The following is a 43926-nucleotide window of genomic DNA, read 5'->3' on the forward strand; positions in this document are numbered from 1 at the left end:
CGCCATCACCCGCGTGGTGCCGAAGGCCACGTGGGTGGCGCTGATGTTGCGCCCGGCGAACAACAGGTTGACCACGTTCGCCGAGTACAGGCTGCGGAACGGTACATGGTAATTCCCGTCCGCATGCATATGCTTCGAGCCGCTCTCTTCGGCGTACATGCCCTGCGGCGGATGCAGATCGATCGACCAGCCGCCGAAGGCGACCCGGTCCCCGAACGGCTCTTGGGCCATAATATCGTTTTGCGTGAGCACATAGTCGCCGACAAAACGGCGATATTCCCGCTTGCCCGGCTGGGCGCCGACCCACTCCAGCGTCATATTGGCGGCATCAAACTTACCGGAATTTTTGATATAGTCCCATATGCCGTATATGACTGACCACAGCTCATCGCGGATCCGCTCATTGTCATGCACGGTGTCGAGCTCGCCGCCCCATTCGATCCACCAGTAATGGCAGCCCGAGTCGCCGCTGCGGATGACCCGCTTGATCGGGATCGGCGTCTGCGTAATATCCTTGGCAAAGACGGGCGGCACGAATTTCACCGGGTGTCCGGCATCCTTCGTGTAGAACAGCAGCGTGCTGCCGAGTGTCACATCGTCCGCCGTCTCCGGCGCCCACTCTTCCCCGTATTCATCGCGCGCTTCCCGCCCGAGCCGGTATTTCGCTCCTGCCAGGAATCCGACCAGCCCGTCCCCCGTGCAATCCAGAAATACGGGACTCTCAAACCGGATGCGCCGCTCCGAGCCCATCATCCAACCGGTAACCGATCGGATCTGCCGCGCGTCAGAATCTCCGTCCGCCTCTACCTCATGCACGTCCGTATTCAAGAACAGGGTGATGTTCGGCTCGGCCCGCACGGTCTCCAGAATGATCAAATCCCATAGATACGGGTTGCCGTCCGGATTCCGGTACTGGTTCTCCACGAACATCTCGCCCATAATGCCGGTTTCCCGGGCATAGCGGTTGATCCCGTGAGCCGTCGCGCCGCATACCCATACGCGCACCTCGCTGCTGGAGTTGCCGCCCAGAACCGGGCGGTTCTGCACGAGCGCTACCTTTTGTCCGAGCCTGGCGGCCGCCACCGCCGCGCAGACCCCTGCCAAACCGCCGCCAATCACCGTTATGTCGCTTACTTCCGTTTCGCTTCTCATGCTCCTTCTCCTTTCATTTTCGTCCAGCCCATCTGTGGACCTGGATTATGGGCTATCCTTTAACAGCCGAGCTTGCCACGCCCTGAATGATATATTTCTGACCGATCAGGAATACGAGGATCATCGGAATGATCCCTGCGGTCGCCGCCGCCATCATGCCGTTATAATCCACCGTATTTTCGAGGATGAAATTTTGCAGCCCCAGCGGAACGGTATACAGATCCTGATCGATCAAGAACACCAAGGCGTTCTCGTAATCGTTCCAGTGCCAGGAGAAATCGATAATGGCCAGCGTGGCCAGCGAAGGCTTCGCCATCGGCAGAATGATCCGGGAAAAAATGCGGAAATGTCCTGCTCCGTCGATAAAGGCAGCTTCCGAAATTTCATATGGTACGGAGAGGAAGAACTGCCGCATCATGAACACCCCGAATATCGTGAATACGCCCGGCAATATAAGAGCCCAATGCGTGTTGTAAATGCCGACCCAGTCGAACATGATGAACTTTGGCACAAACAGCACTTGAGGAGGGACCATCATCATCGACAAATAGATCATGAACATCGCATTCCGTCCCTTGAACTCGATCCGGGCAAAACCGTAAGCGGCTAAAGCGGACAGCAATACCGCTCCGACGGTGCTGATCAAGGCGACTTTAAGCGAGTTGAGGTAGTAGTGGCCAAAGCTGTTCGCTCCGGTCCACACTTTCACATGATGATCCCACATGAATTGGTTGGGAATCCACTTAATCGGGTACTGGAATACTTCCGCCGGCATCTTGAACGAGGTGCTGATCATCCAGAGGAAAGGAACGATCATAACCACGCTGAAGAACAGCATAATGAGCGTGACGATTATTTTGGTGTATAAGGCTTTGGTCATTGTCCTTCCTCCTTAATAGTGAACCCAGCGCTTCTGACCGATCCATTGAATGACGGTGAAGATCATGATGATCAAGAACAGCGCCCAGGAGATCGCGGATGCATAACCCATTTCGTAGTAGCGGAAGGCATTCTGGTATATGAACAGAGATAGCACGGTGGTGCTGTTGCCCGGGCCCCCTTGCGTAATGGCTTGAATGATCCCGAACTGCTTGATGGTCATAATGAGTCCGGTAATAAGCAGCAGGAAGGTCGTGGGGCTGACGAGCGGCCACAGGATGCTGCGAACGGTTTGCCAGGCGCGGGCCCCGTCGATTTTGGCTGCCTCCAGCAGTTCGGTCGAGACCTCCTGCAGCGCGGCCAGGTAGATGATCATGTTATAACCGAGCATGAACCAGATCCAGATGATGTCGATGGCATACATGGAGGAATCCATGGTGGACAGCCATCCCGGGGGATTGGTTATGCCGAACGACTTGAGGATTCCGTTGATCGGGCCGTTATTCGGATGGAACAGCAGCATCCATACGAAAGCCACGGCGACGCCGCTGGTGATGTAAGGCATGAAATATAAGGCGCGGAGCAGCTTTTTTAAATACACCGAGCGGTTCAGAACCACGGCGACGATGAAAGCCAGTCCGATCGATATAGGAACGGATAACAGAAAGAACAGCGTATTTTTGATCGAAATGTAGAAGACCTCGTCGCCCAGCATTTTTTGAATGTTGGCCAGGCCCACGAACTTCGTGTCCGAGCTCATAAATTTGTAGTCCGTGAACATGAGATAGAACGAATACAAGGCTGGCACAATAAAAAACAGCATCACGCCGACCATGTTTGGCCCTATAAACAGATAGCCGAGATACTGCTGCCGTTTCATCCAGGATGTTTTCACATAGCCCCACTCCTCTTGGTCTTTTTCATCTCAAGCATAGCAGTCGGGACCAAGCGGGGATAAGGAACAAAACCTTCGAATTTATGCTACAGAAGTATGCAATTACAGTGCCGCGGCCTTCGGTCGCTCCATAGATTTGTTCTATGATTTAAGCAAAAAAGGGGACCGCCGCCCGAAGCGATAGTCCCCTTCTATTGGAGCCGACAGCCCCTTATTTGCCTTCTTTTAAAAACGTATTGTGCCGGTTCACCATGGCCTCCAGCGTTTGATCGAGCGATTGGGCGTTAAGGAAATACTTCTCATACTCCTGAGCCCGCATATCCATCACCTCTTGCGGCAAGCTCCTAACGTACGTAGGCGTTTTGTCTTCGAACATGACGTGCATCAAGGAATCCAGGTCATACGTGTCTTTCTTATCACCGAGCAGGTTGTTTAACGCCTCATCCTGATCGGCGTCCTTCGAAGCCGGCAATCTTCCGCCCGCAGCCATAGGAGCCATGCCTCCGTCCGCATACCACTTCAGGAATTCCCAAGCTTCCGCTTGTTTTTTGGATTTGGCATTAATGGAGATGTAATCACCGAGGCCGCCCCTTGTCACGTAGCTGTCCGCACTGTCCGTTAATCTCGGCACTTGGGCGAACGCGATGGTGAAGTCGCGCGGAAAATCCGTAAAGTTATTCGAGCTTCGCAGCAGCCAAGCCCCGATATTCAGCATAGGCACTTCCCCGCTCAGGAACACTTGCTCCACCGGCATTTTGGAAGTCAGCTGCTCTCCGAGCGGCGGCGTGGTCTTGTCCTCCTTCATCATGACGTTCAGGGTTTCCAGCCATTTTTTGACCAGCGGGTGGTCCAGATTCGAAGTTCCGTCCGCCTTGGTGTACCCCTCTTGCGATAACACCGAATCAATCGGATCGACGAACGGCTCCATATTTTGAATAAATCCGTAGTTATTGCCGACTTTGAGCTTCTTGGCATATTCGCGCAGTTCATCCCACGTCCAGTCCTTCGGAACGGGCAGGCCGGCCGCATCAAGGGCATCCTTGTTCAGCGCGACGAAGAAGGCGCTTTTCGTGGTCGGCATCCCGTAATACTTCCCGTTGATTTTCCAGCCTTCGGCGTCAGGCCCCATTTTCTCGTCGATATTGTAATCGTCGAACTGGCTCAGATCCAAGGCCAGGTTGGACTCCACCCGTTTGGACGTTTGAGAAAGCGTGTAATTCACGAACAGGTCGACATCCTGCCCCGTAATCATGGCTGTATCGAGCTTCAGGTTCCCGTCATCGTCATTAACGTAGCGGACATACTCGACTTGAATATCGGGATGCTCGGCATTCCACGCGTCGATGACCTCTTGCGGTCCCGCCTCCGGCGGTACGCCGCCCCACATGGTTAGTTTGACCGGATCGCCGGATGAAGGCGCTTTCGAATTGTCCGTTCCTTGTCCCTCATTCGCGGATGACGCTGTTTTGCCGCCGCAGCCTGCAAGAAGACCCATTAGCAATACACCGATGAGAAGCATCGCCCATCCTTTTTTATTTTTCACATTAGAGACCTCCCCGAGAATCATATTGGTGTGATGCCCTCTCATCGTAGCAGGGAACGGGAGCCGCTTTTAAGCTACATATCCATTCAGATAATGGAACAAAACGATGGAATTCCTGTTTCGGAGAATCCTATGCCCTGCATAGAATCGTTCTATTTAGCGTCTTTGTTGTGTTGTCTATATTTGCTCGGCGTGAAGCCGGTCAACCGCTTGAATATTTTTATAAAATAATTGTCGTTCACGAACCCCACCCGAAGGCCGATCTCGTGAACAGGGAGGTCGGTTTGAAGCAAATACGCGATGGCTTTATCCACCCGGACCTGGTGCAAATAATGAATCAAGGTGCGTCCGGTCTTTTTCTTGAAGAGCGCGCTGACGTAATTCTCACCCATCATCACGTAGCCCGACATCGATTTTACCGTAATGTCCTGCTCGTAGTGCTCATGGATGTACTGCAATATTTTCTGTACTTCCGGGTGTGATGTGATTTCCTCGGGGGAGGCATGATGCGCCGACTGTGACGGCATCGTCTCCGTGGACGCGACCGGAATCGAAACAGGTTGGCTTGGGTTCGGGTTACTCTTGGTCAGCTCGGCATTCATTTTGTGCAGCGTCTCCCGCAGCGTATTCACGCTCATCGACAGCTTCAGGATATAGTTGGATGCCCCGTATTCCATCGCTTGCCGGACATACTCGAATTCACTCATACAGGTCAGCATCACGAACCGAGAAGCGTATCCCTCTTCCCGGGTTCTGCGGAGGAGCTCCACACCATCCATTTCCGGCATCACGATATCGGTCAGCACGAGATCGGGCGGATTGCTCCGGATCATCTCCAGCGCCTCGGCGCCGTTGCCTGCCTCTCCCGCCACCTTGAATCCAAGCTCCTCCCACGCGATGATCTCGCGCACGGACTCTCGCACAAATACCTCGTCCTCCACCAGCAGCACCTTCCACATAGGTCTCTCCTCCTCGCAGCTTTCAATCCGGTTCCAAGCCTGCATAGGCCAGTGGCGAATCATCTGCCCGTTATGATGAAATCAAGTGATCGTTCTGATAAGGCGTTGAGATTAACAACGGGATAGAAAATCGAATCCGCGTTCCCCGCTCCGAAGAAATAATCTCCATGCTGCCCTCTTCTTTAAATAACAGCCGCAGCAGCTCTTGCACATTGTTAAGACCGATGCCCGGACGTTTACGCATTCCGCCCGCCTGCCGGGACTGCTCCATGCCGACGCCGTTGTCCTTGATCTCCACCGCCAATCGATTGGGTCCCTCCCGGGTAACCGTAATTTCAATGAGACCCTCCTGTTCCGGCAGCGGCCCGATTCCGTGCAGGATGGCATTCTCCACGAGCGGCTGCAGACAGAGCTTGGGCACAAGCGCATAGAGGATGTCCTCATCATACGCAAAGGTCACGTCAAAACGGTGATTATAACGCACCTGCTGAATATGGACATAGGCCTGCACCAGCTCGATTTCATCCTTCAGGTGCACCAGATCCTTCTCCGTATTCAGGCTCGCCTCCAGCAGCTTGCCCAGAGACAGGGTGATATTCGTGATATCCTCATTCCCATGGCGAATGGCACTCCACTTGACCGTATTTAGCGTGTTGAGCAGAAAATGCGGGTTCATCTGAGCCAGCAGCATATGAAAATGCACTGCTTCCTTCTGCCTTTCCTCGGCCTTCAATCGCTGAATCAGCACATCCATGTCGTTGAGCATGGAATTGAACGTCTGCGTCAGCTCCAGAATCTCGCCCCGGAACTTGTGCTCCGGCAGCCGGATTTTTAGATTGTTGCGGACAACCGCCTTCATCTTATTCTGCAAATGGGATAACGGCCGGGTAATCGTGGCGGCAATAATGAAGGTCATGATGAGAAAAGCGCCGGTCAGCAGGAAAAAGGTCATGAAATATTGGCGCTTCAGCTCCTCGATCTCGTTAAAGAGCACCGTTAGCGGAATCCGGTTCACGATATACCAATCCAGCGATTCCACGTAAATGTAATTCACCAGGGTGTTGGAGGTTTTATCGATAAAATACTTCTGCCTGGGCTCGGCCGCAATCCTGGCTTTCACCTCGCCGGTCAGACTGCTGTTCAAAATCGATTGGGACACGTTCTCGCCGGCGCTCGTAATCAAGAAATATTCCTGGCGCAGCGTCGACTGCTTCAAGACCGATTGAAACCAAAAGGAGTAATCGATGCTGATCCGGGCCATGCCGTACGGCTTGTTGCGGGGGGTTTCCATGTAAGCGTACAGCGACAGCAGGTAAGGACTCGTCGAGATATCCCGGAGCACGTAGTTCGCGTCGCTCGAAACCCAATGATACGACACGCCCTCCATCTGTTCCCTATCAAAGCCAGGGTTGTCCCGCAGCTTCCTGTAATCGAGCGCCTCCCTGGGAGAATAAGAAGTGTAAGCGTTGCCATGAAAGTCGAGAATCGTGAAGTAGACCGACGGATTATATAGGAAAAAGCTGTTGTTCAAATTTTTGAACTTCTCCTCCATCAGGTTTTTGTTCTCGAGTCCCTGCCGCTGCCCGGGATGGGTCAGCACGGAGGCCACCGTCGAATCCTGCTCCAGAAATATCAGCGTTTTGAAGGCTACGCTCAACTGATCCTCCAGCGTTCGATACATCTGCTCCAGCTGGCTGTGGCTCTGCTGGCTGATTTTCTCCTGGACCAAGGTCTCGATCCGCTGGTAGTTGTACAAATTCAAAATGCCGAAAGGCAGCAATATGACCAGGACGAACGCGGCAAACAGACGGTATTTCAGCTTGTGTGGAAACAGGGATCGTATTCGGTTCAGCACCCTCCCGCACTCTCCTTTTCGCTCGCTTGTTCTTCAATTATATCAGCACCGGTTCGCTTGAGAATGGCAATGCCTGAAATTGCATGGATATGTGCGGTCGATGCAGGGGCAGACGGTGTGGATGTGTAGATTTGTTCTATTTTATCAGACAAAAAAGACCAAACTCTCCGTAAGAGAGCTTGGCCTTCATCTACTGCATCAACACATTTCGTGCTTAAGCGCGTTAACGATCACGCCCGCTAACGTCGAGGTCAGCCACTCCCGATCATGCGTGCCACGTTTGATATCGGATTTAAAAAAGTTACTTTTCCATTAGCATTTCAAAGCAATTTAACAGCAGCACATAGGTCTGCTCGAAAGTGAGCTCGCCTTTCGGGTTGAACTGATTCTTGGCCATGCCGTTCATTAAAGAGAGGTTTATCGCTTGGTATACTTGTTCCTTCGCCCATGGCGAGATGCTGCTATCGTCCGCGAACCGAGAAGCCGAAACGGATCCGGTTGATACCGGTCTGCCTTTCAATTCATTCGTCTTGGCATACACCTGAAGGATCAGCGCGGCTGCCTGTTCTCTGGTGATGGTCGCTCGCGGCGAGAAGGATTGCGGCGATGTGCCGTTGATGATACCATTTTGGCTTGCCCACGTCACGGTCCAATCATCGACGTCCTTAAACGGGGTCTTAACGCCAGAGACATCCATATAAAGATCCTGTCCCAGCATGGTTTCGATCATATGTACCGCCATCTCCGTAAACTCCACTCTGGTGATCGGCTGCTGGTAGGATCGGTCAAACGGCCAGCCGATAATGCCATTGGCTTTTGCCTTCATGTAATCCGCTTGAGCCCAGTTGCTCACTTTGCCATCAGCCGGACCATCATTCACGTTAACGTAGACAAGGCTTCTCGCCCCCAGATAATCATTGGCTGAGATCCATGTCGATCCCTTGCCTACGGCTTTGACCTTGCCGTTTGCATCAATCTCAACGATCCGGTTATCTCCGCTTTTGAACGTATTGCCGCTGGTCTGCAGTCCGTCGGTAAGGCCCATTTGAAGGGTTTCCCCCTTTTGAAGCTGAATATCGTAGCGGGCCAATAAACCAGGCATCATTTTGAAAAACGTCGTGGTGAACTCAACCTGTGCCGCGCTTCCGGAAGCGCTATATAGACCCGTGATCTGAACGGTGAAGGCATCGTCCGGCGCAAAATCGCCTATGCCGTCAGGCCTGAAAATGACGGCAAACGGCACGCCGTAATAGCTGGTCTGCACATTGAAATATTTGCCCGATTTATCGTTGTCGCTTTTGTCAAAGCTCCACTCTTTCCCGTCCCTGACACGGGTCAATTTCACTTGAATCTGATCCGTTCTTGTCCGGTCATACTTTTGCGGGTTCAACGACACCGACCATGGATCGTTTGTCTTAAAAACCTCTTCCGGAAAATATCCTGCAGACGGCCAGGCGATGTAATCATACTGAACTTCGGAAGCCGGGCGGCCCTTGTCCATCGAGTACATCGACGCATAGGCTACGTTGTTGGCGTTATGTACCATGCCGAACATGGTCTGTTTCATCTCCGGATTGATGATCCACCGGCGGTGTCCGACGCGGTCGATATTCGTAGCCCCGCTATCCGCCATATAACCAAGAACATTGTCATAAAAGGTCGGGCTGCCCCCGTAAAGGTTGCTTGTCCTCGCTCCTTCCTTCGCTGAAGTATACAGCGAATCGTCCATGCCGGCCGGCATGGTTGGATAATGGCTCAGCTTTTGATGCAGGGCGTTTACTAGCGCTGCCGCCTGCTGCTGCCCTGCAAGCGAAGGGTTGGCTGTCACGTCATCGGGCAGGCCGGATAGGAATCTTACAAAGTTGACGGCGCGAAGGCCGTCCTCGATATATTCCGGTTTTATCGTCCCTGCCTTATAGGGTACGGCGACGTTTGGCGATTCCATGTAAATTCGTTCAGGCCCCATGTAGGATGTGCCAGTATCCATGGGTTTGAACTGCTGCCATTTATTCAGGATATCCTGCTTCGTTCGATCTCCCGTCAGCTGCTGAACGTCAGCTGCATGGGTATCGGGGGCCGATAAGACTGCTGCGATCAGCATAGCCGCAGGCAGAATCAGCCATTTTCTCGATCGTTGGAGTGATCGTTTCATAGATTCAAGCCACCTTACTTCTAGTATTTTTCCTATAACTTCCGTCTTCATCATTATAACGGCAAATATAGGAAACTTGAACTATAAAAAGATAGGCTTGTAGATCTACCAGTGTATCCCGGTCGTCGCACAGCCTATTCTATTCCGGCCTTCCCGATTTTAACAGCGACCGGAGCCGATATACGCACCGCCACACGGCACGATAACAGAGTGTGCAGCCCTCGATCTCTCCTTCTCCCACACCCAAAAGCCCGGCTCATGTGATATCACAGAGCTGGGCTCTTCTTTGCACTCCTATGAGATACTCCACAAGAGGCTGCACACCTCTTCCCCGCTCAGGTGCGTATATCGGTGGAGGAGCAGCGCGTTCGCCTTTAAAATCGGGAAGCTTCCTTAGCCTATTCCATTCCAGCCTTCCCGATTTTAACAGCGACCGGAGCCGATATACGCACCGCCCCACGGCACGATAACAGAGTGTGCAGCCCTAACCCCGCAGCTCTCAAATGAACGCAAAAAAGCCCAGCTCCCTCAAAAGCAGGAGCCGGGCTTTCTCTTATTTCAATTATTTTTGCTTCAGGTTGTAGAACGACTTCAAGCCGTTGTATTGAGCAAGCTCGCCCAATTGGTCTTCGATGCGAAGCAATTGGTTGTATTTCGCCACACGGTCGGTACGGGAAGGAGCACCCGTTTTGATCTGACCTGCGTTAGTAGCCACTGCGATATCAGCAATCGTGCTGTCCTCGGACTCACCGGAACGGTGGGAGATGACAGCCGTGTATCCTGCGCGTTTTGCCATTTCGATCGCATCGAAAGTTTCAGTCAATGTACCGATTTGGTTTACTTTGATCAGGATGGAGTTACCGATACCCTCGTTGATGCCTTTTTCCAGACGCTCCGTGTTCGTAACGAACAGGTCGTCGCCCACGAGTTGAATTTTGTTACCCAATTTCTCGGTGAGCAATTTCCAACCTTCCCAATCGTCCTCGGAGCATCCGTCTTCGATGGTTACGATCGGGTATTTGTCTACCCAAGAAGCGAGCAGGTCAACGAATTCTGCCGGCGTGAAGGATTTGCCTTCGCCTTCCAGAACATACTTGCCATCTTTGAAGAACTCGGTGGAAGCAACGTCCATACCCAGCAATACATCTTCGCCTGGCTTGTAGCCGGCTTTTTCGATCGCTTCGATGATGGAAGACAGTGCATCTTCGTTGGACGTGAAGTTAGGAGCGAAGCCGCCTTCGTCGCCAACCGCCGTGTTCAGGCCTTTGCCCTTCAGAACGGATTTCAGGTTGTGGAAGATTTCAGCGCCCATGCGAAGAGCTTCTTTGAAGCTAGGTGCGCCAACAGGCAATACCATGAATTCTTGTACGTCAACGTTGTTGTCCGCGTGAGCGCCACCGTTCACGATGTTCATCATAGGTACTGGAAGTTGTTTGGCGTTGAATCCGCCAAGGTATACATACAGCGGAAGATCCAAAGCATCAGCAGCAGCGCGAGCTACAGCCATGGATACGGCCAAGATGGCGTTCGCACCCAATTTGCCTTTGTTTGGCGTACCGTCCAAAGCGATCATCAGCTTGTCGATGCCGAGCTGGTCCAGAGCGTCCATGCCGATCACTTCAGGAGCGATGATTTCGTTCACGTTCTCAACGGCTTTCAGAACGCCTTTGCCCAGGTAACGGGATTTGTCGTCGTCGCGAAGCTCAACAGCTTCGTGAACGCCAGTGGAAGCACCGGATGGAACGATAGCGCGACCGATTGCACCGGATTCCAGGTATACTTCAACCTCTACGGTTGGATTGCCGCGGGAGTCAAGGACTTCGCGTGCATATACATCAGAAATAATAGTCATGTGTATAGTCTCCTTTGAAATGTTATGTTTATGTTCCATTATGAACCACTTATTTACGTGCTGCAATCATGGAGGTTCCCGTCATCTCGTCAGGCTTCGGCAGCCCCATCAGATCAAGAATCGTTGGTGCGATGTCGGCCAGAATACCGCCTTCACGCAGCGTTACGTTCTCATCCGTTACGATGAACGGAACCGGGTTCGTGGTATGCGCGGTGAATGGACGGCCATTCTCGTCGAATACCATGTCCGCATTTCCGTGGTCAGCCGTAATGATAACCACGCCGCCTTTGGCAAGAACGGCATCCACCACTTTGCCAACGCACTCATCGGTGGTTTCTACCGCTTTAACGGTAGGCTCCAGCATACCGGAGTGACCAACCATGTCCGGGTTCGCGAAATTCAAGATGATCGCATCATGCTTATCCGCTTCGATTTCTCTCACGCAAGCATCCGCCACCTCATAGGCGCTCATCTCCGGCTGCAGATCGTACGTCGCCACTTTCGGCGAGTTGATCAATACGCGCGTTTCGCCTGGAAGCTCAACATCGCGTCCGCCGCTGAAGAAGAACGTCACGTGCGGGTACTTCTCCGTTTCCGCAATGCGAAGCTGCTTCTTGTTGTGCTGAACCAGCACTTCGCCCAGCGTGTTGTCCAGATCCTTCGGCTTGTAGGCGACGAAGCCTTCCACCGTCTCGCTGAACAGCGTCAAGCAGACAAAATGCAAGCTTTGCGGGAATTTCGGTCCGCGATCGAAACCACGGAAATCTTTGTTCGTGAACACTTGGGACAGCTGGATCGCACGGTCAGGACGGTAGTTCAGGAAGATGACGGAATCTCCGCTCTCCACCAGGCTTACCGGTTCTCCCGCGCCATTTACCATGACGGTCGGCTCTACGAATTCATCATAGACCGATTTCTCGTAGGATTCGGTGATGGCTTTCAGCGGATCCGTATATTTAGGGCCTTCGCCGTACACCATCGCACGGTATGCCTTCTCGACGCGGTCCCAACGCTTGTCGCGGTCCATTGCGTAGTAACGACCGGAAAGCGTAGCGATTTGGCCAACGCCCACTTCCTCAATCTTCGCAATCAGATCCTTAACGAACTGCTTGCCGCTGTCCGGCGCCACGTCGCGTCCATCCATGAAACCATGGATGTATACGTCATGGAAATCTTCCTTCTTGCAAAGATCCAGCATCGCAAACATGTGCTCAATGTGACTGTGAACGCCACCGTCGGATACCAGCCCGTACAGATGCAGCTTCTTGTTGTTGTTCTTGGCAGCGCGAACGGCTTCCACCAGCGTTTCGTTCTCGAAGAATTCTCCTTCGCGAATCGACTTCGTGATGCGGGTCAAATCCTGATACACGATCCGGCCTGCGCCGATGTTCAAGTGACCCACTTCGGAGTTCCCCATTTGACCTTCCGGCAAGCCTACGGCTTCGCCGCAAGCGGTCAACGTGGTGTTCGGATATTGCTTCAAATACCGGTCGTAGTTAGGCTTGTTCGCTTGAGCGACCGCATTGCCCACCTCGGTGTTGCGAAGCCCGAAACCGTCCATGATGATCAGAGCTACGGGTTTTGGAGCAGACATTTACTTCGCCCCCTCAACGAGTGCGATGTAGGAAGCCGGTTGTAGACTTGCACCACCAACGAGCGCGCCGTCGATGTCGCTTTGTCCCATATACTCCGCTACATTTTCAGGCTTCACGCTGCCGCCGTATTGAATGCGAACTTGGTCTGCAACGGTTTCGCCGTACAGGCCTTTAACGAGTTCGCGAATATAGGCGATGACTTCATTCGCATCCTCTGCCGTGGAGGATTTGCCCGTTCCGATTGCCCAGATTGGCTCGTAAGCAATAACGACATGAACCGCTTGATCAGCAGGAACACCTGCGAACGCTGCTTCTGTTTGTACTTTGCACACGTCTTTGGTTTGGCCGGCTTCGCGTTCTTCCAGCTTCTCGCCAACGCATACGATCGGAAGAAGACCATGACGGAATGCCGCATGTACCTTCTTGTTCACGATCTCATCGGTTTCAGCAAAATACTGACGGCGCTCGGAATGTCCAATAATGACGTAGTCCACGCCCAGGTCTTTCAGCATCAAGCCGCTGATTTCACCCGTAAAGGCGCCATTGTCTTCGAAATGAAGATTTTGTGCACCGATTTTGATATTCGTGCCCTTTGCCGCTTCAACCAATGCAGGAAGATTGGTAAACGGCGCGCAGATCACGCTTTCCACGCCTTCTACTTCCGCTTTGCCCTTCACATCTTCAATAAATGAAGTTGCTTCAGGAACGGTTTTGAACATTTTCCAGTTACCAGCTATGATAGGTGTTCTCACACGATTCACTCCTTTATTCCCCCGAAGATTCTCCAGGGTCCAAACTTCATCCACTTGCTATCCAATGCAGTTCCTCAATCTATTTATCGTTCAGTGCCACAACACCAGGAAGCGCTTTGCCTTCCATGAACTCAAGGGATGCACCGCCGCCTGTCGAGATGTGATCCATCTTGTCGGCAAGGCCGAATTTCTCCGCTGCTGCAGCCGAGTCGCCGCCGCCGATAATCGTGTAAGCTTCCGTTTCCGCACAGGCCTGTGCCACTTCACGAGTACCGTTGCTGAACGGAGCGATTTCGAATACGCCCATAGGACCGTTCCAAACGACAAGTTTGGAGTTCTTGATCACTTCTGCATACTTGGCACGAGTCTTAGGACCGATGTCAACGCCTTCCCAATCGGCTGGGATGCCGTCGATATCAACGACCTTGGTATTCGCGTCTGCGCTGAATTCGTCCGTAACGACGATATCTTCCGGCAGGTAGAAGTTTTTGCCCAGCTCTTTGGCTTTTTCGATGAAACCGAGTGCCACATCAAGCTTCTCTTTATCAAGCAGAGATTGACCGATTTCATGGCCTTGAGCTTTGAAGAACGTGTAAGCAAGTCCACCGCCGATGATGACATTGTCAGCAAGCGTAAGCAGGTTGTCGATCACGTCGATTTTGTCCTTAACCTTCGATCCACCGATGATGGCGGTAAAAGGACGGTCCGGATTCGAAAGGGCTTTGCCGAGAACGGACAGCTCTTTCTCCATCAACAATCCCGATACGGCCGGAAGATGATGAGCAATACCCTCTGTCGAAGCGTGCGCACGGTGAGCAGCACCAAACGCGTCGTTCACGAACAGATCGGCCAGCTCAGCGAATTGCTTCGTAAGTTCCGGATCATTCTTCTCTTCGCCAGGGTAAAAACGAACATTTTCAAGTACGAGCACATCGCCGTTTTGCAGCTTCTCGACTTGAGCTTTAACGGCTTCTCCTACCGCTTCATCCGCTTTGGCTACCGGTTTGCCGAGCAGTTCCGACAGACGCTGACTTGCCGGAGTCAGGCGCAAAGATTCAACGACCTCTCCTTTGGGACGACCCATGTGGCTGGCCAGGATGACTTTTGCTCCTTGCTCCACCAGATACTTAATCGTCGGCAAAGTCTCGCGAATACGAGTGTCGTCTGTAATTTTACCATCTTCGAGCGGTACATTGAAATCGACGCGGACAAACACCCGTTTGCCGCTTACTTCTACATCACGTACACTTTTCTTGTTCATCTCCACGTTCCTCCTAAGAAAACTATTCTCCTCACCGACAGCATGCAGTTGCTCTCGTATCTCTCTCTATCGTCTAACCAGCGCCCGGATTCTTATCTATTCTTCCCAGTGCTCTGGCATGAAAACAAGGAAAAACCATGAACCAAAGAGGAGACCCGTGAACGGAACTCCTCTTCGATTGAATGGCTAGATCAATTACAGACCTTTGCTTGCGATGTAAGCAGCGAGGTCAACGACACGGTTGGAGTAGCCCCACTCGTTGTCATACCAAGAAACAACTTTCACCATGTTGTCGCCAACTACCATAGTGGAGAGCGAATCGATAGTGGAAGAAGCTGGATCGCCATTGTAGTCGCTGGATACAAGCGGCTCTTCGGAGTAGTTCAAGATGCCTTTCAGCGGGCCTTCAGCAGCTGCTTTCAGAGCTCCGTTTACATCTTCAAGGGTTACGTTTTGGGACAGCTCAACTACGAGGTCCGTTACGGAAACGTTCTTCGTAGGTACACGCATTGCCATACCGTTCAATTTGCCTTTCAATTGTGGCAGAACGAGGCTAACCGCTTTAGCAGCACCTGTTGTGGATGGAATGATGTTTTCAGCAGCTGCACGAGCACGACGCAGGTCTTTGTGCGGAAGATCAAGCACTTGCTGGTCATTCGTGTAGGAGTGAACCGTAGTCATCATGCCTTTAACGATACCGAACTTCTCGTCAAGAACTTTAGCAAAAGGAGCCAAGCAGTTTGTTGTACAAGAAGCGTTGGAGATTACAGTATGGTTAGCTGCATCGTATTTGTCTTCGTTAACGCCCATAACGATGGTGATATCTTCGTCAGTAGCTGGAGCGGAGATGATAACTTTCTTAGCGCCGCCTTTCAAGTGAGCGGAAGCTTTGTCTTTCGCTGTGAAAATACCAGTGGATTCTACAACGATTTCAACGCCGTACTCAGCCCAAGGCAATGCTTCAGGGTTACGCTCAGCGAATACTTTCACTTCGCGGCCGTTTACAACGAGTGCGCCTTCTTTAGCTTCAACAGTTGCATTCAGTCTGCCATGAGTCGTGTCATATTTCAAAAGGTGTGCCAGCGTTTTTACGTCCGTCAAATCGTTGATTGCTACGATTTCAACTTCGCTGTTGTTCAGCGCAGCGCGGAATACGTTACGTCCAATACGTCCAAAACCGTTAATACCTACTTTAACCATGAGTAGTTCCCTCCATATTTGTAAAATTTATATATTCAAGATTGGCCGTTAAGCCAATCAAGACAACAATAATGAAAAATCAGTTGTACGCCCGCGGACTCAGATGCCGGCGTCAATTTCCTTCTCGACTTCCAATGCCGCGGCTTCATCCGTAACGAGAATGTCCTCGTGCCCGAATTTCAGCACCGCGTGGATCGCTTTGCCCTTGCCTTGCCCTCCGGCAATGCCGATGATGGTCTCCGTCCGCATAATATCCTCAAGCCGGAGTCCAAGGGTAAGCATTTTGTGGACAACTTCGCCATCTTCGCTGAAATAATAGCCGAAGGATTCCGCGATCGCGCCATCTGCCTGCAAGTTCCGGATAGAGCCTTCATCCAGCTTGCGCCGTCTGGCCATCTCCATGGCATCTCCGATGCCGTGAATAATGACGCGGCTGCGCCTGATCACATCCACGATCTCCTGGATGTGCTGATCCTGAACCAACGATTGATAAGCATCCTCGCTGAGCAGATCCGGTACATGAAGCAATCGGTACTCAGCCCCAACGCGCTTAGCCATTTTGGAAGCAATGGTGTTCGCTTGAATCTCCATGCTCTCCCCGAGGCCGCCTCGGGCCGGCACAAACCAAGTGCTTGTCAACGGTTCTCCGCCAGGCAAAGAGGACATCTGCTCTGCCACTTCGGCGAGCGTGGAGCCGCCTGTAACAGCAATCGTATCTCCATCCTGGACAAAGTTAAGCAGCGTTCTTGCTCCGGCCCGGCCAAGCTCACGTTTGACTTCCGGAGATGACTCGCTGTCACCGGGAATAATGACCACTTTACGAAGCCCGTAAGCCTGACGAATCTTCTCTTCCAGTTCAACCAGTCCGAACAACTCATTCATGACCGGTTCCAACTCCTCCAGCAAGCATATCCCTGAGCCGCTGATCCGCATGCCGAGCGTTTCAATCTCGATCAGCCCTTGCGCTTTCAGAAGATCAGTCTCTGCTCTGAGAACACGCTCGGTCATCGATAGCGATGAAGCCAGTGTTCTTCGGCCAACAATTCCGGACAACTTGATCTGATGAAGGATGGTATACCTTCGTTTAAGAGTGTCCATCAGATCCGGCAGAAGTTGCTCTTGTATTTCTAATAGGTTACGCATGCATTCCACTCCTGCAAACTTCGTCTCGGCTCTCCTTACCTGGTCGTAAAATGTCCCAGTTAAACTTTTTAAGTCCCACCCTTATTCTAACCAATAATCATGCCGGTTGCAAGTGTCCGAAAGTATATTTCTCTACCCCAGGCATTCTTATACATTATGGCCAACTACCGGCTCGTCTATATAATAGGAACAAAGTTTTGTCCGCTATTGTATTTTTCAAATAGATGCGGTATAATCAACTTCGTTGCTGATTTTTGTGCGCCCGTGGTCCAATGGATATGACGTAGGCCTCCGGAGCCTGAGATCGAGGTTCGATTCCTCGCGGGCGCGCCATTATAACATTTATTCTCTATACTGATTACCCTAAAGTGCCCATAACGGCTCTTTTTTTTACTCAATAGTTTGACTTTCTTTGACTTTTTGATTTAAATTGTTTATCATGTGGGTAATACGGTAACAGTATTTATATGAGGTACTTAAGAGGAGGTTTTCCACGTGAGTTTTATACCTATGGTCGTTGAACAAAGCAACCGCGGTGAGCGGGCGTACGACATCTATTCCAGATTGCTGAAAGACCGCATTATCTTCCTCGGCTCCGACGTAAATGACGTGGTCGCCAATTCCATCATTGCCCAAATGCTGTTCTTGTCGGCTGAGGATCCCGAGAAGGATATTCATCTTTACATCAACAGCCCTGGCGGTTCCATTACCGCAGGTATGGCGATATTCGATACGATGCAGTTCATCAAACCGGACGTCTCGACGATCTGTGTCGGCATGGCTGCTTCCATGGGCGCATTCCTGCTCAACGCAGGCGCCAAAGGCAAACGCTACGGTCTGCCTAACAGCGAGATCATGATTCACCAGCCGCTCGGCGGCGCACAAGGTCAAGCCACGGATATTGAAATCCGTGCCCGCCGCATTCTGAAAATGCGCGACAAGCTGAACCGCATCCTGTCCGAACGCACCGGCCAACCGCTGGAGCGCATCGAGAAGGATACTGATCGCGACTACTTCATGACGGCTGACGAAGCCAAAGAGTATGGCCTGATCGATCAAGTACTGGAAAACACACCACCGCAAGGCTTATAAAAGAAATGAAGTAAAGGGCAGGCGCCGTTATCCGGTGCCTGTCCTTTCTTATTCTCTGAATCATTGAAAACTTCGAGTACTAAATAGTGAGAGTATCCCCTCCGGTCGCTGTTGAAATCGGGAAACTTGAATGAATGGACAGGGAGGTTTCCCGATGTCAAAGGCGAACGCGTTGCTCCTCCAAGGATATTCTCACTGGAGGGGACAACTTTTTCAATAAAACCTAAAGCGGTAAGACTCCCCTCCTAAAAGGCCTGCCTTAACTTGAGGGGAGGGAAAATAAAAGAGTACCACCCTCACTGCTTTCATGTAGGATTTCACCGAACGGCTTGCTTGCCACGGACTACGAACCATTCGTGTACAGGGAGCAGAAACAGTGTGCAAGATGTACAAGACAGGCATGTTGTCATCGAGGCAAGCCTCTCGATAACGCGAAAATCCCCTGACCGCAGGAAGCAGGAGTATACACTCCACGCTCACGTGATCAGGGGACTTTTCACAACTGGTTCCGGCACAGTGTTACATCAGGACAGCATCATGTATCTAGTGAAACTTATTAATTAATAAATGATTGCAAGTTACACAAATCGTTATCGTAACTCTTACTTCCACTCTTTCAGCTTCAGCTCAAACTCAGGAAATCCATAGGCATAGGCGGTGTACTCATAAAGCTGGAAGTACAGCACCGCCGCGTTATCCTTCACGTAGAAGTCGGCATCGGCAGGCACTCCCTCAAAACCGCCGAGGTAACCTCCCTCTTTCTTCATCTTGCTCAGCACAAGGTTGTTCAGCTTCTGCTTGTTCTTGCCCTGCATGTTGATGAAATCCCCCAGCTTCATTTGCTTGCCGTCCTTCAAGGAGAACGTGAAGCTTTTACGGAAGGTCATGCCATGGGCACCGCCGGTGTACGAATAATCATACGCCGTAATGCTCAGGATGTCGTTCTGGTTGTAATGGACCACGAAGTCACCGCTGAATTCGTAAGGGAAACTGGATTCCGACGGCGGGAATTCCTCGGCGTTTCCTTCCGCACCGGTGATTACGCCGGACGCATTTTCTTTCAACACTTTGTTGATTTCGGCTTGGACCTCTGCATTATCGAGTCCGCTGATTACAGGATAATTCACAACAGCGTCTACGCCCTGAATATTCTTCTTGAGCGCAACCGATTTAATGGTAATGTCATTCAGCTTCTTCTGTGTCATGCTCAGTGTTTTCAAGGAAGGATTCCACTGTCCCTGAATGCCCATGTATTCGCTGATCGTTTTGAACGGCAGATACAGACGTCCATTGATGATCTGTCCGCCAGGCTCGCCGGCATACGAACCGTTCACCAGAATGCCGATTTCGCTTGCAGCATACACGGCGGCGCTCAGCTTGTTATAGCCATTACCCAGTGTATACGTACGGTTTTTGGAATCATATTTAAGAGGCATCCCCAGACCATCCCGCAAAGCGGTCGCTGGCACATAAGTTACCCCATGCAGCACTAGACCTTTTTGTGACAAGGTTTTGCCGTTCCATTTCAGTACAACTTCATTCTTCGACGTTTTTTGGCTGGCGGAAACGGGTGCCTTAGCGGCGCTTGCATCGATGACCTGTCCGCTCAAACCAAGACTACCAAGCAGGACACTAGTTGCAATTAATGATGCACATACACGAAATTTAGGATTCATATCAGAATTCCACCTTTGTTAAATTAAGTTTCCGTTAGTTGTTAATCTATTACCCTTAATCATTATAAGGAAAGCTTTCAATGTATTGGTAACAAAGTGAATGACAATTTTGACTCCATGCCATAGGACCTATACATTCTCATGATTCTTTCCGGACGAACGCCGCTGCGCTAAGAAACACACCGAACAAGAGAGCACTTGAACCCGCAAGCAGCAATAGTTCACTGCCTTGGACAACGTAAGCAAGAAGAATCAAGCCGATGCCAACGAGTGCACTGTGAATGCTCGTCAGCAGCAGATGCAGCGCGCTTTTCCTGAAAAAATTCAGAAATAAAACAGCCGCGATTCCTGCAACAATCAAAGCAATAAACCCCATGCTCGTCAGATCACTCAAGCTGCCTCTTCCTTTCCGGGATACCCCATTTATAAAAAACGGGTCTAAACGGTATACACCCTCCTTATATATAACAACGAAAAGGATCCTGAAGTTGTGGTGGAATTCCTGAAAATCGGCCAATTCTTCCCACTTCGGGACTAATGTCTCATTCTGCTCTGCAAAAAAAAGAGCCCATCCCCTTAGGGGACAGGCTTCCTTTATTACAAAAATATGAAGAACCGAAGCTTATACTAACGACCGCTCTTCAGTTCGGTCCATAAACGATCATAGACGGAGAGCGAGTCACCGACATTATCAAGCCACTCGGTACGTCCCAGCTCCTCTTCCGTCAGGTTGATCATCGTATTGGCGCGGTATTCCTCGCTATGGAATTCCATCGCTTTGGTGTTCGGATTGCTGTATCCGATAAATTCATAGTTTTTGGCGCTGACTTCAGGCTCCATCATGAAGTTGATGAATTTCTCGGCCAGCTCCTTATTCTTCGCACCTTTAGGAATCGCGTAGTTGTCCGAGAATATGGTCGCTCCTTCTTCAGGCACCACGTACGCCACATCCGGATTCTCCGCCGCGATGAACGCCGCGTCTCCGGACCAAACCGTGGCAATCCAGCCTTCTTCCTGAATCATCTTCTGCTTGATATTGTCCGTATCAAACGCAAGGACATTCGGCAGCAGTGTCTTCAGCTCATCGGATGCAGCCGTGATTTCGGCCTCATCCGTGCTGCTGTTGGATTTCCCTTGCTTTTTCAGCGCCATGCCGATCATTTCCCGGTTGTCGTCCAGAAGCAGGACTTTGCCCTTGTATTCCGGATTCCAGAGGTCTTCCCAGCTGTTGATTTCGTCCTTCACATACTTCTTGTTATATGCAATTCCCGTTACGCCGGACGTGTAAACGATCGAATATTTATTGCCCGGGTCATAAGACGGATCTTTGAAAGTATCCGTAATATTGACGAAGTTCGGGATATTATTCATGTCAAGCGGCTCAAGCAGCTCCGATTCAATCATCGTTTTGACCATATAATCGGACGGCTGAATGAGGTCATAACCGCTGCCGCCAGCCTTGATCTTAGCCAGCAGGTCTTCATTGTTCGCGTAGTTGTCGTAGGTTACCTTCACGTCGAACTTCTCCTCAAAGTCCTTCAGCACCTCGGGATCGAAGTTATCCGCCCAGCTGTAAATATGAAGCGTCTCCTTATCCGAGCCGCAGCCGGCCAGCAGTCCTACAGACAATACCGCAACCATGCCTGCCGTCAGCAGGCGGGTCCATCTTGATTTTTTCAATTCAATATCTCCTCTCTTTCCACTTGCATGTTTTCATTTTATTTCGAAAAAAGCGTTTCTATCGCTTAGATCGGTAATGTTTTGTGTTTCTTCTGCCCATTGCCGCGGTTAAGAATATATTGGGCTAACAGGATCAGCGTGATGCTGACCAGTATGAGCAGCGTGCACAGCGCGTTGATCTCTGGCGAGATGCCGCGCTTCACCTGAGCGTATATATAGATCGGCAGCGTTGTTGAGCTTGGGCCGGCGACGAAAAAGCTGACCATAAAATCGTCCAGCGACAGCGTGAAAGCAATCAATGCGCCGGAGATAATGCCCGGTGCAATCTGCGGCAGCGTGACGTGCCGGAACGTTTGCCAAGGCGTGGCGCCCAAATCCTGGGCCGCCTCATCCAGCTGTTTGCCCATGCCCGACAATCTGGCCGTTACCACAACATACACATACGACAAGCTGAACGTGATATGTGCGATGATCACCGTTGTCTTGCCAAGCGGCATGTTCAGTTGACTGAACAGCACCAGCAGCGACAGCCCCATTATAATATCCGGAATAATGACCGGCAGATACAGCAGGCCATTCATGCCGCTGCGGCCTTTACGCCCTAAATTCCGAAGCGAGAGCGCCGCTGCGGTCCCGAGCAGGGTGGAAACGATCGTTGAAATGACGGCCACCGTCAAACTGTTCATCAGCGCTTCCATCACGTGCCGATTCTGAAATAACGACACATACCAATCCATCGTAAAGCCTTCCCAATTGCCGCTAAGCCGCGTATCGTTAAAGGAATAGATGATAATCATGACGATAGGTACATAGATGAAAGCCATCATAAGGAAAGAGTGAACCCCGAGCAGCGGGTGATTCTTCTTTTTCACTTATCTCCCCTCCCCTACGCGTTGATGGCGGGCTTGCATCGCCCGGTTAAAGAGCAGGATCAGCACCAGGGACGTAATCACAAAAATAACCGATAACGCCGCTCCAAAGGGCCAGTTGCGCGCACCCAGGAACTGCTGCTGAATGATATTGCTGATCATGGAGGACTTGGCTCCCCCTAATATATCCGTGACGACAAACATTCCGGAAGTCGATACATAGACCAGAACCGCCCCCGTCATGATGCCGGACTTGCTCTGAGGCAAGGTAATATGACGGAATGCCTTCCATCGGGAAGCGCCCAGATCGCTAGCCGCATCCAGCAGACGTTTGTCCATCTGCTCCAAGGCCACGTAAATCGGCAGCACCATGAACGGAATGAAGTTATACACCATCCCGAGCAGTACGGCGCCGTACGTATACAGCATCTGAATCGGCTCGTCGATCCATCCCGCCCACAGCAGCAGGCTGTTTACCACGCCTTGCGTCCGGAGCAGCAGAACCCACGCATAGGTTCGGATCAAAAAGTTGATCCAGAACGGAACCGTGATCAGAATCAATCCCCAGGTTTGGATACGCGGGGAAGCGTTGGCTATATAATAGGCCAAAGGATAGCTGACTAACAAGCAGATCACCGTAGTCAGCAGCGACAGTACCAAGGTATCCCAGTAGATGCCCAAATATAATGGATCAAAAAAAGTCTTGTATCCTTCCAGACTGAAGGAAAACACGACATTCCCGAGCGAATCCCGCGAGAGAAAGGAAATGCCGACCACGATCAGCATCGGAACGATCAGGAACAGGGATAACCACAGCAGCACCGGAGTCAACAGGAACCTTGATTTCCTCATGGTCCGATGATCACCTCATCCTTGGCGTTCCAGTTCACCCCAACCCGTTCGCCAACCTCCCACGGATGGTCATCCGAGATATCGAGGGCAATCGTGACCTTCATCGGCTCATCGTCCAATTGGACCAGCAGCTTATGAACGCTGCCGAGGTACTGCACATCCTCAATCACGCCGCTCTTCTTGGCACCCGATTCCCGCTGGGGAATGAGTTTCTCCGGCCGTACGGCAAAAAGCCCCTCAGGCGAGGAGAAGACGTTATTCTCCCCTACAAACGTGGCGGCAAACAGCGTTTGCGGTCTCGCATAGATCTCGCGCGGCGTGCCGATTTGCTCTACCCGTCCATGGTTCATGATGACGATCCGGTCGGACAGCATCATGGCTTCCTCTTGGTCGTGCGTTACATATACAAACGTTATCCCGAGCGTCCGCTGCAAATGCTTGAGCTCGGACTGCAGGTTCTTCCGCAGCTGCAAATCCAGCGCGCCGAGCGGTTCATCCAGCAGCAGCACCTTCGGCTTGTTGGCGATGGCGCGCGCAATGGCCACGCGCTGCTGCTGTCCGCCGGACAACTGGTGCGGGAAGCGTTCCCGCAAGGCGGTCAGCTGCGTCATCGCGACAGCCTCGTCCACGCGCTCCTTGATGAGCTGACGCGGCATTTTTTTCATTTTCAGTCCAAAAGCGATATTGTCTTCTACGGTCATATGCGGAAACAGAGCATAGTGTTGGAATACCAAATTCAAATCCCGCTTGTTCGCAGGCATATCCGTCACATTCTGACCCGCCAGCCATACCTGTCCTTCGGTCGGCTGCTCGAATCCTGCTATCATTCGGAGAATCGTCGTTTTGCCGCAGCCGCTGGGGCCCAGCAAAGTCAGGAATTCCCCTTCTTTAATGGAGAGCGACAGCGGATGCACGACCGCTTGTCCCTGAAAATGCTTCTCGATCTGGACAAGTTCAATCACATGCATCAACCCCTTCTTCAAAATGTGACCTGTTCGTTCCATGTGTACATCCTATTACCAGTATGCACAAAAACGTTCTCCACTAAGAAGAAACGGTCCTACTGCCTGTTGTGCTCAGGTTGGCAGAATCCGTTTCTTAAGGGTGGAGGCGGTTAGAAGTCTCTACTAAGAAAAAAAAGCCATATCCATGGGTATGGCTTTAAACGTTAGATCAAAGTTCAGTTTTTCGCATATTCACTATACCTCGTTTTCCCCCTATACACAACACTTTTCTGAGTATTTCGACAGGGGAAGGGCCGGATATGGCACCGGAAAATGGTATTTCATTTTTTAAATGACATGCGAAAAAACCGTTCACCCGATAAAGACCGGAATGAACGGTTTTTTCGCATGCTGCGTCGATTACAGCGGACTACTTCAGCTGGTATTGCACGTACAACTGTGTCGTGATTTTGATCTCGCCCGGCTTCACGGAGGTGTTTGCGCCCGCGTCCGCTGCCGTGGACTGAGCCTCCATTGCCATTTTTTGGAGTCCATAGATGGTATCTACGCCAACGGAACCTTCCACAATGTTCAGCACGATACCGAGCTGACGCTTGGACGCCTTTGCCATCGCTTGTGCCTTCAGGTCTGCATTCGCCATCGCCTTATCAATCACTTGAGCCTCGAACGCATCGCGGTTCTCAACCGAGAAACGGGCGTTGCCAATGGAATTGGCGCCGGCTTCGGATGCTGCATCGAGCAGATCCCCGACCTTGCTCAGATCGCGAAGCGTAACTTCCAGGGAATGATAGGCGGTGTAATTTTTCACTTTACGTCCATTCTCATCGGAGTACGTATAGTTAGGCTGTACGTAGAACTGCTCGGTTTTGATATCCTTGTCGTCGATCTTCCAGGTTTCCTTCAACAGCTTCGTAATCTTATCCATTTTCAGCGCATTGCTCTTCTGTGCGGATTTTGCGGTTTCCGCATATGATTCTGCCCCGATGGAAAGATAAACGATATCTGGCTTCACCGAGATCTCGCCTTTACCAAGTACGGTAAGAAGGTTTTGCTGTGCTGCCTCCGCCGCGTGCACCTCGGTTGCTCCGCTCAACCCGACCCAAGCCGTGCTGCCAGTCAGCAGTGCGCCTGCAATCATGATAGAACCTACTTGTTTGACCCATCTTTTCATCTTTGTCAGCCTCCTTCAATATTGGCATCGCTGCCATGCTTGCCTTACCCTTCTAACGTGAGGGCATTGGTAAATGTTGCATCCGAATCGGAGCGTTTTGATATTTTTCTTGTAATAATTTTTTTACGCCCAATTCATTGGTATTTCTAGGCATGATTGGCTATTTAGCCAAATAAGATACCGAATGAAGCCGGAAGCTGCTGTTTAACATGGAAGCCTTAATGGGTAACTAACTTACACGGTGTTAAGAACAGGAGGTCATTATGAAATCATTGCGTGTATTCTACGTGTTCATGTCACTGCTGCTCCTCATGGCCGTTGGCGTTCCCTATTGGACGGTAAGCGCGGCGGGAGAGCCAGCCTCCGGCAAAACCTATCAGATCGGAACGGACGTTACGTTTGCCCCGTTTGAATTCCAGGATGCGAGCGGCAAATTTGTCGGCATCGATATGGATCTCCTGGATGCGATCGCGAAAGACCAGAACTTCAAATACGAGATCAAGCCGCTCGGCTTCAATGCGGCGGTTCAGGCACTGGAAGCCAATCAGGTCGACGGCGTCATTGCCGGCATGAGTATCACGGATGAACGGAAGCAGAAATTCGATTTTTCCGACCCCTATTTTGATTCGGGCGTTGTCATGGCCATCCGCCAGGACCAGGAATCCATCAAATCCTATGAGGATTTAAAGGGGAAAAAGGTTGCCGTCAAAACCGGTACGGAGGGTTACAGCTTCGCGGAATCCATATCCTCCAAGTACGGCTTCACCATCGTGCCTTTTGACGATTCCGCTCAAATGTATGACGATGTCAAAACCGGCAATTCCGTTGCCTGCTTTGACGATTTTCCCGTCCTCGCTTATGGAGTGGAACAGAACAACGGACTGAAGATCGTTACGGAGATGGAACCCGGCGCCTCCTACGGATTCGCCGTTAGCAAGGGACGGAACCAGGAGCTTCTGGAGAAGTTCAACGCCGGCTTGGTGAATCTGAAGGCAAGTGGAGAGTACGATCGCATTAAGGAAAAATATATCGGGGAGAATGCCGTAAGCGCGGCGAAGCAAAGCCGCTGGGGACTGATCGTGGAGTCGCTGCCTTCCCTGCTGAAGGGCCTTGGCAATACGCTGCTGCTGACCATCGTGTCGCTGTTTTTTGCGTTTTTCTTAGGGCTGATCTTCGGTTTCATGAAAGTCGGCCGTAATCGATGGCTCCGGGGCATCGCTACCGTATTCGTAGACATCTTCCGCGGCATACCGCTGCTGGTGCTTGCCTTCTTCATCTACTTCGGCATTCCGCAGGCGTTCGGCTTTACGATGTCGCCGATCGTCGCAGCGGTCCTGACGCTGAGCTTGAATGCCGGCGCTTATGTCACGGAGATTATTCGCGGCGGCATTCAATCCATTGACCCCGGGCAGCTGGAGGCGGCCCGCTCACTCGGACTGCCATACCGCAAAGCCATGATGAAAATCATCATTCCGCAGGCGATCAAAGTGATGATTCCGACCTTTATTAACCAGCTGGTGATCACGCTGAAGGATACGTCTATCCTGTCGGTGATCGGTCTGGTCGAGCTGACCCAATCCGGAAAGATCATCATTGCGAGAACGTTCGCCTCGTTTGATATCTGGCTCGTGGTGGCCATCATGTATCTGGTCGTGATCACAATTCTGACGAAAATTTCGGACCGTCTGGAAAGGAAGGTGCGTCATGGATAAAATCCGCATAGAAGGACTGAAGAAGAGCTTTGGCACGAACGAGGTACTGAAGGGAATCGATATGCAAGTCCAGGAAGGCGAGGTTGTCTGCGTAATCGGGCCATCGGGCTCGGGCAAAAGCACCTTTCTGCGCTGCATCAACCGGCTGGAGGAAATTACGGCTGGCAGGGTCTTCGTCCATGATCAGGATATCAATGACCCTAAAACGAACATCAATAAGGCGCGCGAGAACATCGGCATGGTGTTCCAGCATTTTAATCTCTTTCCGCACTTCAACGTGCTGAAGAACATTACCTTCGCCCCGGTCGAGCTGGGCAAGCAAAACGCCGCCGAGGCACGTGCCACGGCGCTGAAGCTGCTAGACCGAGTAGGCCTCTCCGATAAGGCTGACGCTTTCCCTAGCCAGCTGTCAGGCGGCCAGAAGCAGCGCGTAGCGATCGCCCGGGCTTTGGCGATGAATCCCGACATCATGCTGTTCGACGAGCCGACCTCGGCGCTGGACCCGGAGATGGTCGGCGAGGTGCTCGGCGTCATGAAGGACCTGGCACGCGAGGGCATGACGATGATGATCGTCACGCATGAGATGGGTTTTGCCCGCGAGGTTGCGGACCGGGTCATCTTCATGGACGGCGGGTATATCGTAGAGGAAGGTCCGCCGGAAGAGGTGTTCGGCAGCCCGAAACATGAGCGGACGATCAGCTTTCTGGAGAAGGTGCTGTAACGGTGCAGCTGAACCAGCTTCACCGATCTGTTGCCGTGCGGCTGCATACACCGTGCCTACTACACCTGTGCCGCACGGTGAGTGGCCTCGGGGTGTGCTTGGATGGCTGTAGGCAGTTCAAAGAAGCAACCTATGGTCCGGCTGGACCGTTAGAGTGAACCCGCCTGTTATCATCACGGCTACGGCATTTGCATGTTATCGTGTGGCTATGGAATGACATCTGCATGTTATCGTACGACTATGGAATGACATCTGCTTGTTATCGTACACTATGGAATGGCGTATGCTTGTTATCGTACGACTATGGAATGGCGTATGCTTGTTATCGTACGACTACTATGGAATGACATCTGCTTGTTATCGTACACTATGGAATGACATCTGCATGTTATCATTTGGAGCCCACTCGATGGTTATACGATGGCTGCATCCTGCTTTAATGCAGCTAACGGACCGAGAGGACCTTATTCGAGGGAAAATAGGGACTTTTCGAAAATGACCGGACCGAGGATCCGTTATTCCTTCAAAAAGGCGGCATTTGCCTATACAAATTCTTGAATAACGGATCTAGTGTCCGCTATTTCCAAATATGGCCGTGATTTTGGCAAATAAGGTCTATGGTGTCCGATAAATTCCCGAGATTGCCAGGAAAAGCTATATTGCTCTCGTATCATCCCTGTAATGCCTTGAATCACTTGTTGCTTGAGTTGCTTGAGTTGGTTGACTTACTTGTAATGTCTGAATTACTTGTATTACTGGTTTGGCTTATATCGCTTGTTTCTTATATTGCGTATAATGCTTGTATTGCTTGTATTGCTTGTATCGCGTGTAATGCTTGTATTGCGTGTACTCCTTATATTGCTTGAGTCACTTTCATTGCTTGAATAGCTTGCCCTACCTGTTTTTTTGTATTGCTTGCATTGATTGCTTTTGGTAGGCTTGACTTCCTGTATTCCTATTAATGTTTGAATTGCTCATACGGCTCATATGACTTGTATTGCTACTGCTTGTACGAACGCCTGCTATCTGCACTGTTTTAGCTAATCACATATTCTCCCCGTCAGCGGAAAGCTTGTACATATCGCATCACGTATAACTCAATAAGGAGTAAGGACTTGGTGTCCTTACTCCTTATTTATGGCTATGGCCCGTCCCCTACTAAAAGTGCCCGGAAGCTAGCCATGTTTCCACGCAGTGACCACCTTTGCTTAGAAAAAGACAAATCACTCCCGTTCCATGCCCTCCCCAGTTCCTGAATGAGAGCCTGCAACCATCACCGATTTTCTATGTTATCCAAGCTCGCTCCAGCTGCCTCAAACTTTATATAAATCCAAGCACCAAGCCGCACACGATCACTGCTTCGTTTCACCGGAACTCTTGTATGGCACCACCACGGTAAATGCCGATCCCTTCCCCGGCTCCGATTGGACCGTTATTCTCCCTTGGTGGATATCCACGATCCGCTTCACGATCGACAACCCAAGCCCGCTGCCGCCAGCCGCGCGATTACGCGATTTGTCCGCTTTGTAGAAGCGCTCGAAGATATGCAGCTGATCGGAGTCCGACATCCCGACCCCCGTATCGGTCATGGTAACCTCGGCTCCGTCTTCCCCTGCCTTCAGCACGATGGTGATCATGCCGTCCTCGGGCGTGAACTTGATGCTGTTGTGCAGCAAGTTGGTCCATACTTGACTCAGCAGATCCTCCGTCGCCTTAATCTCGACCTCGGCGAGATCGAGATCCACCTGAATTCGCTTCGCCAGCCACTGCGGCTCATGCGCCAAGACGACCGCGCGCAGCTGCCCGTCGAGCCGGTAACGGGCCCTTTCGAAGGCAGGCTGATCGCCTTCCAGAGACGACAGCTTCAACAGATTGTCACTCAGCTGCGACAAACGGCGGCCCTCTCCCTCGATGATCTCCAGGTAACGGGCTCTCTTCTCCTCGGTGAGACGTGGATTTCGGAGCGCCCTTGCGAACCCCCGAATCGAAGTGAGCGGAGATTGGATTTCATGGGACACGTTGGAAATGAAATCCTGCCGCATCGTCTCCATGCGCCCCAGCTCGCCGGCCATGTCGTTAATACCGGAAGCAATCATCCTGAACTCCCCGCGCCATTGGTGTTCATCCATCTTCACACTGAAATCCCCCTGGGAGATCCGGCGCATGGCATCCGTGATGGAATTCAGCATGGCCATTTGCCTGTGCTTGAAGAACATCCCTACGACCAGCATGCACAGGAAGAAAATGATGACGCCGACAAACAAGTCGATCAGTTGGACGGCATAATCCCATGGCGGCGTTCCCGTCCAGTTGTAAACAAACCGCGTCACGTAGGTCGCCGCCGTCCATGACGCTCCCAAGACCGCGAAGATCAGGATGGTCTGAATCGTTTCCCGAACGATTTTCCACAAGATTTTGAGCGGTCTCCTCATCAGCCCTCACCTGCCTCCAGGCGGTATCCCAGGCCGCGCACCGTTCGAATCCTGAACCGGTACTTCTCCTCCGGGAACCGTTCCCGCAGCCGATTCACGTGAACGTCCAGCGTGCGTTCGTTCCCTTCAAAGTCATAGCCCCATATCTCTTCGATCAGCCGGTCGCGCGGCAGCGTGCTCCCCGGGTAACTGGCCAGCTTGAAGAGCAGCTCGAACTCCTTCAGCGGCAGGGTAAAGACCTCTTCGCCCGCCTTGACCTCATAGGTTCTGCGGTTCATCTGCAGCTTGCCGATGGTCACCGTCTGCGATGCGGCTACCTGATACCGCTTCAGCAGCGCTTTGACGCGAACGACGAGCTCCGCGGGCTCGAAGGGCTTCACCAGATAATCGTCGGTGCCCAGCTCAAAGCCCTTTACGATCTGTCTCGTTTCCCCTTTGGCCGTCAGCATCAGCACCGGAATGCCGGTATTCCTCCGAATCTCCCGGCAGAGCTCCCATCCATCCATATTGGGCATCATGATATCCATCACGACCAGATCGACCGAAACTTGCTCCATCACGGACAGGGCCTCGACGCCATCCGAGGCCTCCATCACCTCTTCCATCCCCGCCTCCTCCAGGAACACCTTGATGAGTTCGCGGATGTTCGGATCGTCGTCCACAACCAATATTTTTGCCATGATGGCCCCCCTTCCTTCTATGGCTCTACATGCTGCTTTTAAGCTTCGATTGCCTCATTCATCTGCAGCTGCTGAACGGCAAACTCCCTGTACATATCATGCTGCCCGATCAATTCATCATGCGTTCCCCGGCCGGTCACCGTTCCTTTTTCTATAAATATGATCTGATCGGCCCCCACCACCGTGGATAACCGGTGCGCGATAATAATCGTCGTCCGTCCAGCCATGAGGTTCTTGAGCGCCTTCTGCACCTCGATCTCGGAACGGCTGTCCAGACTGGAGGTGGCTTCGTCCAGCATCAGGATCTTGGGATCCCGCAGCAGAGCCCTGGCGATGGCAATCCGCTGCCGCTGTCCGCCCGAGAGCTTCACGCCCCGTTCGCCCACATCCGTATCAAAGCCGCTTGGCAGCTCATCAATAAATCCATCGGCATACGCCATTTCTGCCGCTCTTCGGAGCTCAGCGTCACTCACTTCCCGGTCCATTCCGTAACATAAGTTGTCGCGTATGGTTCCGGCAATCATCGGACTTTCCTGCGATACATAGCCGATCAATCCGCGCCAGGAGCGTAAGGAGAAGGTATCTATGGGCGTCTTGCCCAAGCGGATCTGTCCCTTCTGCGGCAGGTAGAAGCGCTCCAGCATGGAGAACAGCGTCGTTTTCCCTCCGCCGCTCGGCCCGACCACGGCCGTGACCGTCCCCGGCTCCATCTGAAAGCTGATATCATGCAGCACAAGCTCATCGGGCTTATACCCGAACGAAAGGTTCTCGATCGACACCCGCTGGTTGGCATCCGCCACCTCGTCACCGGCCGTAATGGATTCTTCGTCTGCATCCAGGGTTTCCAATATTCGCTCCGTCGCTCCCTTCGCCTTCTGCAGCTGGGTAAAAAACGTCGTTAATTGCGTCATCGGCATGACGATCTGAATCAGGTACAGGATGAACGCAACCAGTTCTCCCGCGGTCAGTGCTCCGGTGGATACCTGTAGTCCGCCATACCCGATCACCACCACCAGCAGCATCATCAGCACAAAAGACATCAGCGGTGCGATCCAGGCAGAGACTACGCCTTCCTTGATACCGAAATTCAGCAGGTTGGTGATGCCTTTGTTCCCGTTCTCATACTCTCTATTCTCCGCATTAGAGGCTTTAACCAGCCGAATTTCCGACAGCACCTGGCTGATATTCGCCGTAAACGACGCCGTCTCGTCCTGCATGCCCAGCGATATTTTGTACATCTTCCTGCCGAGCGGGACAAGGATCAGCGCCGCTATCGGAATGACGATAAACATCGTCAGCGTCATTTTCCAGTTTAGATAAAGGAGCACCCCAATGGAACCCACAATGGAGATGATCCCGCTGAAGAATCCGGCCACATGGTCTGATATGAGGCTTTTGATCACTCCTGTATCATTCGTCATCCGGCTGACCGACTCCCCCGACCGGTTATGATCGAAATAGCGGATCGGCAGCACAAGCAGCTTTTTCCACAGCCGCTCCCTCAGGGCAGCCACCATCTTTTGTCCCGTATAGCTTAACAGAAAAATCGAGACCCCGGCAGCAATCGTCTGCACCACAAACGCGATGCCGAGCCCAATGATATGGGACCGATTCATATCCGTCAGCGAGAAGCCATCCACCAGGCTCTTCGTAAACATCGGTATGACAAGCCCGACCAAGGTTGAGATCACATTCAGCAGGATCGCCCCGATCAGCAGCAGCATCGGCGGTTTCGTTTCCTTCAATAACCGGAAGAACGCCTGGGAACCTGCCTTCTTGCTCCCGGCCTGTTCTTCGCGCGTGATTTCCTGTACAGTAGTACCCGTTGAACTCATTGTATTCCCTTCCCTTCCCATCCCTTTATATTGTCTGTAAGAAGAGAATATATCAGCAAGTTAAACTGAAGTTAAACGAAGGCTTACGATTCGGAAAACAACGCAAAATAACCCCACCAAGTGGAGCTTATGCTTCGATGCTTATTCCCAATGCTTTGCGGCGACTAAAAAAACGGATTTAAAAAAGGACGGATGTCTCCGCCCCTTCTCTTCCATCCATTCTTATGTACGCGACAAACAAGCGAGAATCCAAAGGCAGCGCCTGATAGCAAAAAAAGCCTTGCTGTAACAAGACTTTTCTTAAACTTGAATCACGGTTACCCTATTGGTTCTCGAGTTCCTCTTTGCTCACCAAGTTCACGAGTGAAGTAACCGCTTGCTCAGCGTCAGCTCCCTCAGCACTAATGTAAACTTCCGTTCCTGAGCTGATCGCAAGGCTCATAATTCCCATGATACTTTTGGCATTTACTTTTTTATCATCTTTTTCAACAAAAATTTCAGATGAGTATTTATTCGCTTCCTGAACGAACAGCGCGGCCGGTCTGGCGTGAAGACCCGTCTTTAACCGAACGACTACCGGGTGCTTTGTCATGAAAATTACCCCCTATCTAATAAATCTGCTGCATTGAAAGCGCGATTGACATTTTATAATATTATACCATTTTACCATACAGGACACTAGAAGAAAAAATCTTAAGCATTCCGAATCTTTTCGGCCAATTCATCGATTTTGCGCAGACGGTGATTGACGCCTGATTTGCTGACGGTTCCTTTGAGCAATTCGCCGACTTCCTTCAGGTTCATATCCGGATGAGCCAGCCGAATCTCTGCCACTTCCCGCAGTTTATCGGGCAAATTCTCAAGACCCACTTCTTTTTGGAGCAGCTTGATGTTCTCAATCTGACGGACGGCTGCGCCGATCGTTTTGTTTAGGTTGGCGGTCTCGCAGTTTACGATCCGGTTCACCGAATTGCGCATGTCCCGCATAATCCGGACATCCTCGAACTTGAACAAGGCCTGATGGGCACCGATCAAATTGAGAAATTCGATGATTTTTTCGCCTTCCTTGATGTAGAAGATGAAGCCCTTCTTTCGCTCGATGCAGCGTGCGTTCAGATGAAATTCATTCGCCAGGTCCACCAGGGACTGGCAATGCTCCTCATACATCGAGGCAATTTCCAGATGGTACGAAGACCCCTCCGGGTTGTTCACGGATCCGCCTGCCATGAAGGCACCTCGCAGATAAGCCCGCTTACAGCAATTTTTGCGAACGATCTGCTCGTCGATGCGCGATTGAAACAGAAAGCCTTCGGAAACGATGCGAAGCTCCTTCAGAATCTCCTGAACCTGGGCGGGAATACGAACGATATATACGTTATTCTTCTTCAAACGCATTTTTTTACGCACCAAAAGTTCGGTATGCGCCTGGAAATGCTTCTTAATTAAGGAATAAATACGTCTTGCAATCGCGGCATTTTCCGTCGAAATATCCAGGATTACCTTTTTGTTCGAAAGCTGAACAGAGCCGTTCATCCGAATGAGCGCGGACAGTTCGGCTTTTTCACAGCAGCTCTGGCTTTCGATCATCGTCAGTTCTTTCTTCGTCTGTGCCGCAAAGGACAAGGTACTCACCCCTTTCGTGTAATCCAATCCTGTACCAGCTGAAAAATATGGTTGCTCAGCTTGTCAGCGTCATGCCTTAAGTATGTTCTAAATAGCACAAGCTTATCGGCAATAAGTTTATATCCTCGACTGGTCACCTCATCGCGGTCCAGCAGAACGGGCTTCGCGCCCTTCTGTGCATACTTGTCCTGAACCTGAGGCGGAATCTCACCATCATTAACAATAACATAATCGAACAGATGAAGACCAATATGGTCGTAAACGGCCTGCAAATGATCGCTCACCGTATAATTATCGGTTTCTCCCGGCTGCGTCATCACGTTGCACACAAACATTTTGATCGCTTCGGACGAGACAATGGCTTCGGCAAGCTTGGGAACCAGCAAATTGGGCAAAATACTGGTGTACAGGCTGCCCGGACCGATCAGAATCGCATCGGCCTGTTGAATCGCTTCCAGCGCTTCCGGCAGCGGTTCCACATGTTCCGGCTCCAGGAAGATCCGCTTGATGCGGCGCCCGGCCTCCGGGATTTTGGATTCGCCGGTCACAATCGTGCCGTCCTCCATCTCCGCATGCAGAATGACAGCTTCGCCCGCTGCGGGCAGCACCTGTCCGCGAACAACAAAAACCCGGCTCATCTCCTTGACTGCCGTGACAAAATCACCGTGCAAATCCGTCATGGCAGCCAGGATCAAATTGCCGAGGCTGTGCCCGGCCAGTCCCGAGCCATTCTTGAAACGGTATTTCAATATATCGGATAACAGCGGCTCCACATCCGCGAGTGCCGTCAGTACATTACGAATATCTCCCGGAGGCGGCATCTGCAACTCGCTACGCAGTATGCCGGAGCTACCCCCGTCATCCGCAACGGTGACGATGGCCGTAATATCGAGAGGCTTTTCCTTGAGTCCCCGCAGCATGACGGACAGCCCGGTTCCTCCACCCATCACGACGATGCGGGGGCGCTTTCTAGCTTGCACAGCCACATTTATCACTTCCCTTAATTAATGCCGATCCCGCTCAGAATCGCGGTGGCTCACCGATACCGTCTCCGTTTCGCTGACGCCCAGCATTTTGCCGAGATACTCGGCAATCGCTACGGAACGATGCTTCCCGCCGGTACAGCCAATGCCAATGATCACCTGACTCTTGCCTTCCTTGCGGTACTGCGGGATCAAGAAATGCAGCATATCGAGCAGTTTGGTCAGAAAAGCTTGCGTCTCCGGCCATTTCATGACGTATTCGTATACATCGCTGTTTTGGCCGGTATTGGGCCGCAGATGCTCCACATAATGCGGATTGGGCAGAAAACGCACATCAAACACCAGATCGGCGTCAATCGGAATACCGTACTTAAATCCGAAAGACGTAATATTGACCGATAACGTGCTGCTCTCCAAATGCGTGAAGCGAGAGATGATCTTCTCCTTCAAGCGCACAGGCTTCATGTTGCTGGTATCGATGACCTGGGTGGCCGAATTCTTCAGCTCATCCAGCATTTTGCGCTCCAACCTTATACCGTCGAGCGGCATGCCTTCCGGAGCGAGCGGATGGCGGCGACGGCTTTCCTTGTAACGCTGAACAAGCACAGAGTCCGTGGCATCCAGGAACAGAATCTCGCAGTGAATGGTGAAGTGGTCCTTGATGTAATTCAGCGATTCCGATAAAGCGGTGAAAAATTCGCGGCCACGCAGGTCGATGACCAATGCAACCTTGCCGATCTTACCCTTCGATTGATCGATCAGCTCCGCGAATTTCGGAATGAGCACCGGGGGCAGGTTATCAACGCAAAAGAATCCAAGATCCTCCAGACTTTGTACGGCCAAGGTCTTACCTGCTCCCGACATCCCGGTGATGATGATCAGGGTGGCCATGGATGATGTGTTGCTGCCGCGGTCGGCTGCTTCCAGCATCAGCTTTCCCTCCCTTATAAGTTTAGATCAGACGATGTATGGTGAATAATACTACGAACGCAAGTGCAAACCGGCTGCGCCAACAACGCCGGCGTCGTTGCCAAGCTCAGCTGGAACGATCCGTACGCCGCGTTGAAGCGGTTCCGGTGTCAGTTTAGCAAATACGGCACGAACTTCATTAAACAGAATATCCCCGGCTTTGGATACGCCGCCGCCGATGATAAACGCTTCGGGATTTAACACGGCCGCAACGGCTGCCATGGATTTGCCGAGGTAATAAGCTGCGCGATTCACGATGCGAATGGCGACTTCATCGCCCGCTTTCGCAGCATCAAACACTTCCTTCGCCGCAATGCTCTCCACATGCGCAAGGGAAGTGCGATCGCCGCGCTCAACGGCATCCTTCGCCATGCGGATAATACCGGTTGCCGATGAAACCGTCTCCAGGCAGCCCATTTCGCCGCATCCGCATTGAATGGCTTCCAGATCAGGCACGACCGAGATATGCCCAAGCTCGCCGGCCATGCCGCCGAAGCCTTGATAAATTTTGCCGTTTACGATAATACCCCCGCCCACGCCGGTTCCGAGCGTGTAGCATACGCAGTTCTCAACGCCGCGTCCTGCGCCGCTCCAAGCCTCACCCAGGGCAGCCACATTGGCGTCGTTGTCTATTTTGACGGGCTTGCCGAGACGCTCTTCAAGCAGTGCGCGAATCGGTACATCTTTAAATCCTACATTCGGTGCCAGAATGATGATGCCTTCACGTATATTCGTAAACCCGGCGAAACCAGCTCCCACACCAGCAAGTTGATCCCAGCTGTATGGCGATTCTTCCACAATGTGACGCACATATTTCTCAATGTTGTCAATAACCGTGTCAACGCCTTTGGCTGTTTCCGTCGGCCCTTCGTACTTCTGCAGAAGATGCCCTTCTTCGTTACATATTCCAACTTTAATAGCTGTTCCGCCAAGATCGACACCGACGTAGATGTTCTCAGACATGTTTCAAGCCACCTTTTTCCTTCTATATTATAGATTGCTCCTACTGTACCCACTATAATTGAAGGCACTCCTGCGGTCAAGAGAAGACAACCGGACGTGAAACTGGATCCGGCCCTTTAAAATCGCATTTGTAAACGCATACACCATATCCGAAATCGCCCCTGTTTGTTCATAATCTTACTTCCCCTACTCCCCCGAAGAATCCAACATGACAAAAGTCACTCCGAAGTGATGACATCCTTTACTAACGGCAACTCCTTCGCTTTCGTATGATGAGAACAGATCATTTCGATTACGGAGGAGCGATTCCATGACAAACCCAATCCATGAACCTATTGCAGAGCTGCGGCAGGTAACCAAGATGTTCGGGAGCAAAAAAGCCGTCAACCAAGTGTCGTTTACGATAGAAAAAGGATCCATCACAGCCATTCTCGGTCCTAACGGGGCCGGCAAATCAACCGCCATCTCCATGATGCTGGGCCTTAAGGACGCCAGCGAAGGCAAGGTTCTCCTGTTTGGCCAAAGCCCGAAGGACTTGAAGGTCCGAGAGAAAATCGGCGCCATGCTCCAGGAAGTCAGCGTCATGGACGGACTCCGCACACGCGAGATCATCAACCTCATTCGCGGCTATTATCCGAATCCGCTGTCGCTTGACGACATCGCCCTGCTAAGCGGGCTTACTCCCGAGGAGCTTAACAAATGGGCCGTAAAAATGTCCGGCGGCCAAAAACGCAAGCTCAGCTTTGCGCTGGCGATTGCAGGCAATCCCGAGCTGTTATTCTTCGACGAACCGACGGTCGGCCTGGATACCTCGGCACGCCGGTTATTTTGGCAGACGGTGCGCAAGCTGGCCGATCAGGGAAAAACCATCCTGTTCACCACGCACTACCTGCAGGAGGCGGACGATATGGCAGACCGCATTCTGCTGTTCCATCAGGGTCAGGTGGCTGCAGACGGCACGCCGGAAGCGATCAAATCCAAGCTGACCCGAAAGTCTGTCTCCTTTATCGTGGATGCAGACCACCGGCAGGTCAAGGAGCTGCTGCGTGAAGTGCCCGGCGTCACCGATGTGTTTGAGAACAATGGCCGTTTGAACGCCGTCACGGATGATACGGACACGGCGCTGGCTGCCTTGTTCCGAGCCGGGCTCGCCGTACGCGACGTTCGCATCGATCAAGGAAGCCTGGATGAAGCATTCGACCAATTAACGATGGATCAAGGGGAGGCCGTATAATCATGACAACCTGGAAACTGATTACCTTACAATGCAGAATGGAATTGCTTCGGATGGTACGCAATCCGTATTATATTTTCTGGTCGCTGGCGATGCCGATCCTGTTCTATTTCATCTTTACCCGCGTCGTGAATACGGGAGCGGACGATGCCGGACAATGGCAGGCGCATTATCTCATGTCGATGGCATCCTTCAGCGTCATGGGTACCGCCATCATGTCCCTCGGCATACGACTCGTTCAGGAGCGAGTACAGGGCTGGGCCGTATACATGCGTGTAACGCCGCTTCCCGGCAGCGTGTACTTCTTCGGCAAAATGTTCGTGCAGACGGTTATGCATCTGCTCTGCATCATCGTGATTTTCGTAGCCGGCTACCTGATTAACGGCGTCTCCCTCACCTTCGGACAGTGGCTGCTCAGCGGACTATGGATTCTGATCGCATCCGTTCCGTTTCTTGCCATCGGCACCCTGATCGGCTCCATGAAACGGGTCGATACGGCAAGCGGCGTCAGCAACGGCATCTACTTGGGACTGGCCGTTACGGGCGGGATGTGGTTCCCGATCGAAGCGATGCCTTCCATCATGCAGGCCATCGGCAAGTGGATGCCTTCCTACCATTTCGGCGGAGGCGCCTGGTCGATCGTGCGCGGAGAAGCGCCGGGCTTGGACAATTTCATGGTTTTGGCAGGATATTTGGCCGTATTTATGTTACTATCCACCTATATTCGGAAAAAACAACAGGCCGATTAAGGGGATAAGGATGATGGCTTCATGAAAAAATTGAAAGACGCAAAATCCGCAGGGTTCGAGGTGTTTCCAACGCAATTGGGTTTTTTCCCCTACCTATGGCTCATCTATATATCCCTTCCCGTGATCAACATGATGAGCGAGGAAGGCTGGAAGATGGGGATCGGCTTTGCGCTGATCGGCTTGTTTCTTGTCACCTATCGCCAGCTCTACTTCGTCGCGGGCACCCCTCGTTTCTTTGTGTGGCTGGGCATTCAGATGTCCATCATTTTCATTCTCTGCATGTGGTATCACCCGACCTACATGTACATGGGCTTTTTTACGGCCAATTTCATCGGCTGGTATACCGACCGGCGCAAGTTCACGATATCCCTTGTGCTGTTTGGCATCATCGAGACGATTCCTTTAATCAAGAACGCAAGCATGCTGGGAAAGGATCTGCTCTTTATGATTCCTTTTTTTCTCATCATGCTGTTTTCGCCCTTCGGCATCCGCTCGCTGAACCGGCGACAGGAGTTGGAGAGGGAGCTCGCCCAGGCTAACGAGCAAATCCGCAATCTGATTAAAGGCGAAGAGCGGATGCGTATTGCCAGGGATCTTCACGACACCTTGGGTCATACCCTGTCTCTCATCACGTTGAAGAGCCAGCTTGTGGAGAAGCTGGCGGCGAAGGATCCCGCGAAGGCCCAACTGGAAGCCCGGGAGATCCAGAATACCTCCCGGGCCGCGCTGCGCCAGGTGCGTGAGCTGGTATCCGATATGCGAACCGCCACCCTACCGGAAGAATTGGTGGAAGCCCAGATCATTCTGGAGAGTGCCGATATCCAGTTCAGCTGCACCGGTAATCCGAAGCTGGAAGGCATATCCGACTTGGCCCACAATATCCTGAGCCTCTGCTTGCGAGAGGCCGTAACCAATGTGGTGAAGCACAGCCAGGCAAGCCAGTGCCGGATTGACATTGAATCCCTGGATAATGAATGGCGGCTGTTGGTGGCGGACAACGGAATCGGTCTTAAAGGCAAAGAAGAGGGGCCATCCGGTACCGACAGTAATGGCTTGAAGGGGATGGCCGAACGTCTGTCCCTCATCGGGGGCACCGTTGAGGCCGTCTCCGACCCGCAAGGCACGAAAGTGAGCATTCGCGTTCCGATCATCATCAAGAACCGGAAGGAGGACACCACCCATGAGCATCAAAGTGCTGATAGCCGAGGACCAGCGAATGCTGCGCGGCGCTCTGGCTTCCTTGCTTGATTTTGAAGACGATATCGATGTGATCGGTCAAGCCGGCGACGGCGAGGAGGCCCTATCGCAGATTGCCATCCATCAACCGGATGTTTGCTTGCTGGATATCGAAATGCCTGTGCGCAGCGGACTCGAGGTGGCGGAGGAAGTAAAGCGGCGCGGGTATGCCAGCCGGGTTATCATCCTGACTACGTTCGCCAGGCCCGGTTATTTCGAGCGAGCGGTACAGGCCGGGGTCCAGGGATACCTGCTCAAGGACGAACCCAGCGAACGGCTGGCGGAAGCCATCCGGAGAGTGATGGGTGGGCGCCGGGAAGTTTCCCCTGAACTCGTATTCGGGACGTTGTCCGGTGCGGGTGCCAACCCGCTTACCGAACGCGAACGGGAAGTGCTGCGGCTGGCCGCAGACGGAAACAGCTCCAATGATATCGCAGCGAAGCTGCACTTGTCCTACGGAACGGTCCGCAACTATATGTCCGAGATTCTAAGCAAGCTGAATGCCAAGAACCGGATCGAGGCCATCTCGTTGGCGGAAGAGAAGGGATGGATATAGGCCGGGGCCCCTGGAGGCATTTGCGAGGCGCGGCCGGTATGGCTTAATACGGTTTGTAAACGACCGTCCCATAGAGAAACAGCCTCGGGCGAGTTCATTGCCCGGGGCTGTTTTTACCACTGTATCAATTGAATAAAGCTTCCTCTATGGTCTGCATCATTTCATAAGCGCCGTCGCTGGCATTGGATGCCACGACCAACGTATGTCCGGTGTCCGGATAATACGCGGATCGGAAATTCACGCCCGGGTCGTAGCCCATAACATGATATTTGTACACATTTCCATTCTTCTCGGTGATCCACACGCCAAGCCCATATTTCAGGTCACTGTCCGGGTCGTGAGAATGGGCAGCCAGCAGCTGCTCCGTCATCGATGCCGAGAGCAGAGTATTGGACAAGAGTCCATTCCATAGCTTTGCCATGTCCGGAGCCGTCACATACGCCCCGCCATCGGCATAACCCTGAATCGGAATGGCATACTGATTCGTTCTCCACGTACCGTCCTCCTCATCGATATACCCGTAAGCCGTATTCGCGGGCAGGCGATCCAGCGGGAAATATCCCGAATCGTTCATGCCGCAAGGCTCAAAAACAAACTGCTGGACATAATTGCGAAACGACAGGCCGGCATGCTGTTCAACGATCAGGCCAAGCAACACAAAGCCCGCATTGTTATAGTGGAATCTCTCGCCGGTTTGAAATTTCATCGGCTCATTCTGGAACAAAGGGAGAAAGTCCCTTCCACTCCGGAGCGTATACATCGGCACGGCCTTCCACAGATCCTCAAAGTCATCCATGACCTCTTCATCAAAGTAATCCGGAATACCCGAGGTGTGGCTCAGTAGATGAAACACCGTAATCTCCGGGCTAACATGGGGCAGGCGAATATCCAGACACTCGCTCAGTTTGCTGTCCAGCGACAGCTTGCCTTGTTCAATAAGCTGGCAAACCGCAATCGCGGTGAACAGCTTGCAGCCTGAAGCGATGCCGAACCTGGTGTCCCCTTGATTCGGGATGCGGTCGGCCCGATTGGAATAGCCGAAGGCGGCATTCCATATGATGTTGCGATTTTGATCCGTTAAGAGCACCGTTCCTGAAAAATGGCTGTTGGCAGCCCATTCCTCCATTTTATGTATCATCGGTTGATCCCATCCTTTATCTAGGATAGGCATATTTTAACATGAATAAGTAAAGGGGATCCCGGTACAAGACCAGTTTAACGAAAAAATACCCTGAATTCCGGAATTGCGTTCCCGCCCATCAGAGGGAACTCCGCTCATGCCTACACTGCTCCAGCTGCGTAACCGTGAGGCTGAAACGTTCCGGATCCACCGGCTTCAATAAATAATGGCGGGCATCCCACTCAGGCGAATCCGCGGCTTCGGCCGTCACATAGACGATACGAACGTTTGGTTCAAGCTGTACCAGTCTTTCACCTGCTTCCAGCCCGGTCATTCCAGGCATATCGATGTCCAAAAATACAACATCCGCCTTGCAGGATCGCCACTGCTCTATTGCATCCTGAGCCCGGGTGAACATACCTGCCACCTGCAGGCGCCCATCACGTTCAATGAGCCGCTGCATATGCATCAGCGCCGGATTCTCATCATCAATCACGATGGCTTTCATGTCGTCAATCCCCCTATTCGTTGTTCGTTACATCACTTGACGAGAAGGCACTTCAAAGCTTACAGAAGTACCGTCCCCAGGCTGACTCTCGATTTGAAGGCCTTTGCCGTACAGCGTGAGCAATCGGGCGTGTATGTTTCGAAGCCCCACGCCTCCACCCGAATCGGACGCTGCGGAGAGCAAGGCGTTAACCTTCTCCTCACTCATGCCGACGCCGTTATCCGAAACGGAAATGGTGATCTGCCCTTCGCGTTCATGAATTGAAATATGGACCGTTCCCCCGGATACCCGCTTCGTAATCCCATGCCGCACCGCGTTTTCCACGATCGGCTGTATACTGAGCGGCGGTACCAAGGCATCTAATGGCGCATGAACATCATATTCAACGGTTAAACGATCCTCGAACCGCGCCTGTTCCAGGAACAAGTAGGACTGTAATAAGGCCATTTCCTTCTGCAGCGGGCCAAGCTGGTCGCGGTTCTGGAAGTCAAAGCTGCCACGCAGATAATGGCTCAGCTCGATCAGCAGCCGCGTCGCTTTGTCCGGATCCGTATACAGCACGGCCAGAATGGTATTCAGCGCGTTCGACATGAAATGCGGCTTGATCTGGGCTTGGAGGAAAGCCATCTCCGCCGAAATGGTCTGCCGAACGGACCGCCGGAGCTCCAGCAGATTCCGGACCCTCGCTCGCAGCTCATCGGCTTCCACCGGCTTTCTCAGAAAATCGTTCGCCCCCGCCTGCAGGCCTGTTCGAACATCGTCGGGCAAGCTTCGGGCTGTCAGCATGAGCATGGGCAGCTCGAAGAGCGTGAATTGCTGCCGGACCGTCATGCACAGCTGCAATCCGGACATCCCCGGCATCATCCAGTCCGTGATGACCAAATCGATCCCTTGCCCCGACCGGATGTGCTCCAGTGCCTGGGCTCCGTTACCTGCGCTAATCAAATGGTAATTCTCTGCCGATAGCAGGCTGCGAAGCACCTGCAGATTAACCGGATCATCGTCAACCAGCAGCACGGTAGACCCCTTCGAATGCTGCCCAGGCTCATCCTGCTCGGGAAC

38 protein-coding genes and 1 tRNA gene are annotated in these 43926 nt (G+C 52.1%); 8 read left to right on the forward strand and 31 right to left on the reverse strand.

Translation table 11 applies throughout. The features are described 5' to 3' along the window. From HMPREF9412_RS20375 to HMPREF9412_RS20435, 13 genes are all read right to left on the reverse strand, one after another. Nucleotides 1-1152, reverse strand: a 1152-nt coding sequence (locus HMPREF9412_RS20375) for an FAD-dependent oxidoreductase (RefSeq protein ID WP_009593649.1), incomplete at its 3' end; no start/stop codon positions are given. Between the two features lie 52 nt (nt 1153-1204). Beyond that, entirely contained in the window at nt 1205-2032 is an 828-nt protein-coding gene (locus HMPREF9412_RS20380; protein ID WP_009593652.1) for a carbohydrate ABC transporter permease, read from the reverse strand. A 12-nt stretch (nt 2033-2044) separates the two neighbouring features. Beyond that, nucleotides 2045-2926, reverse strand: a complete 882-nt coding sequence (locus HMPREF9412_RS20385; protein ID WP_009593631.1) for a carbohydrate ABC transporter permease — start codon at nt 2924-2926, stop codon at nt 2045-2047. A gap of 211 nt (nt 2927-3137) precedes the next feature. Further along, entirely contained in the window at nt 3138-4469 is a 1332-nt protein-coding gene (locus HMPREF9412_RS20390; protein ID WP_009593645.1) for an ABC transporter substrate-binding protein, read from the reverse strand. 152 nt (nt 4470-4621) lie between these two features. Then, nucleotides 4622-5428, reverse strand: a complete 807-nt coding sequence (locus tag HMPREF9412_RS20395; protein ID WP_009593658.1) for a response regulator — start codon at nt 5426-5428, stop codon at nt 4622-4624. A 70-nt stretch (nt 5429-5498) separates the two neighbouring features. Then, nucleotides 5499-7283 (reverse strand): sensor histidine kinase, encoded by a 1785-nt coding sequence (locus HMPREF9412_RS20400; RefSeq protein WP_009593654.1) that lies wholly within the window; start codon nt 7281-7283, stop codon nt 5499-5501. 301 nt (nt 7284-7584) lie between these two features. Next, nucleotides 7585-9435 (reverse strand): S-layer homology domain-containing protein, encoded by a 1851-nt coding sequence (locus HMPREF9412_RS20405; RefSeq protein ID WP_009593647.1) that lies wholly within the window; start codon nt 9433-9435, stop codon nt 7585-7587. A gap of 562 nt (nt 9436-9997) precedes the next feature. Beyond that, nucleotides 9998-11287: a phosphopyruvate hydratase gene (gene eno, locus HMPREF9412_RS20410; RefSeq protein WP_009593642.1), complete on the reverse strand. Its 1290-nt coding sequence runs from the start codon at nt 11285-11287 to the stop codon at nt 9998-10000. A gap of 49 nt (nt 11288-11336) precedes the next feature. Then, entirely contained in the window at nt 11337-12881 is a 1545-nt protein-coding gene (gene gpmI, locus HMPREF9412_RS20415) for a 2,3-bisphosphoglycerate-independent phosphoglycerate mutase (RefSeq protein WP_009593641.1), read from the reverse strand. Then, nucleotides 12882-13634 (reverse strand): triose-phosphate isomerase, encoded by a 753-nt coding sequence (tpiA, locus tag HMPREF9412_RS20420; RefSeq protein WP_012818438.1) that lies wholly within the window; start codon nt 13632-13634, stop codon nt 12882-12884. 79 nt (nt 13635-13713) lie between these two features. After that, nucleotides 13714-14895 carry a phosphoglycerate kinase gene (locus HMPREF9412_RS20425; RefSeq protein ID WP_009593653.1) on the reverse strand — a complete coding sequence of 394 codons (1182 nt, stop codon included), beginning with the start codon at nt 14893-14895 and terminating at the stop codon, nt 13714-13716. 195 nt (nt 14896-15090) lie between these two features. Further along, nucleotides 15091-16095, reverse strand: a complete 1005-nt coding sequence (gene gap / locus HMPREF9412_RS20430; protein WP_009593640.1) for a type I glyceraldehyde-3-phosphate dehydrogenase — start codon at nt 16093-16095, stop codon at nt 15091-15093. 99 nt (nt 16096-16194) lie between these two features. Further along, a complete protein-coding gene (locus HMPREF9412_RS20435; RefSeq protein WP_009593661.1) occupies nt 16195-17238 on the reverse strand; it encodes a sugar-binding transcriptional regulator in 1044 nt (347 codons plus the stop codon). A gap of 258 nt (nt 17239-17496) precedes the next feature. Between HMPREF9412_RS20435 and HMPREF9412_RS20440 the strand changes: the two genes are divergently transcribed. Both HMPREF9412_RS20440 and clpP read left to right on the forward strand, forming a co-directional pair. After that, nucleotides 17497-17571: transfer RNA gene (locus HMPREF9412_RS20440), tRNA-Arg, on the forward strand. Between the two features lie 162 nt (nt 17572-17733). Further along, the gene (gene clpP / locus HMPREF9412_RS20445; protein WP_009593635.1) at nt 17734-18330 is read left to right on the forward strand and encodes an ATP-dependent Clp endopeptidase proteolytic subunit ClpP; all 597 of its coding nucleotides are present in this window, start codon (nt 17734-17736) and stop codon (nt 18328-18330) included. A gap of 602 nt (nt 18331-18932) precedes the next feature. Here clpP and HMPREF9412_RS20450 read toward each other — a convergent pair. From HMPREF9412_RS20450 to HMPREF9412_RS20480, 7 genes are all read right to left on the reverse strand, one after another. Continuing rightward, entirely contained in the window at nt 18933-20006 is a 1074-nt protein-coding gene (locus HMPREF9412_RS20450; protein ID WP_009593665.1) for a PdaC/SigV domain-containing protein, read from the reverse strand. A gap of 139 nt (nt 20007-20145) precedes the next feature. Beyond that, nucleotides 20146-20400, reverse strand: coding sequence for a hypothetical protein (locus HMPREF9412_RS20455; protein WP_009593646.1), 255 nt, complete (start codon nt 20398-20400; stop codon nt 20146-20148). Nucleotides 20401-20633: 233 nt separating this feature from the next. Further along, on the reverse strand, nt 20634-21686 hold the full coding sequence (locus HMPREF9412_RS20460) for an ABC transporter substrate-binding protein (protein ID WP_009593633.1): 1053 nt from the start codon (nt 21684-21686) through the stop codon (nt 20634-20636). Nucleotides 21687-21751: 65 nt separating this feature from the next. After that, the gene (locus HMPREF9412_RS20465; RefSeq protein WP_175320787.1) at nt 21752-22513 is read right to left on the reverse strand and encodes an ABC transporter permease; all 762 of its coding nucleotides are present in this window, start codon (nt 22511-22513) and stop codon (nt 21752-21754) included. 45 nt (nt 22514-22558) lie between these two features. Next, nucleotides 22559-23407 (reverse strand): ABC transporter permease, encoded by an 849-nt coding sequence (locus tag HMPREF9412_RS20470; protein ID WP_009593648.1) that lies wholly within the window; start codon nt 23405-23407, stop codon nt 22559-22561. Then, nucleotides 23404-24375: an ABC transporter ATP-binding protein gene (locus HMPREF9412_RS20475; protein WP_009593655.1), complete on the reverse strand. Its 972-nt coding sequence runs from the start codon at nt 24373-24375 to the stop codon at nt 23404-23406. Before HMPREF9412_RS20475 ends, HMPREF9412_RS20470 begins: the two co-directional genes overlap by 4 nt. Before the next feature lie 406 nt (nt 24376-24781). Continuing rightward, nucleotides 24782-25543 carry an SIMPL domain-containing protein gene (locus HMPREF9412_RS20480; protein ID WP_009593657.1) on the reverse strand — a complete coding sequence of 254 codons (762 nt, stop codon included), beginning with the start codon at nt 25541-25543 and terminating at the stop codon, nt 24782-24784. A gap of 311 nt (nt 25544-25854) precedes the next feature. Between HMPREF9412_RS20480 and HMPREF9412_RS20485 the strand changes: the two genes are divergently transcribed. Together HMPREF9412_RS20485 and HMPREF9412_RS20490 are read left to right on the forward strand one after the other, a co-directional pair. Next, complete coding sequence (locus HMPREF9412_RS20485; protein WP_254664088.1) at nt 25855-27255, forward strand: amino acid ABC transporter substrate-binding protein/permease; 1401 nt, start codon at nt 25855-25857, stop codon at nt 27253-27255. Next, nucleotides 27248-27976 carry an amino acid ABC transporter ATP-binding protein gene (locus HMPREF9412_RS20490; RefSeq protein WP_009593636.1) on the forward strand — a complete coding sequence of 243 codons (729 nt, stop codon included), beginning with the start codon at nt 27248-27250 and terminating at the stop codon, nt 27974-27976. The genes HMPREF9412_RS20485 and HMPREF9412_RS20490 overlap by 8 nt, the downstream gene beginning before the upstream one ends. 1352 nt (nt 27977-29328) lie before the next feature. Here HMPREF9412_RS20490 and HMPREF9412_RS20495 read toward each other — a convergent pair. The 8 genes from HMPREF9412_RS20495 to HMPREF9412_RS20530 form a co-directional block, all read right to left on the reverse strand. Continuing rightward, a complete protein-coding gene (locus HMPREF9412_RS20495; protein ID WP_009593659.1) occupies nt 29329-30408 on the reverse strand; it encodes a sensor histidine kinase in 1080 nt (359 codons plus the stop codon). Continuing rightward, nucleotides 30408-31088: a response regulator transcription factor gene (locus tag HMPREF9412_RS20500; RefSeq protein WP_009593667.1), complete on the reverse strand. Its 681-nt coding sequence runs from the start codon at nt 31086-31088 to the stop codon at nt 30408-30410. The genes HMPREF9412_RS20495 and HMPREF9412_RS20500 overlap by 1 nt, the downstream gene beginning before the upstream one ends. A gap of 38 nt (nt 31089-31126) precedes the next feature. Continuing rightward, nucleotides 31127-32923, reverse strand: coding sequence for an ABC transporter ATP-binding protein (locus HMPREF9412_RS20505; RefSeq protein WP_009593638.1), 1797 nt, complete (start codon nt 32921-32923; stop codon nt 31127-31129). A 322-nt stretch (nt 32924-33245) separates the two neighbouring features. Then, on the reverse strand, nt 33246-33515 hold the full coding sequence (locus HMPREF9412_RS20510; protein ID WP_006207570.1) for an HPr family phosphocarrier protein: 270 nt from the start codon (nt 33513-33515) through the stop codon (nt 33246-33248). Between the two features lie 101 nt (nt 33516-33616). After that, a complete protein-coding gene (gene whiA, locus HMPREF9412_RS20515; RefSeq protein WP_009593666.1) occupies nt 33617-34546 on the reverse strand; it encodes a DNA-binding protein WhiA in 930 nt (309 codons plus the stop codon). Nucleotides 34547-34551: 5 nt separating this feature from the next. Continuing rightward, nucleotides 34552-35493 (reverse strand): gluconeogenesis factor YvcK family protein, encoded by a 942-nt coding sequence (locus tag HMPREF9412_RS20520; protein ID WP_175320789.1) that lies wholly within the window; start codon nt 35491-35493, stop codon nt 34552-34554. Between the two features lie 57 nt (nt 35494-35550). Next, entirely contained in the window at nt 35551-36459 is a 909-nt protein-coding gene (gene rapZ / locus HMPREF9412_RS20525) for an RNase adapter RapZ (RefSeq protein ID WP_009593644.1), read from the reverse strand. A 51-nt stretch (nt 36460-36510) separates the two neighbouring features. Next, on the reverse strand, nt 36511-37461 hold the full coding sequence (locus tag HMPREF9412_RS20530; protein ID WP_009593637.1) for an ROK family glucokinase: 951 nt from the start codon (nt 37459-37461) through the stop codon (nt 36511-36513). Nucleotides 37462-37771: 310 nt separating this feature from the next. Between HMPREF9412_RS20530 and HMPREF9412_RS20535 the strand changes: the two genes are divergently transcribed. Genes HMPREF9412_RS20535 through HMPREF9412_RS20550 form a run of 4 tightly spaced genes read left to right on the forward strand, consistent with a single transcriptional unit; the run spans nt 37772 to nt 41236 of the window. Then, a complete protein-coding gene (locus HMPREF9412_RS20535) occupies nt 37772-38695 on the forward strand; it encodes an ABC transporter ATP-binding protein (RefSeq protein WP_009593643.1) in 924 nt (307 codons plus the stop codon). 2 nt (nt 38696-38697) lie between these two features. After that, a complete protein-coding gene (locus HMPREF9412_RS20540; RefSeq protein ID WP_009593634.1) occupies nt 38698-39444 on the forward strand; it encodes an ABC transporter permease in 747 nt (248 codons plus the stop codon). A gap of 21 nt (nt 39445-39465) precedes the next feature. Beyond that, on the forward strand, nt 39466-40692 hold the full coding sequence (locus HMPREF9412_RS20545; RefSeq protein WP_009593664.1) for a sensor histidine kinase: 1227 nt from the start codon (nt 39466-39468) through the stop codon (nt 40690-40692). Continuing rightward, a complete protein-coding gene (locus HMPREF9412_RS20550) occupies nt 40625-41236 on the forward strand; it encodes a response regulator transcription factor (protein WP_012818423.1) in 612 nt (203 codons plus the stop codon). The genes HMPREF9412_RS20545 and HMPREF9412_RS20550 overlap by 68 nt, the downstream gene beginning before the upstream one ends. A gap of 124 nt (nt 41237-41360) precedes the next feature. Here the strand turns inward: HMPREF9412_RS20550 and HMPREF9412_RS20555 are convergent, their stop codons facing one another. The 3 genes from HMPREF9412_RS20555 to HMPREF9412_RS20565 form a co-directional block, all read right to left on the reverse strand. After that, nucleotides 41361-42374: a serine hydrolase domain-containing protein gene (locus HMPREF9412_RS20555; RefSeq protein ID WP_009593650.1), complete on the reverse strand. Its 1014-nt coding sequence runs from the start codon at nt 42372-42374 to the stop codon at nt 41361-41363. 121 nt (nt 42375-42495) lie between these two features. After that, nucleotides 42496-42864: a LytR/AlgR family response regulator transcription factor gene (locus HMPREF9412_RS20560; protein WP_009593629.1), complete on the reverse strand. Its 369-nt coding sequence runs from the start codon at nt 42862-42864 to the stop codon at nt 42496-42498. Between the two features lie 27 nt (nt 42865-42891). Beyond that, the coding region (locus tag HMPREF9412_RS20565; RefSeq protein WP_139084035.1) for a response regulator at nt 42892-43926 on the reverse strand (1035 nt) is incomplete at its 5' end.

Origin of the sequence: Paenibacillus sp. HGF5, from assembly GCF_000204455.1 — a bacterium.
Taxonomy (GTDB): Bacteria; Bacillota; Bacilli; order Paenibacillales; family Paenibacillaceae; genus Paenibacillus_AQ; species Paenibacillus_AQ lautus_A.

Bases quoted from the DNA above. Each gene is read 5' to 3' on its own strand.
- HMPREF9412_RS20555 (WP_009593650.1), bottom strand. From the start codon at position 42,374: ATGATACATAAAATGGAGGAATGGGCTGCCAACAGCCATTTTTCAGGA.
- HMPREF9412_RS20485 (WP_254664088.1), top strand. From the start codon at position 25,855: ATGGCCGTTGGCGTTCCCTATTGGACGGTAAGCGCGGCGGGAGAGCCA.
- HMPREF9412_RS20490 (WP_009593636.1), top strand. From the start codon at position 27,248: ATGGATAAAATCCGCATAGAAGGACTGAAGAAGAGCTTTGGCACGAAC.
- HMPREF9412_RS20405 (WP_009593647.1), bottom strand. From the start codon at position 9,435: ATGAAACGATCACTCCAACGATCGAGAAAATGGCTGATTCTGCCTGCG.
- HMPREF9412_RS20560 (WP_009593629.1), bottom strand. From the start codon at position 42,864: ATGAAAGCCATCGTGATTGATGATGAGAATCCGGCGCTGATGCATATG.
- HMPREF9412_RS20545 (WP_009593664.1), top strand. From the start codon at position 39,466: ATGAAAAAATTGAAAGACGCAAAATCCGCAGGGTTCGAGGTGTTTCCA.
- HMPREF9412_RS20435 (WP_009593661.1), bottom strand. From the start codon at position 17,238: ATGCGTAACCTATTAGAAATACAAGAGCAACTTCTGCCGGATCTGATG.
- HMPREF9412_RS20470 (WP_009593648.1), bottom strand. From the start codon at position 23,407: ATGAGGAAATCAAGGTTCCTGTTGACTCCGGTGCTGCTGTGGTTATCC.
- HMPREF9412_RS20475 (WP_009593655.1), bottom strand. From the start codon at position 24,375: ATGCATGTGATTGAACTTGTCCAGATCGAGAAGCATTTTCAGGGACAA.
- HMPREF9412_RS20510 (WP_006207570.1), bottom strand. From the start codon at position 33,515: ATGACAAAGCACCCGGTAGTCGTTCGGTTAAAGACGGGTCTTCACGCC.
- HMPREF9412_RS20550 (WP_012818423.1), top strand. From the start codon at position 40,625: ATGAGCATCAAAGTGCTGATAGCCGAGGACCAGCGAATGCTGCGCGGC.
- rapZ (WP_009593644.1), bottom strand. From the start codon at position 36,459: ATGCTGGAAGCAGCCGACCGCGGCAGCAACACATCATCCATGGCCACC.
- HMPREF9412_RS20505 (WP_009593638.1), bottom strand. From the start codon at position 32,923: ATGAGTTCAACGGGTACTACTGTACAGGAAATCACGCGCGAAGAACAG.
- HMPREF9412_RS20535 (WP_009593643.1), top strand. From the start codon at position 37,772: ATGACAAACCCAATCCATGAACCTATTGCAGAGCTGCGGCAGGTAACC.
- gap (WP_009593640.1), bottom strand. From the start codon at position 16,095: ATGGTTAAAGTAGGTATTAACGGTTTTGGACGTATTGGACGTAACGTA.
- HMPREF9412_RS20495 (WP_009593659.1), bottom strand. From the start codon at position 30,408: ATGAGGAGACCGCTCAAAATCTTGTGGAAAATCGTTCGGGAAACGATT.
- HMPREF9412_RS20500 (WP_009593667.1), bottom strand. From the start codon at position 31,088: ATGGCAAAAATATTGGTTGTGGACGACGATCCGAACATCCGCGAACTC.
- HMPREF9412_RS20465 (WP_175320787.1), bottom strand. From the start codon at position 22,513: ATGATGGCTTTCATCTATGTACCTATCGTCATGATTATCATCTATTCC.
- HMPREF9412_RS20540 (WP_009593634.1), top strand. From the start codon at position 38,698: ATGACAACCTGGAAACTGATTACCTTACAATGCAGAATGGAATTGCTT.
- HMPREF9412_RS20395 (WP_009593658.1), bottom strand. From the start codon at position 5,428: ATGTGGAAGGTGCTGCTGGTGGAGGACGAGGTATTTGTGCGAGAGTCC.
- HMPREF9412_RS20530 (WP_009593637.1), bottom strand. From the start codon at position 37,461: ATGTCTGAGAACATCTACGTCGGTGTCGATCTTGGCGGAACAGCTATT.
- HMPREF9412_RS20520 (WP_175320789.1), bottom strand. From the start codon at position 35,493: ATGGGTGGAGGAACCGGGCTGTCCGTCATGCTGCGGGGACTCAAGGAA.
- HMPREF9412_RS20380 (WP_009593652.1), bottom strand. From the start codon at position 2,032: ATGACCAAAGCCTTATACACCAAAATAATCGTCACGCTCATTATGCTG.
- HMPREF9412_RS20480 (WP_009593657.1), bottom strand. From the start codon at position 25,543: ATGAAAAGATGGGTCAAACAAGTAGGTTCTATCATGATTGCAGGCGCA.
- eno (WP_009593642.1), bottom strand. From the start codon at position 11,287: ATGACTATTATTTCTGATGTATATGCACGCGAAGTCCTTGACTCCCGC.
- HMPREF9412_RS20425 (WP_009593653.1), bottom strand. From the start codon at position 14,895: ATGAACAAGAAAAGTGTACGTGATGTAGAAGTAAGCGGCAAACGGGTG.
- gpmI (WP_009593641.1), bottom strand. From the start codon at position 12,881: ATGTCTGCTCCAAAACCCGTAGCTCTGATCATCATGGACGGTTTCGGG.
- HMPREF9412_RS20450 (WP_009593665.1), bottom strand. From the start codon at position 20,006: ATGAATCCTAAATTTCGTGTATGTGCATCATTAATTGCAACTAGTGTC.